This window comes from Rhizomonospora bruguierae (assembly GCF_018397995.1).
In the GTDB taxonomy this organism is placed as follows: Bacteria; Actinomycetota; Actinomycetes; order Mycobacteriales; family Micromonosporaceae; genus Rhizomonospora; species Rhizomonospora bruguierae.
The window spans coordinates 1-55,317 of record NZ_BBQH01000018.1 but is presented as its reverse complement, the minus strand read 5'-3'; the positions used below and the strand labels follow the sequence as shown (position 1 = coordinate 55,317).

Annotated in this window: 56 protein-coding genes, 1 tRNA gene and 5 pseudogenes; 33 read left to right on the top strand and 29 right to left on the bottom strand. The window is 70.6% G+C overall.

Annotated elements, in window-relative coordinates:
* The first annotated feature begins 96 nt into the window (after window positions 1-96).
* Entirely contained in the window at window positions 97-441 is a 345-nt protein-coding gene (locus KJS59_RS09660) for an STAS domain-containing protein (protein ID WP_249714011.1), read from the top strand.
* A 22-nt stretch (window positions 442-463) separates the two neighbouring features.
* Here the strand turns inward: KJS59_RS09660 and KJS59_RS09655 are convergent, their stop codons facing one another.
* The 3 genes from KJS59_RS09655 to KJS59_RS09645 are packed head-to-tail and all read right to left on the bottom strand — an operon-like array spanning window position 464 to window position 1,666.
* A complete protein-coding gene (locus KJS59_RS09655; protein ID WP_213452227.1) occupies window positions 464-658 on the bottom strand; it encodes a hypothetical protein in 195 nt (64 codons plus the stop codon).
* Entirely contained in the window at window positions 655-873 is a 219-nt protein-coding gene (locus tag KJS59_RS09650; protein ID WP_213452225.1) for a hypothetical protein, read from the bottom strand. Before KJS59_RS09650 ends, KJS59_RS09655 begins: the two co-directional genes overlap by 4 nt.
* 10 nt (window positions 874-883) lie before the next feature.
* Complete coding sequence (locus tag KJS59_RS09645) at window positions 884-1,666, bottom strand: GAF and ANTAR domain-containing protein (protein WP_213452223.1); 783 nt, start codon at window positions 1,664-1,666, stop codon at window positions 884-886.
* 124 nt (window positions 1,667-1,790) lie between these two features.
* Between KJS59_RS09645 and KJS59_RS09640 the strand changes: the two genes are divergently transcribed.
* Window positions 1,791-2,504, top strand: coding sequence for an HAD family hydrolase (locus KJS59_RS09640; RefSeq protein WP_213452221.1), 714 nt, complete (start codon window positions 1,791-1,793; stop codon window positions 2,502-2,504).
* Window positions 2,473-3,576 carry a baeRF2 domain-containing protein gene (locus KJS59_RS09635; RefSeq protein WP_213452219.1) on the top strand — a complete coding sequence of 368 codons (1,104 nt, stop codon included), beginning with the start codon at window positions 2,473-2,475 and terminating at the stop codon, window positions 3,574-3,576. Before KJS59_RS09640 ends, KJS59_RS09635 begins: the two co-directional genes overlap by 32 nt.
* Window positions 3,577-3,643: 67 nt before the next feature.
* Here KJS59_RS09635 and KJS59_RS09630 read toward each other — a convergent pair whose 3' ends face one another.
* A complete protein-coding gene (locus KJS59_RS09630) occupies window positions 3,644-4,792 on the bottom strand; it encodes a LolA family protein (RefSeq protein WP_213452217.1) in 1,149 nt (382 codons plus the stop codon).
* Window positions 4,793-4,886: 94 nt separating this feature from the next.
* Here KJS59_RS09630 and KJS59_RS09625 point away from each other — a divergent pair, with 94 nt between their 5' ends.
* Both KJS59_RS09625 and KJS59_RS09620 read left to right on the top strand, forming a co-directional pair.
* Window positions 4,887-5,558, top strand: a complete 672-nt coding sequence (locus KJS59_RS09625) for a response regulator transcription factor (RefSeq protein WP_213452215.1) — start codon at window positions 4,887-4,889, stop codon at window positions 5,556-5,558.
* Window positions 5,559-5,609: 51 nt separating this feature from the next.
* Window positions 5,610-6,938: a sensor histidine kinase gene (locus KJS59_RS09620; protein ID WP_213452459.1), complete on the top strand. Its 1,329-nt coding sequence runs from the start codon at window positions 5,610-5,612 to the stop codon at window positions 6,936-6,938.
* Here the strand turns inward: KJS59_RS09620 and KJS59_RS09615 are convergent.
* Window positions 6,935-8,668, bottom strand: coding sequence for a tetratricopeptide repeat protein (locus KJS59_RS09615; RefSeq protein ID WP_213452213.1), 1,734 nt, complete (start codon window positions 8,666-8,668; stop codon window positions 6,935-6,937). The genes KJS59_RS09620 and KJS59_RS09615 overlap by 4 nt on opposite strands.
* 208 nt (window positions 8,669-8,876) lie before the next feature.
* Here KJS59_RS09615 and KJS59_RS09610 point away from each other — a divergent pair, with 208 nt between their 5' ends.
* Window positions 8,877-9,047, top strand: coding sequence for a VOC family protein (locus KJS59_RS09610; protein ID WP_213452211.1), 171 nt, complete (start codon window positions 8,877-8,879; stop codon window positions 9,045-9,047).
* 6 nt (window positions 9,048-9,053) lie between these two features.
* On the top strand, window positions 9,054-9,941 hold the full coding sequence (locus tag KJS59_RS09605) for a hypothetical protein (protein WP_213452209.1): 888 nt from the start codon (window positions 9,054-9,056) through the stop codon (window positions 9,939-9,941).
* A gap of 188 nt (window positions 9,942-10,129) precedes the next feature.
* Here the strand turns inward: KJS59_RS09605 and KJS59_RS09600 are convergent, their stop codons facing one another.
* Window positions 10,130-11,254, bottom strand: a complete 1,125-nt coding sequence (locus KJS59_RS09600) for a helix-turn-helix domain-containing protein (protein WP_213452207.1) — start codon at window positions 11,252-11,254, stop codon at window positions 10,130-10,132.
* A 290-nt stretch (window positions 11,255-11,544) separates the two neighbouring features.
* Between KJS59_RS09600 and KJS59_RS09595 the strand changes: the two genes are divergently transcribed.
* On the top strand, window positions 11,545-12,318 hold the full coding sequence (locus KJS59_RS09595) for an SDR family oxidoreductase (RefSeq protein WP_213452205.1): 774 nt from the start codon (window positions 11,545-11,547) through the stop codon (window positions 12,316-12,318).
* A 59-nt stretch (window positions 12,319-12,377) separates the two neighbouring features.
* Here KJS59_RS09595 and KJS59_RS09590 read toward each other — a convergent pair whose 3' ends face one another.
* Complete coding sequence (locus KJS59_RS09590) at window positions 12,378-12,809, bottom strand: SsgA family sporulation/cell division regulator (protein ID WP_213452203.1); 432 nt, start codon at window positions 12,807-12,809, stop codon at window positions 12,378-12,380.
* Window positions 12,810-13,086: 277 nt separating this feature from the next.
* On the opposite strand from KJS59_RS09590, the gene KJS59_RS09585 reads away from it, so the two are divergent.
* Both KJS59_RS09585 and KJS59_RS09580 read left to right on the top strand, forming a co-directional pair.
* Window positions 13,087-13,563 carry a PGPGW domain-containing protein gene (locus KJS59_RS09585; protein WP_213452201.1) on the top strand — a complete coding sequence of 159 codons (477 nt, stop codon included), beginning with the start codon at window positions 13,087-13,089 and terminating at the stop codon, window positions 13,561-13,563.
* A 50-nt stretch (window positions 13,564-13,613) separates the two neighbouring features.
* Window positions 13,614-13,685, top strand: a tRNA-Val gene (locus KJS59_RS09580).
* Window positions 13,686-13,795: 110 nt separating this feature from the next.
* On the opposite strand, the pseudogene KJS59_RS09575 reads toward KJS59_RS09580, so the two are convergent.
* Window positions 13,796-14,099: pseudogene (locus tag KJS59_RS09575) on the bottom strand (tyrosine-type recombinase/integrase); the annotation flags it as partial.
* 66 nt (window positions 14,100-14,165) lie between these two features.
* Here KJS59_RS09575 and KJS59_RS32485 point away from each other — a divergent pair.
* Window positions 14,166-14,417: an Imm32 family immunity protein gene (locus KJS59_RS32485; RefSeq protein ID WP_456316011.1), complete on the top strand. Its 252-nt coding sequence runs from the start codon at window positions 14,166-14,168 to the stop codon at window positions 14,415-14,417.
* A 282-nt stretch (window positions 14,418-14,699) separates the two neighbouring features.
* Here the strand turns inward: KJS59_RS32485 and KJS59_RS09570 are convergent, their stop codons facing one another.
* The 7 genes and pseudogenes from KJS59_RS09570 to KJS59_RS09555 form a co-directional block, all read right to left on the bottom strand.
* Entirely contained in the window at window positions 14,700-14,972 is a 273-nt protein-coding gene (locus KJS59_RS09570; RefSeq protein WP_213452198.1) for a DinB family protein, read from the bottom strand.
* Between the two features lie 3 nt (window positions 14,973-14,975).
* Window positions 14,976-15,116 carry a hypothetical protein gene (locus KJS59_RS09565; RefSeq protein ID WP_213452196.1) on the bottom strand — a complete coding sequence of 47 codons (141 nt, stop codon included), beginning with the start codon at window positions 15,114-15,116 and terminating at the stop codon, window positions 14,976-14,978.
* A 468-nt stretch (window positions 15,117-15,584) separates the two neighbouring features.
* The gene (locus KJS59_RS32480; RefSeq protein WP_249714010.1) at window positions 15,585-17,285 is read right to left on the bottom strand and encodes a hypothetical protein; all 1,701 of its coding nucleotides are present in this window, start codon (window positions 17,283-17,285) and stop codon (window positions 15,585-15,587) included.
* The gene (locus KJS59_RS32475; protein ID WP_283775760.1) at window positions 17,228-17,767 is read right to left on the bottom strand and encodes a S8 family serine peptidase; all 540 of its coding nucleotides are present in this window, start codon (window positions 17,765-17,767) and stop codon (window positions 17,228-17,230) included. Before KJS59_RS32475 ends, KJS59_RS32480 begins: the two co-directional genes overlap by 58 nt.
* A gap of 116 nt (window positions 17,768-17,883) precedes the next feature.
* Window positions 17,884-17,949: pseudogene (locus KJS59_RS32470) on the bottom strand (hypothetical protein); the annotation flags it as partial.
* An 8-nt stretch (window positions 17,950-17,957) separates the two neighbouring features.
* The gene (locus tag KJS59_RS32465) at window positions 17,958-18,506 is read right to left on the bottom strand and encodes a hypothetical protein (RefSeq protein ID WP_249714009.1); all 549 of its coding nucleotides are present in this window, start codon (window positions 18,504-18,506) and stop codon (window positions 17,958-17,960) included.
* Window positions 18,487-18,678: a hypothetical protein gene (locus KJS59_RS09555; protein WP_213452194.1), complete on the bottom strand. Its 192-nt coding sequence runs from the start codon at window positions 18,676-18,678 to the stop codon at window positions 18,487-18,489. Before KJS59_RS09555 ends, KJS59_RS32465 begins: the two co-directional genes overlap by 20 nt.
* Window positions 18,679-18,833: 155 nt before the next feature.
* On the opposite strand from KJS59_RS09555, the pseudogene KJS59_RS32160 reads away from it, so the two are divergent.
* Window positions 18,834-18,971 (top strand): annotated as a pseudogene (locus KJS59_RS32160) (DUF418 domain-containing protein); the annotation flags it as partial.
* Window positions 18,972-19,030: 59 nt separating this feature from the next.
* On the opposite strand, the gene KJS59_RS09545 reads toward KJS59_RS32160, so the two are convergent.
* Window positions 19,031-20,182: an ADP-ribosylglycohydrolase family protein gene (locus KJS59_RS09545; RefSeq protein WP_213452192.1), complete on the bottom strand. Its 1,152-nt coding sequence runs from the start codon at window positions 20,180-20,182 to the stop codon at window positions 19,031-19,033.
* Window positions 20,183-20,351: 169 nt separating this feature from the next.
* Here KJS59_RS09545 and KJS59_RS09540 point away from each other — a divergent pair, with 169 nt between their 5' ends.
* From KJS59_RS09540 to KJS59_RS09490, 11 genes are all read left to right on the top strand, one after another.
* Window positions 20,352-21,545: an ADP-ribosylglycohydrolase family protein gene (locus tag KJS59_RS09540; RefSeq protein WP_249714026.1), complete on the top strand. Its 1,194-nt coding sequence runs from the start codon at window positions 20,352-20,354 to the stop codon at window positions 21,543-21,545.
* A 107-nt stretch (window positions 21,546-21,652) separates the two neighbouring features.
* Window positions 21,653-22,978, top strand: a complete 1,326-nt coding sequence (locus KJS59_RS09535) for an ABC transporter substrate-binding protein (protein ID WP_213452189.1) — start codon at window positions 21,653-21,655, stop codon at window positions 22,976-22,978.
* A gap of 2 nt (window positions 22,979-22,980) precedes the next feature.
* Window positions 22,981-23,931, top strand: coding sequence for a carbohydrate ABC transporter permease (locus tag KJS59_RS09530; RefSeq protein WP_213452187.1), 951 nt, complete (start codon window positions 22,981-22,983; stop codon window positions 23,929-23,931).
* 11 nt (window positions 23,932-23,942) lie between these two features.
* Window positions 23,943-24,791 carry a carbohydrate ABC transporter permease gene (locus KJS59_RS09525; protein ID WP_249714008.1) on the top strand — a complete coding sequence of 283 codons (849 nt, stop codon included), beginning with the start codon at window positions 23,943-23,945 and terminating at the stop codon, window positions 24,789-24,791.
* 10 nt (window positions 24,792-24,801) lie between these two features.
* Window positions 24,802-25,776 (top strand): aldo/keto reductase, encoded by a 975-nt coding sequence (locus KJS59_RS09520; protein WP_213452185.1) that lies wholly within the window; start codon window positions 24,802-24,804, stop codon window positions 25,774-25,776.
* An 18-nt stretch (window positions 25,777-25,794) separates the two neighbouring features.
* Window positions 25,795-27,003 carry an enolase C-terminal domain-like protein gene (locus tag KJS59_RS09515; RefSeq protein WP_213452183.1) on the top strand — a complete coding sequence of 403 codons (1,209 nt, stop codon included), beginning with the start codon at window positions 25,795-25,797 and terminating at the stop codon, window positions 27,001-27,003.
* 57 nt (window positions 27,004-27,060) lie between these two features.
* Window positions 27,061-27,732 (top strand): GntR family transcriptional regulator, encoded by a 672-nt coding sequence (locus KJS59_RS09510; RefSeq protein ID WP_213452181.1) that lies wholly within the window; start codon window positions 27,061-27,063, stop codon window positions 27,730-27,732.
* Window positions 27,733-27,763: 31 nt separating this feature from the next.
* Window positions 27,764-28,870: an Ldh family oxidoreductase gene (locus KJS59_RS09505; protein WP_213452179.1), complete on the top strand. Its 1,107-nt coding sequence runs from the start codon at window positions 27,764-27,766 to the stop codon at window positions 28,868-28,870.
* Between the two features lie 20 nt (window positions 28,871-28,890).
* Window positions 28,891-29,583, top strand: a complete 693-nt coding sequence (locus KJS59_RS09500) for an RraA family protein (protein WP_213452177.1) — start codon at window positions 28,891-28,893, stop codon at window positions 29,581-29,583.
* Window positions 29,580-30,476, top strand: a complete 897-nt coding sequence (locus KJS59_RS09495; protein ID WP_213452175.1) for a transketolase — start codon at window positions 29,580-29,582, stop codon at window positions 30,474-30,476. The genes KJS59_RS09500 and KJS59_RS09495 overlap by 4 nt, the downstream gene beginning before the upstream one ends.
* Complete coding sequence (locus tag KJS59_RS09490; RefSeq protein ID WP_213452173.1) at window positions 30,473-31,444, top strand: transketolase family protein; 972 nt, start codon at window positions 30,473-30,475, stop codon at window positions 31,442-31,444. The genes KJS59_RS09495 and KJS59_RS09490 overlap by 4 nt, the downstream gene beginning before the upstream one ends.
* Window positions 31,445-31,499: 55 nt before the next feature.
* Here KJS59_RS09490 and KJS59_RS09485 read toward each other — a convergent pair whose 3' ends face one another.
* Window positions 31,500-32,162: a response regulator gene (locus KJS59_RS09485; RefSeq protein ID WP_213452171.1), complete on the bottom strand. Its 663-nt coding sequence runs from the start codon at window positions 32,160-32,162 to the stop codon at window positions 31,500-31,502.
* A complete protein-coding gene (locus KJS59_RS09480) occupies window positions 32,150-33,316 on the bottom strand; it encodes a histidine kinase (RefSeq protein ID WP_249714007.1) in 1,167 nt (388 codons plus the stop codon). Before KJS59_RS09480 ends, KJS59_RS09485 begins: the two co-directional genes overlap by 13 nt.
* Window positions 33,317-33,446: 130 nt before the next feature.
* Between KJS59_RS09480 and KJS59_RS09475 the strand changes: the two genes are divergently transcribed.
* Window positions 33,447-33,872, top strand: coding sequence for a DUF6069 family protein (locus tag KJS59_RS09475; protein ID WP_213452169.1), 426 nt, complete (start codon window positions 33,447-33,449; stop codon window positions 33,870-33,872).
* Window positions 33,873-34,004: 132 nt separating this feature from the next.
* Window positions 34,005-37,244: an NACHT domain-containing protein gene (locus KJS59_RS09470; protein ID WP_213452167.1), complete on the top strand. Its 3,240-nt coding sequence runs from the start codon at window positions 34,005-34,007 to the stop codon at window positions 37,242-37,244.
* A 43-nt stretch (window positions 37,245-37,287) separates the two neighbouring features.
* Here KJS59_RS09470 and KJS59_RS09465 read toward each other — a convergent pair whose 3' ends face one another.
* Window positions 37,288-38,847: a PucR family transcriptional regulator gene (locus tag KJS59_RS09465; protein WP_213452165.1), complete on the bottom strand. Its 1,560-nt coding sequence runs from the start codon at window positions 38,845-38,847 to the stop codon at window positions 37,288-37,290.
* A 133-nt stretch (window positions 38,848-38,980) separates the two neighbouring features.
* Here KJS59_RS09465 and KJS59_RS09460 point away from each other — a divergent pair, with 133 nt between their 5' ends.
* On the top strand, window positions 38,981-40,243 hold the full coding sequence (locus KJS59_RS09460) for an NAD(P)/FAD-dependent oxidoreductase (protein WP_213452163.1): 1,263 nt from the start codon (window positions 38,981-38,983) through the stop codon (window positions 40,241-40,243).
* A 35-nt stretch (window positions 40,244-40,278) separates the two neighbouring features.
* Here KJS59_RS09460 and KJS59_RS09455 read toward each other — a convergent pair whose 3' ends face one another.
* A complete protein-coding gene (locus KJS59_RS09455) occupies window positions 40,279-41,109 on the bottom strand; it encodes a PIG-L family deacetylase (protein ID WP_213452161.1) in 831 nt (276 codons plus the stop codon).
* Between the two features lie 72 nt (window positions 41,110-41,181).
* Between KJS59_RS09455 and KJS59_RS09450 the strand changes: the two genes are divergently transcribed.
* Window positions 41,182-41,895, top strand: a complete 714-nt coding sequence (locus KJS59_RS09450) for a hypothetical protein (RefSeq protein WP_213452159.1) — start codon at window positions 41,182-41,184, stop codon at window positions 41,893-41,895.
* A gap of 133 nt (window positions 41,896-42,028) precedes the next feature.
* Here KJS59_RS09450 and KJS59_RS09445 read toward each other — a convergent pair whose 3' ends face one another.
* Window positions 42,029-44,122 (bottom strand): HsdM family class I SAM-dependent methyltransferase, encoded by a 2,094-nt coding sequence (locus KJS59_RS09445; protein ID WP_213452157.1) that lies wholly within the window; start codon window positions 44,120-44,122, stop codon window positions 42,029-42,031.
* Between the two features lie 97 nt (window positions 44,123-44,219).
* On the opposite strand from KJS59_RS09445, the gene KJS59_RS09440 reads away from it, so the two are divergent.
* Genes KJS59_RS09440 through KJS59_RS09430 form a run of 3 tightly spaced genes read left to right on the top strand, consistent with a single transcriptional unit; the run spans window position 44,220 to window position 45,610 of the window.
* Window positions 44,220-44,390, top strand: coding sequence for a hypothetical protein (locus tag KJS59_RS09440; protein ID WP_213452155.1), 171 nt, complete (start codon window positions 44,220-44,222; stop codon window positions 44,388-44,390).
* A gap of 46 nt (window positions 44,391-44,436) precedes the next feature.
* Window positions 44,437-45,228, top strand: a complete 792-nt coding sequence (locus tag KJS59_RS31025; RefSeq protein ID WP_249714006.1) for a hypothetical protein — start codon at window positions 44,437-44,439, stop codon at window positions 45,226-45,228.
* Entirely contained in the window at window positions 45,182-45,610 is a 429-nt protein-coding gene (locus tag KJS59_RS09430) for a hypothetical protein (protein WP_213452153.1), read from the top strand. The genes KJS59_RS31025 and KJS59_RS09430 overlap by 47 nt, the downstream gene beginning before the upstream one ends.
* Here KJS59_RS09430 and KJS59_RS09425 read toward each other — a convergent pair.
* The gene (locus KJS59_RS09425; protein WP_249714005.1) at window positions 45,579-46,205 is read right to left on the bottom strand and encodes a GNAT family N-acetyltransferase; all 627 of its coding nucleotides are present in this window, start codon (window positions 46,203-46,205) and stop codon (window positions 45,579-45,581) included. The two genes, KJS59_RS09430 and KJS59_RS09425, sit on opposite strands and share 32 nt — an antisense overlap.
* A 197-nt stretch (window positions 46,206-46,402) precedes the next feature.
* Here KJS59_RS09425 and KJS59_RS09420 point away from each other — a divergent pair.
* Window positions 46,403-46,820, top strand: a pseudogene (locus KJS59_RS09420) (dihydrofolate reductase family protein).
* Window positions 46,821-47,160: 340 nt separating this feature from the next.
* Here KJS59_RS09420 and KJS59_RS09415 read toward each other — a convergent pair.
* Window positions 47,161-48,051 (bottom strand): SIS domain-containing protein, encoded by an 891-nt coding sequence (locus KJS59_RS09415; RefSeq protein WP_249714004.1) that lies wholly within the window; start codon window positions 48,049-48,051, stop codon window positions 47,161-47,163.
* Between the two features lie 279 nt (window positions 48,052-48,330).
* Here KJS59_RS09415 and KJS59_RS31960 point away from each other — a divergent pair.
* Window positions 48,331-48,522, top strand: a pseudogene (locus KJS59_RS31960) (GntR family transcriptional regulator); the annotation flags it as partial.
* 68 nt (window positions 48,523-48,590) lie between these two features.
* Window positions 48,591-48,827, top strand: a complete 237-nt coding sequence (locus KJS59_RS31020; RefSeq protein WP_249714003.1) for a GntR family transcriptional regulator — start codon at window positions 48,591-48,593, stop codon at window positions 48,825-48,827.
* Between the two features lie 25 nt (window positions 48,828-48,852).
* Here the strand turns inward: KJS59_RS31020 and cnbZ are convergent, their stop codons facing one another.
* The 6 genes from cnbZ to KJS59_RS09380 form a co-directional block, all read right to left on the bottom strand.
* Window positions 48,853-49,605 (bottom strand): 2-amino-5-chloromuconate deaminase CnbZ, encoded by a 753-nt coding sequence (cnbZ, locus tag KJS59_RS09405; RefSeq protein ID WP_213452149.1) that lies wholly within the window; start codon window positions 49,603-49,605, stop codon window positions 48,853-48,855.
* A gap of 23 nt (window positions 49,606-49,628) precedes the next feature.
* A complete protein-coding gene (locus tag KJS59_RS09400) occupies window positions 49,629-50,789 on the bottom strand; it encodes a PrpF domain-containing protein (RefSeq protein WP_213452147.1) in 1,161 nt (386 codons plus the stop codon).
* Window positions 50,786-52,120 (bottom strand): MmgE/PrpD family protein, encoded by a 1,335-nt coding sequence (locus KJS59_RS09395; RefSeq protein ID WP_213452145.1) that lies wholly within the window; start codon window positions 52,118-52,120, stop codon window positions 50,786-50,788. Before KJS59_RS09395 ends, KJS59_RS09400 begins: the two co-directional genes overlap by 4 nt.
* On the bottom strand, window positions 52,117-52,866 hold the full coding sequence (locus KJS59_RS09390; protein WP_213452143.1) for an SDR family NAD(P)-dependent oxidoreductase: 750 nt from the start codon (window positions 52,864-52,866) through the stop codon (window positions 52,117-52,119). The genes KJS59_RS09395 and KJS59_RS09390 overlap by 4 nt, the downstream gene beginning before the upstream one ends.
* Entirely contained in the window at window positions 52,859-53,779 is a 921-nt protein-coding gene (locus tag KJS59_RS09385) for a fumarylacetoacetate hydrolase family protein (protein ID WP_213452141.1), read from the bottom strand. Before KJS59_RS09385 ends, KJS59_RS09390 begins: the two co-directional genes overlap by 8 nt.
* Window positions 53,776-55,317 (bottom strand): CoA-transferase (locus tag KJS59_RS09380; protein ID WP_213452139.1); only part of this gene is annotated, 1,542 nt, incomplete at its 5' end. The genes KJS59_RS09385 and KJS59_RS09380, both read right to left, overlap by 4 nt.

Sequence of the window (55,317 nt, the reverse complement as noted above, 5' to 3'; positions counted from 1 at the left end):
GGGTGGTGGGCGAGTCCCCGGCGGCGGGCGGCGGTCGGCATACGATGCGACCGGTCGACGGGGGAGAGGAGCCCGCTGTGGAGTTGGCGATCCAGGTTGCGGACACCGGTACCACCAGCACGCTGGTCCTCTCCGGCGAACTCGACCTGTCCACGGCGGCCCGGCTCCAGTCGACGATCGACGACCTGGTTCGGCCGGGGCCGGCACCGGCTGGTCCTGGACCTGGCCGGGCTGACGTTCTGCGACTCGACCGGCCTGACCACGTTCGTGCGCGGCAACCGCGACTGCACCGCGGAGGGCGGCTGGCTGCGGCTGGCCGGGGCGCGGGGGCACGTGGAGCGGGTCATCGGCCTCAGCGGCCTGATGGAGGTGCTGGCCTACCGGGGGGAGGGCGAGCCGCCCGCCGCCGCGGAAAACCAGCCGACGAACCCGGCGATCTAGGGTCCGGGCGCGGGCCGGTGAGCTACCGCCGGCCGCCCCAGTCGGCGCCGCCCAGCCCGTGCGGCGAGTCGTCCTCGCGCGTGTTCTCCGGGCCGCCGGTGTCCAGGTCCGGGCCGGTGGTGGTGTCGTCGTGTTCGGTGGCGAAGTCGCCGGTGGTGTCCTCGGGGTCGCCCAGCGGCGGCAGCTTCTCCGCCCCCTCCGGCCGCGGCGCGGTCATTCGGTCTCCTCGTCCTCGCCGGGCCGGGGGATCGTGTTGAGGGCCTCCTCGACCTCGTCCTGCGCGTACTCGCCCTCGGGGAGCGCGGCGATGTGGCTGAGCACGGCGGGCGGCAGCTCCTCGGCCGCCGCCCGCCGGTAGATCTCGTCCTGGGTGGCCCGCTCCTGGCCGACGAACACCTGGTCCAGCAGATCGGACACCGTCGCATCAACCATGGTCGGCGAGTTACCCCGTGGCGCTCCCGCTAATCCGGCCGGTGGGCGGCACGGGGCCGCCGACCGCGGCGATCAGCCGCTCGGCCACCACCCGGGGGCGCACGTCCAGCGCCTCGGCGGCGTCCCGGAGCACCGCGAGGGCCTCGGCGGCGGTGCACCGGCGCTGGGCCATGACGATGCCGATCGCGTGGTCCAGGGCGGCGCCCTCGCGCAGGTCCTCGACCAGCCGGGCGGTCAGTTCGGCCCGCTCGCCGCGCTCCACCACCGAGCCGAGCAGCAGGCCGGCGTGCTCGGCGATCAACAACGCGGTGAGCTGGGCCTGGTCGTCCATGGCGGCGGGGCGGGTGCCGTACAGGTTGAGGGCGCCCACCACGGCCTCGTCCACGTCCATCGGTACCGACAGCACGCTGTGCACGCCCAGTTCCCGGGCGCGCGGCGTCCATCGGGTCCAGCGCCGTTCGCTGGTCAGGTCGGGGCTCGCGGTCAGCGCCCGGCTGCGGATCGCCTCCAGGCAGGGTCCCTCGCCGGTGTCGTACTGGAGTTGGTCCACCCCGGCGCCGTCGACGGGGGGAGTGCCGGCCGTGGCGATGGTCGCCGGGTGGCCGTCCCGCAGGACGGTGACCCCACACAGCGCCACCCCCGGCACGGCGGCGACGGCCGTGCCGGCCAGGACGTCCAGGGCATGCTGGAGATCCTCGGCGCGGATCAGCCGGGCGGTCAGCTCGCGCAGCAGCGCGGTGACCTCGACCAGGTGTGGACGGGGGCCGGACCGGTGGCCGGCGATACGGCTCACGAGACTATTGCGCGCCCGCTGGGCGGGCGCGACCAGTTGATCACGATGCACCGTCCAGGGTTACCCAGCGGCCCGGATTTCATGCATCGGGAGTGGAAGACGCGGCGCGGGGTACGCCAGGGGCATGAGCGACGGCGCCGGAGTGCTCTTCGACGTGGACGGGACGCTGATCGACACGCCCTACCTGCACGTGGTGAGCTGGTGGCGGGCGCTGCGCCGGCACGGGCACGCCGTACCCATGGCCGCCATCCACCGCGCGATCGGGATGGGCGCCGACAAGATCATCGACCACCTGCTCGGCCCCGGCCGGGACCGGGCCCGGGACGGCGCCATCGCCGGCGCGCACACCGAACTCTACAAACGGTACTGGCCGGAGCTGCGTCCCCTGCCCGGTGCGGCGGAGCTGCTGCGCGCCTGCGCCGACAAAGGGCTGACCGTCGTGCTCGCCTCGTCCGCGTCGGGCGAGGAGGTGGCCGCCCTGCGGCGGGCGCTGGGCGCCGACGACGTGGTCACGCTGGCCACCACCGGGGACGACGCGGACCAGAGCAAACCCGCCCCGGACATCGTCCAGGTGGCGCTCGACCGGGCGCGGCTGCGCCGGGAGCGCGCGGTGTTCGTCGGGGACGCCGTCTGGGACGTGCGCGCCTGCCGCCGGCTCGGCCTGCCGTGTGTGGCGGTCACCTGCGGCGGTACCAGCGAAGCGGAGCTGCGGGACGCCGGCGCGGTGGCGGTCTACCGGGACCCGGCCGACATCCTCGCGGACCTGGACCGGGCGCTGCTGGCCCGGATACCGATAGGGGGACACGATGGATTCGATCCGGCAGCTGTACGAGCGTGAGGGCCCGTTCGCCTCGGTGTACCTGAACACCTCCCGGGCCACCGGCAACGCCGCCCACGAGGTGGAACTGCGCTGGCACGCCGCCCGGGACCGGCTGCGCGAGGCGGGCGCCGACGAGGCGACGCTGGACGCCCTGGAGCGCGCCGTCATGGACCCGCGGCACGCCGTCAACGGCGGTCTGGCCCTGTTCGCCGCGCACGGCACGGTGCTGATGAGCGCGGCCACCACCCCGCCGCCGACCGGGGCCGAGGCGCACTGGTCGGCGCTGCCGCACGTGATGCCGCTGATGGCCGGAGGCGGGGAGCGGGTCCGCTGGCTGCGCGCGGTGGTCGACCGCAGCGGTGCCGACCTGGAAACCACCGAGGCCGGCACGCTGACCGTGCGCCCGGTCGCCCGGTACCCGATGCGGAAGGTGCAGCCGGGCGGCTGGTCGCAGTCGCGGTACCAGCGCGCCGCCGAGACCACCTGGAAGCGCAACCAGCGCCAGGTCGCCGAGCGGCTGGAGCACCTCGCCGACGAGGTCGCCGCCGACGTGGTGATCGTGACCGGCGAGCTGCGCGCCCGGCAGATGCTCATGGAACAGCTCTCGCCCGGCCTGCTGGACCGGGTCGTGGAGACCGACGGCGCCACCCGGGCCGCGGACGGCGCCGAGGACGAGCCGCTGGACGAGCTGAGCGCCCGCGCCGTCCACGACGCCGCCGAGCGCCGCCGGGCGGCGATGCTCGACACGTACCAGGTCGGCCTGCCCCGCGGCCGGTGCGCGACCGGTCTGGCCGAGGTGGTGCCGGCGGCGCTGGAGAGCCGGATCAGCGCGCTGCTGATGAACCGGGAAGTGGACGAGCGCCTGGTCTGGGTGGACCCGCACGAGCCGGTGCGCATGTCGTTCGACCCGGCCCTGCTGCACCAGTTGGGCATCGACCGCGCGGTGCGGGAGACCGTGGGGGACGCGCTCGTGGCGGCGGCGGTCAACTCCGGGGCGAACCTGATGGTGATCGACCGGCAGGAGCAGCCGCTGACCGACGGGGTGGGCGCCATCCTGCGCTACCCCCGCCCCGACCCCCAGGCCACCTGAGACGGGTGCGGGCCCGGACCACCGTGTGGTCCGGGCCCGCGTCACCCCCTCTGGTGATGGCTCGCGGCTACTTCAGCGCCGCCTTCGGGTCCGCCGCCGAGGCGTAGAGCCGCTCCGGCGTCACCGCGCCGACCACCAGCCGGCCGTCGTCGGTGAGCAGTGCGTTCACCAGCGTGCTGGAGAACAGCCGGCCGCTGCCCCAGGAGCCGCTGACCTTGGGCAGGCCACCCAGCAGCTTGGTGGCGTCGATGCCGGCCGCGGCGCCGGCCTTCTGCTGCTGCGCCGGGTCGGTCGCCTCGTCGGGCAGCCGGGCGACGAGGACGCTGGTCCACGTGTCGCCGAGCACGACGCTCTTCTCCTTGCCGTCGGGCAGCCTCTCGATCCCGCCCGGGACCTTGTGCGCGGGCGCGTCGCCCGGCTTCGCCTCATCGATCTTCGCGCCGGGCGGCGGGTTGAACGCGAACTGCGCCGCGTCCGGCCGGGCGAAGTCCACCTGCGTGAACGCCACCTCGACGGCCGGCTTGTCCTTGCCCGCGCCGTAGACCTGCACCCGCAGCGGGATGTGCCGCTCCGCGTCGATCGCCAGCCGCACGGTCCGGATCGTCGAGGCGCCGTCGCGCGGCGCCAGGACCAGTTCGTACGCGTCGCGCCCGGCGACCTTGGCGGTGCCCTGCGTGCTCACCCGGGTGCTCGGGTCGACCGCCTTGAGGACCAGGTCCGCGGCCTCCTGCGGGCTCTTGGGCATCCCCTCCGGCAGCGACTCGGGGTCCTTACCGGCCTGGTCGGCGCCCAGCACCCGGTGCGAACCGGTGTTCGTCTGGCTGTTCCAGGTCCAGATGTCCCGGCCGTTGCGGATGAAGTCGGACTGCCCGCGGGTGCCCTGCAGGGCCACCCGCGACTTGTCCGGCCCCGAATACCACACCTTCAACGTGTGGGTCCCCGCCAGCAGTTGGGTCAGCCCGTCGCCGACCTGCCCACCCAGCGCGCCGACCACGGGCGGCAGCCCCAGGTCGGCGGTCTGCACGACCGTGCCGGACAGCCCGTCCAGCCGGGCCGTCTGCACGTCGACCAGAAGTTGGGCCGCGCTGCGGGACGGCAGCGCCGGGTCCGCCGACGCCGCCAGTGTGCCGACCGCGGCGCCCCCGCCGATCACCGCCGCGGTCGCCACCGCCGGCACCGCCCAGCGCAACGCCGGCCGGTTGGCAAAAATGCTCATCGTCCACCTCCTGCCGCACATCGTGCGCCACCCCCGCTGTGATCCGGCTGAGAGCACCTGTGTTCCCGCTCAGGTGCGTGCCAATCTGGTACCCATGCGGCTGCTGGTGGTGGAGGACGAGGTTCGCCTCGCCTCGGCGTTGCAGCGTGGCCTGCAGGCCGAGGGCTTCGCCGTGGACGTCGCCCACGACGGTCCCACCGGCCTGGACCTGGCCCTGCACGCCGACTTCGACGCGGTGATCCTCGACGTGATGCTGCCCGGCATGTCCGGGTACCGGGTGGTGCGCCAGTTGCGGGCCGAGCAGAACTGGGTGCCGGTGCTGATGCTCTCGGCCAAGGACGGCGAGTACGACCAGGCGGACGGCCTGGACTGCGGCGCGGACGACTACCTGACCAAGCCGTTCTCGTTCGTGGTGCTGCTGGCCCGGCTGCGCGCCCTGCTGCGCCGCGGCGCGCCCAGCCGCCCCGCCGTGCTGGCGGTCGGCGACCTCACCCTCGACCCGGCCCAGCGCCGGGTCACCCGCAGCGGCGCGGAGGTCGGCCTCACCGCCCGCGAGTTCTCCCTGCTGGAGTACCTGATGCGCCGCCCCGGCCAGGTGGTCTCCAAGACCGAGTTGCTGGACCACGTCTGGGACGCGGCCCTGGACACCGCGCCGAACGTGGTCGAGGTGTACATCGGGTACCTGCGCCGCAAGCTGGGCCGTTCGCGACTGGAGACGGTGCGCGGCGTCGGGTACCGGCTGGCCGCCGCGACCGCGGGCGTCTGAGGCGGCCGGCGCGTGCTGTGGTGGCGCCGGCTCAGCCTGCGGGCCCGGCTGATGGCGATCGGCGTGGCGGGCCTGGCCGCCGGGCTGGCGGTGGGCGGCCTGGTGATGGTCGCCGCGCTCGGGCTGGCCCTGCAACGCAGCATCGACGCCGAGGCGCTGGGCAGCGCCACCGACGTGGCACGCCTGGTCGACAGCGGCCAACTGCCCGACCCGGTGCCGGTCGCCGGCAGCCAGTACGTACAGGTGGTGGACGCGCAGTCCCGGGTGCGGGCGGCCTCGATCAACGCCGACCGGCTCACCCCGCTGCTGCACCCCGACGAGCTGGCCCGGGTCCGGGCCGGCGCCCGCCTGTACGTGCCGGGCAGCCGGGTGGGCTCCCGCGGCCTGGTGCGCGTGGTCGGCGTGCGGGCCGGCTCCGACACCGAGCCGCTGACCGTGCTGGCCGGCAAGCCCACCTCGGACGTGGCGGAGAGCTTCGCCACCCTGCGGGTCGTGCTGCTGGTCGCCTTCCCGGTCCTGGTGCTGGCGCTGGCGCTGGTGGCCTGGCGGGTGATCGGCGCGACCCTGCGCCCGGTCGAGGGGCTGCGCCGGGGCGCCGAGGAGATCACCGGAGGGGCCCGGCCGGGGCGGCTGCCGGTGCCCGAGTCGCGGGACGAGATCTTCCGTCTGGCCGAGACGCTCAACGGCATGCTCGCCCGGCTGGACGCCGCCCGCGCCCGGCAGCGCGCCTTCGTCGCCGACGCCGCGCACGAACTGCGCAGCCCGCTGACCAACATGCGCACCGAGCTGGAGGTGGCCCGCCGCCTCGGTGACCGCACCGACTGGACCGAGGTCGCCGACGACCTGCTCATCGACATGGACCGGCTGGCCCGGCTGGTGGACGACCTGCTGCTGCTCGCCCGTGCCGACGACGCCGGGGGCCGGGCCGTGCGGGTCAGCACGCCGGTCGAGCTGGCCGCGCTCGCCGGCGAGGTGGCGCAGCGCTGCACCGGAGGCGCCCCGGTGACGGTCCGCCCCGGCCCACCGCTGTGGACCGCGGGCGACCCGGACGACCTGCGCCGGCTGCTGGCCAACCTGGTCGACAACGCGACCCGGCACGCCCGGTCGCGGGTCGAGGTGGCGGTCACGCCGGACGGCCCGTACCAGCTGGTGACGGTCGCAGACGACGGTCCCGGCATTCCCGCCGCCGACCGGGAGCGGGTCTTCGACCGCTTCACCCGCCTCGACGACGGCCGGGCCAGGGACGCCGGCGGTGCCGGGCTCGGGCTGGCGATCGTCCGCGAACTGGTCCGCCGGTACGGGGGCACGGTGCGGCTGACCGACGCGCAGCCGGGCGTCCGCGCCGAGGTGCGCCTGCCCGCGGTACCCGCCGATTCCTAGCGGCGGTGGGTGCAGACCGGGTCGGCGCGGGCCACGACGTCGGTGGAGTGCGCCACCGCCACCCGGAAGCAGTAGTTCAGGCTCTTGGCCAGCCCGTAGATCGTGTACCGGGTGGTGCCCGCCGGCAGCGTCGCGAACGCCTGCATGGGCTGGCCGGCGCGGCCCCCCGAGATCACCACGGGACCTTCCGCGCCGGCCGGGTACCGCCACGTGACCGTCACCGACTCCCGCCCCTCGGTCAGCTTCACGCCGGTCGGCGGGCCCGGGGAATCCGGCGCGGGGGTGGGCGCGGGCGTGGTCGGCGGGGGTGTCGTGGGTGCCGCCGGCGCGGCGGAGGACGCCCGCGACGGCTCCCCCGCGGCGACGTTCCCGCCGCCCCGGGGCGACATCGCGTACCCGACCGCGGCCGCGGCGAGCGTGCCGGCGATCACCGCGACCAGGCCGACCAGTACCGGGTTCGCGGTGCCGGCCGCCAGCCGGCCGAACCGGGGCGGCGGCGCCTGGTCGGTCACCTGGCGCGGCGGCTCGGCCGTCCACACGCGCGGGTCCGGCTCCGGTATCGGCGGCTGGGTGGGGGCGAAGGCGTCCTCCGGCCACCACGGCTCGTCCAGGTTCTCGTCCTTCTCCGGCCGCCCCGGCGGCGACGATGGTGCGGGCGGCGGTGTGTTCGAGAATGGCGGGGCGCTGCCGTGCGGCGGCCAGCCATCGCTCGCGGACCAGCCCTCGCTCGCCGGCCACTGGGCGGTGGCCGGGGCGGGCGGGGCCTCGTCCGCGCGGTCCTGGACCGCGCCGCCGGCCTCGTCGCCCGGCCAGCCCTCGGTGGGGGACCAGCCCTCGCTGCGCGGCCAGTCGCCGATGCCGCTCCCGTCGAACCCCTCCGGCGCAGCGGTGGCCGTGCTCCCGGAGCCGGCCGGGGCGGCGGATTCGGTCGAAGGGCCGACCGGGTCGGTGGCATCGCCGGAGGACTCGGGCGGGCTGCCGGCCGCGGTGCCGGGCTGGCTCGGCAGTTCGGGGACGGAGCAGATGTGGCCGGCCTTCGGTGGCGCCTCGGCCAGCGCCGCGACCTGCGCGGTCAGCGAGTGGGCCTCGCCCAGGTAGCCGCGGGACAGCCGCAGCGCCTCGGCGAGCCGGCCCGCCCCGTCGTCGAGGTCGCCGCAGGCCCGCTCCATGCTGCCCAGGCGGGCCAGCATCTTGATGCCGGCCGGGTCCGCCTCGCCGTACCGGGCGCTGTGGACCATCCAGGTCTCGTGCAGTAGGCGGCGGGCGTCGCGGCACTCCCCCCGGGCGTGCAGGACGGTCGCCAGGTCGGCGCGGGCCGCCAGCGCGCGGGCCGACTCGGGGCCGTCGACCTGGCTGAGCCGGTCGATCAGCTCCTGGTAAAGGTGGGCGGCGCGGTGCAGCGCGCCGGCCCGGTGCAGCACCGTCGCCAGGGTCGCCGCCGTACCCAGGGTGCGTTCGTCCGCCGGACCGAAGAGCCGGACGCTCGCCCGGTGCGCGAACGCGGCCCAGCTGCGGGCGATCGCGTTCTCGTGCAGGGCGGCCAGGATCCGCGCGTACACCGCCGCCGCCTCGGCCACCGCCGGGGGCGCCGCGGCCGGATCCGGGTCCTGTGTGGATAGGACCGGGCCGAGCAGCGCCGCGGCTCCGGCCAGGTCACCGCCCGCGGCGAGCGCGCGCGCCCGCGCGGCCAGTTCCCCGATGGGTTCGCTGTCGCCCGCCCCTCCCGACACGTGCCTCATCGTGCTCGATAGGGCACCGTGAGTACAAGTGCTGGCGGTAAAAGGGCCGATCAGGGACAGCCCGGGCGGCCCGCCGCGGATCCTGCCGCACACTGTCCGTCACGGGGATTCCCCAGCTCAGCGCCGTCCTCAGTACCCGCAGGCGCGGGCGGTCGTGCTGCCGCAGCGGGTCCAGGGGTGGGGAACCTAGAGTGGGTACATGGGTGTGCACAGGCTCAACCATGCGGTCCTGTTCGTGAGCGACCTGAGCCGCAGCGTCGCGTTCCACACCGAGGTGCTCGGCCTCCGCCGGGTGGCGATGACGCCGGGGGGCTTCGCCGGCGCCCGCACCCGCGGTGGCATGGGCATCTCGATACCCGCCGCCGGATAGCCGGCCGTGTCGCCCCTCGCCGACGTCAAGCGCGAACTGCTGGTCCGCTACCTCGACCATTGGGCGCCGGTCGCCCTGCACCGCGGCCGCCGCGCCACCGTGGCCCTCGCCGGCGCCGACCCGGCCGCCGCCGAGGCGACGCTGCGCACCCTCGCCGAGTTCGCCGACCTGCTCCGCCGCCGCACCCTGACCCTCGCCGTCATCGGCCCGCCGGTCGCCACCCTCGACCCTCTCCAGCGGGAGCTGGGCACCCCGCCGGAACTGTCCGTCCTGCCGGTGGCCGGGGAGCCCGCCGCCCTGGTCGCCCCGGCCCTCTCCGCCGCGGGCACGGCCGGCGCGCCCCTGCTGGCGTACCTCGACGGCATCGGCCTGCCGGCCCCGCCCGCGGTCGCCGCCGTCCTCGCCGCCAAGCCGGGCGAACTGCTCGCCGCCGCCGACCCCGCCACGCTCGCCGGCGTGGACTGGCGCGCCGCCCTGCACGACGCCGGCTTCCCGCTCGTGACCGGCGTCCACCTGGTCGCCGACGAGCGCACCGAACTGCTCGTCTTCGCCACCGGCGCCGGCCGCGGCCTGGAAGCCTTCAAGGACGCGCTGTGGGCGGTCGACGAATACGCCGGCATCCGCTACCGTGACCCCCGCGACCCCGCCGGCCACCTGCTCGACATCAGCCTGCACCCGCATCCCGGCCCGCTGCGCCGCGAACTGCTCGCCCGCCTCGCCGCCGCCGGTCCGGCCACGGTCACCGACCTGCGCGTCTACACGCTCACCGAAACCGTGTACCGCGCCGCCGACGCCACCGGCGCCCTGAACGCCCTGCTCGCCACCGGTGCGGTCACCCGCGACCCGCCACACGGCCGCCTCGGTGGCGATGTGATCATCCGTCCGGTCACATGAGACGCGCGGTGGTGCGGCCGCAAGGGCTCGGGGCGGCGGGCTTGGGGCGATGGCCTTGGGGGCGGTGGGCCCGGGCAGGTCCACCCGGTGCGCCTTCGCGCGAGAGTTCCACGACCAGCGTTTCCCGCTCCCGATCGGCGAGGAGGAGCCGGCCGCCACAAGGTCGAGAGCGGCGGGGAGTGGCCGCGTCAGGCAGGGGTGTCGGCGGGAGCGCCGCGCTGGCGGGGGAGAGGCGCACGTGGCCCTGAGGCCGGCGACGGCGCCGCGGTACCAGGCCGCGTGACGGCAGGGAGCGGCGCGGTAGCGCCGAGCGGTCTGGTGGTGCCGGGCGCCGGGGTGGACCGCGCGGCGGGGGCGACGCCCACGATGTCGGCGTGGTCCGCCTGGTGATTTCGCGCGGGCGGCGCGAAGGGCCGAGGTGGCGGGGGCGGCGCCGCGGGGGGAGGGGAGAGAAGGTCGGCGCGGAACGCCCCGGGGCTGCGACCGACCTCGCGCTGGAAGAAGCGGCCGAAGTTGGTCGCCTCGGTGAAGCCCAGCCGCTGACCGACCTCGGCCACCGGCAGCTCGGTGCAGGCGAGCAGCCGCCGCGCCTCCAGCGCCACCCGGTCGTCGATCACCTGCTTGGCGCTGCGGCCGGTCGCCGCCAGGCACGCGCGGGTCAGGGTGCGAACGGAGCAACACAGCCGCCCGGCGTACTCCTCCACGCGGCGGGTGTGCGCGAAGTTCTGCTCGATCTCGCGGACCAGCCGCGTGTACAGGCCCGACTCCGGCTCACCCACGCCCGGCCGGCCGTCGGGCAGGGTCGACACCCGCAGGATGAGGACCGCGAGCTGGTGGCTGAGCAGGTCGTTGGTCAGCGCGCCGGCGGGGTGCCGCTGCCGGTCCACGACGAGCTGGCTGACCTCGTTGATGATGGCGTCCTCGTCCTCGCCGGCGAGCTGCCAGCGCCCGGCCGCCGTGGGGGAGGGCGCCGCCGGCACGCCCAGGCCGGCGAGCAGGTGGGGATCCCACTGGACCAGGATCGCGTCCAACCCGGGCTGCCTGCCGTACTGGATGACCTGGCCCGGGCGGGCCCAGATCAGCGTGCCGGCCCGACAGGTGTGCGGGACGAAGTCCACGGTGTGCGTGCCGTGACCGCCGGTCACGAGCATGAGTAGATGTCGCGCGAGCCGGATCGGGTGGGCCGGTAGCCCGCCACCGTCGCGGTTCGACAGCTCACGCAGGGTGGCGGTGTACACGTCCGGCGTCGCGGGCGCGGCGCCACCCCCGCTGCCCCGCACCGGCTCTCCGGGGCGGTATCCGAATCCGACCATCGCCCCGACGTTAGCGGCTGTGCGCCCCATGCGCACGGCTGAGCTGCGGAAATGTGTCGACCCGTGCACAACCGGCCGAGAACTGTTGCGATGACGCCGGGGCGTTGCATCGACACCCACCAGTGAATGGGAGGCGAGTCGGCGCCAGGTTGATCATGGAACCGGGCGGGGCACAGCGCGGCGTACGCCGGGCGGCAGGCGCGTTGCCCGGGTGGAGCCGTCGTCCGGGGGTGGAGCCGTGGTCGGCTACGTTACCGGGAAGTAGTTCCGCGTCCCGAAGGAGTCGCACGATGGCCGGACTGTTCGCCGTGGAGGGCAAGTCGGTGCTGGTGACCGGCGGTTCGCGGGGCATCGGGCTGATGATCGCCCGGGGCTTCGTCGAGGCCGGCGCCCGGGTCGTCATCTCCTCCCGCAAGGCCGACGTGTGCGCCGAGGTCGCCGCGCGACTGTCCAGGACCGGCACCTGCGAGGCGATCCCCGCCGATCTGTCCACGCCCGAGGGTGCGGTCGGGTTGGCGGAGGCCGTCGCGCGGCGCCACCCGGCCCTGCACGTGCTCGTGAACAACGCCGGCGCCACCTGGGGCGCGCCGCTGGAGGAGTTCCCGGACAGCGCGTTCGACAAGATGTGGGCGACGAACGTGAAGCCCGTCTTCCGGCTGACCGTGGCCCTGCTGCCCGCCCTGAGGGCGGCCGCCACTGAGGACGACCCCGCCCGGGTCATCAACATCGGCTCGGTGGACGGCACCCGGGTGCCCAGCATCGAGAACTACGCCTACGCGGCCAGCAAGGCGGCCGTGCACATGCTGACCCGCAACCTCGCCCACCAACTCACCGGCGACCACATCACCGTGAACGCGATCGCCCCCGGCCCGTTCGACAGCAAGATGATGGCGTTCGCCCTGGACAACCCCGCCCTGCGGGCGGAGATCGCCAGGGAGGTCCCGCTCGGGCGCATCGGTCGCCCGGACGACATGGCCGGCGCGGCGATCTACCTGGCCTCCCGTGCCGGGTCATACCTGACCGGCGCGGTCATCCCCGTGGACGGCGGCCTATCCACGCGCTGATGCGTCCCGTGGATGCTCCAGGCCCGGTCGGTGGCCGGGCACCAGGACCGGTCGGGGGGTTAGCGACCGGCGAGCAACCGGTTGACGGCGGCGTCCACGTCGAGGTGGTCGGTCTCCCGCCCGCGCGGCACGACCACGTACGTGCGCCGCAGGAACCGCACCAGCACGCTGCGCGGCACCTCGAACAGCGCGTTACCGTCGGGCGACGACAGCGCCAGCGCCACGAAGTCCCCGCGCGGCGTCGCCCACGGCCAGACCCGCACGTCGCCGATGCCGGCCGGCTCGTCCAGCCCGGTGACCAGCAGTTCCCGGGCGAACGACCAGCTCACCGCCTCTCCGCCGGCGGACTCCGCGTGGAACAGCACGTGCACCGCGTACGGGTCCGCTGGGTCGTAGCGCAGGCTGGCCCGGACCGGCAGCGCGGTGGCGTCCGGCGCGACCAACCGCAGCGACGTCTCGACCTCGACGGTCGACGGTCGAATAGCACTCATTGACGTACTCCCCCCGGCACCGCTGCGAAGCATGATCGCCCCGCTCTCCCATACTCAGGTGACCCTCTTTGATTACGCTCCGCCATACGCTGACTTCACCCAGTAGTGGGAAGGTGGGTCCAAGGCCGCCCTGAAATGAAGCTTCTTCAGGTACCATCGCCGCTCGCTGGCGTTATCCATGGGCCACCCGGCGTCGGGTGTGGTTCAGACGTCGACTATCTCCGGTAACGTCTGGTCATCGTGTTCAGTGACGGGCTGGGCGATTCTCGGTGGTGAAATGGCGACATACGGCCGGAACCAGGCACGAACCTCATCCCCGTCACCCGACCCGGACGAAGCCACCCCGGAACCTGCGCGTCGCCGGTCGCCCTCCCGTACCTCTTCCCTCCTGGCCGCGATCCGCGCCAACCGCACCGGCAGGATCGCCCTCAAAGTCGGGGTCGCCCTCGCCGGAGCCCTCGTCGTCGCCGTCGGCGCCGCCCTCATCCCGCTCCCCGGCCCCGGCTGGCTCATCGTCCTCGCCGGCCTCGCGATCTGGGCGGTCGAGTTCGCCTGGGCCAAGCACCTGCTGCACTTCACCCGCGCCAAGCTCCGCCGCTGGACCCGCTGGGTCGCCGCCCGCCCCTGGCCCACCCGCCTGGCCATCGGCGCCGCCGGGCTGGCCTTCGTCGCCGTCGTCGTCTGGCTCTCCGTGAGGTACAGCTTCGGCGTGGACCTGTGGGCAACCTGCTGGGAGTACGTCACGACGCACTGACCCCGGATGTGCGCCCGAGGGGCGGCATCGGGTACAGTCAGCAGCGCTCCGGGCGATTAGCTCAGCGGGAGAGCACTTCGTTCACACCGAAGGGGTCACTGGTTCGATCCCAGTATCGCCCACCCACATAACATCAGGTCAAGGGCCGGTTTCCCATCATCGGGGCCGGCCCTGTTTCGTCTCTCCGGCCGGCCTCGGGAGAAATCTGGGAGACGATCTTGGCTGTCATGTGTCAGCCCTCCGCCCGCAGCAGCCCATCCAGCACCGTGACGGGTGAGCCGGGCGCCATCGACCGGCGCGCGTCCAACGCCGCCTCCCACAGGCCGGTCAGACCGTCCAGGAACTGGCTGCGCATGCCCGCCGTGACGTGCGAGTACCGGGCCTGCACGGAGCCGTCCTGATGACCCATCCGCTCATCCATCAGCTTGGCCGGCGGTGCCCAGCTCCTCCATGAGCGTCTTGTGCGTGTGTCGCAGCCCGTGCGGCGTCAGGCCCGACGCGACCGGTAGCCAGCAGGCGTCCGCCCGGCCGGCTGCGGTCAAACTGCCGATATTGGACGCTCCCTGGCAGGACACCGTGTCCGGTCGGTACTTCGGGTGGAGATGCCGGCGGGCCATCCTGAACGGCGGGCAGGTGTTCGTCCTGGAGTACCTCATCTGCCCGTCCCGGACGGCCTTCGAGACCTCGCACGTTGGTGCCTCGCTCTCTCCGACGAAGCGGCTCACCCCGGCGCGCACGTCCACCTCGACCCGGGCATCATTCCGCTGGCGTTGGAATCGATGCCGCTGATGCTGGCACGCGACCCCACGAGCGCAACCGCCGGGCGACACCAGGGCAGTGCCTCCGGCGGGTAGAGCCTCCGGCTCTACGATTCGGTGCCGGCCTCCGGCGGCCAGGGCTTCCAGCCCTGGACCCGGGCGGTAGACGCCTCCGAACCGTTCGACCCAACGCAACACGGGGGCCACGCGCCGTTCGGGCCGGGATCTTGGCGGGAGATCCCTCATCACCGCACCTACGGAGCCCTCCGACGCGACAGCTTGTCCAGGTCGCGCACGCAGAAACCGTGGTGTTCCCATTCCTCGTTGAGCACAGTGCCGAGGCATTGCCGGACGCGCCGGCCCTTGGCATAACGGGGGTCATCTGTCGTCGTCCGGCACCGGCGCGAGCTTTGCGAGCTGCTCGGGTGTGACCTCGGCCAGCCACGCCTCAATCTCCGACGCCTGCCGATCGCGCACGGTTAGCACTTCGTCGAGACCCGGCCGAACGGACCTGTCCAGCCCCAGCCCCTCCTGATCCGGCACGAACGGAGATGCCAGTCCCATCGCCGTGAACGGCTCGGCCAGCCCGAGTATGCAGCGCCGAAACCACGAGTCGTGCACGAAGACAAGATGACGCAGAGTCTCGACCATCGATCACTCGCCGTCGACGCCGAGATCCTCGCTGCCCTCGGCCATCGACCCGGCCCGCTCGATAGTCGTCGCCCACGCCTTCCGCAGCTGTCGCCAGGCCTCGCGCAGGTCGGCCGGTTCATCGGAACGGATCAGCAGCGGCACCGGGTGCCGGCGGTCGAGTTCCGCCTCGTCGACCTAACCAATCGCCGACCGGCAGGTCAGGACAGCTCTCCGCAGCCTTCTTGAGAGCCCCGTGGGGCTGGGCGTAAGTTTACGCACTACATAGATATCGACCTGAGAGGGCTTGACGTGGTCCAGGAAGGTCGGCAGTCTTCGTGGTCCCGAACAGCGGGTCGCTGGATCTGATGCGATGAAGGAGCGGAGGCCCCGCTCCTTCATCGCATCAGAGGCGTCGGGATGCGCGAACGTGCCCTTGCCGGCGACGCTGTAGGCGAAGGCCGATGGCTGGAGTTCGCGCAGCGCCCGTCGGCGGTCATGGAGGCCACGCCGTAGAGGTCGGCCATCATGCGCCCGGACGGGCTGCCAATCCGGGCATCGGCTGCGATGCCCGGCCACTGCACGACACCAACCGCGCCCACGCCCTGGGCGGCACCGCCGCACTCAGCGCGTCTACCTGGTGCTCAGGCGGTAGGCGTGGATGATCGTCTGGGTCACCTTGTTACCGGCGGCGTCGGTCGCCGTGGCCCGCAGCGAGACGAAGCCGCCACTGCTCGGATGTCGGACCGTGGCGGTCCAGCCATCCGGGCACGTCTTGATCTGCGCCTTCAACCAGGTCGCGCCATCGTCGTACGAGACCTCGACGGCCAGCTCCGTGATCTTTTGCCCGGGGGTGCCCGGTTGCCCCTCGACGGTGACCGGAATGTCGAAGGATCTCCCCGCCCGGGCGGCGTTGTTCGCATCCAGGGCGGGGGTGAACCGCACCGCGGACAGCGGCAGTTTGACCGGCTGGTCGCCGTCGGCGTGGCCGGAGCGGAACGTCCACACCGCGCTGAGCCTGGTGGTCAGGTCGCTGACGCTACGCGTGTCGGCCACCTCCAGGCGGTAGTTGGCGGCCCGCGGCGGTACCGCGAAGCGCCCGGATCCCGAGTCGGGGGATTCTCCGACCAGGACGCCGTCGCGGTACAGGGCGGTACGGGCGCTGTCGGTCGGAACGAGCGATCCGGCGTGACCGGCGCGGTCCCCGTACAGCGGGAGGCCGACATTGATCACGTCGCCGGTGCGGCTGGCCCAGCGCCACGGTGCCTCACCGATCTGCTTGAACGCTGGCCCGATCGGGCCGGCGTTCCACTCGTCGCGGTACTCGTCACCTGCCCGGTAGGCCATCGGCTGCTGGTATAGCCGGCCCTGCGGCACGAGCCAGCCCCCGTCGTCACGGGTGCCCAGCCACAGCATTGAGGTCCAGCGCACACCGTTGGTATTGACGTACTCCACCCGAGTCGCGGGTAGGGAGGTCGGGACGTTGAGCGCCGAGGAGGAGGAGTGGGGCGGGCTGAATGACGGGAACACCATCCGGGTCGCGGACTGTCCGGGTGCACTCGCGGCGAAGCGTTGGTGTGTGGCCGCGAGGTCCTTGGCTCGGTAGTTCTTGACGAACCCGGCCGGCAAGCGGCCCGGGAAGGCCTCCGCAGTGGCGTACAGGTAGGGACTGTCGGTGAAGTCGCCGGCCCCGTCGGGTCTGGCCCACTGCGCGGCCACCGTGCCGACCAGTTCGTCCGGCGTCACCGGGTCGCCGACCTGCGCCATGCGGACCTCGCCGAAGCTGTATCCGGTCAGGAACATCCCCGCCGCCAATGACTGGAACGACTGATAGAAGGTGTATCCGATGTCGACGATGGCCAGTTGGGCGTGCGGCTCGGGCACGGTCATCGAGACGGGTTTCGCCGCGCGCGCGTCCAGGGTGATGGCGAGGTTCCGGGTCAGGTCGACGACCGGCTGGACCAGTAGGGCGGTGCCCTGCTCCGAATCGATGTACGCGCCCAGGTTGTAGCGCCCCTTGGGCAGCCGCACGGTCGAGGTTCCGTCCGCGTCTACCACGGGCCAGTCCCACGCGTTCCGGTCCCACCCGTTCACACTCGCGAAGGCGGCCTGCGTGGCCGAGCCGTTCTGGTCGAGGTAGGAGATGGTCAGGTCGTAACTTTCCTCTTCCTTGTTGACGCCGAGCGGGGTGATCACGCCGCTCTGGTCGGCGGTGGCGATCAGTGCGCCCGGGTAGAGCCCGGTCGGGCCGTCGACGGATGTGTCCACGGTGATCGTCACCGGTGCCTGGCCCCCGGCGGGCACGGCCACCGTGTCGGTACTGGTGGCGAACATCCCGGCGGGTGAGGCGGCGCCGCCGGGGCCGGTCGCGCTGAGGTGCCGGACTCGGCCGTGTAGAAGTCGTCGACTGTGCTGCCCATCGCGGTGCCGGTGGCCCTGGCGGCAACGATATCCACCCCGGGGGCGGTGATGTCCGGCTTGACCGCGCCGTCGCCGATACGCGGGCCCTCGCTCGAGAAGTCGGCCAGTGCGTCCGAACGGTCCACCGCGCCGACGGTGAGCGCCGCGTCGGCGCTGCCGGGTGAACTCACCGTGCCCGCCCTGCCGTCGTTGCCGGCGGCCGTCACGAACAGCGTGCCGTACTTCTTGGACAGTGTGTCGACCGCCTCCTCCAGCGGATCGGCGTCCGGGCCGTCGGGGCCGCCGAGGCTGAGGTTGACCACGGCGGCTTTCTTCTCCGCGGCGGCCCACTGCATGCCGGCCAACACGGCAGAGTCGGGGCAGCCGCGAAGGTCGCAAACCTTGCCCGAGACCAGGGTGACGTCCGGGGCGACGCCCTTGTACCGCCCGCCGGAAGCGGCTCCGCTTCCGGCATGATCGAGGCGACATGCGTACCGTGTCCGACCGCGTCGCCAGGTTGCCCGGCGGTGAAGTTGGTCGAATCGGCGACCTTGCCGGCCAGGTCGGGGTGGGTGGTGTCGACTCCGGTGTCCAGCACCGCGACGGTCACCCCCGCCCGGTGTACCCGGCCTGCCAGGCTGCTGGTGCGCCGATCTGCGGCACGCTGCGGTCCAGCGACACCTGGCGCCGACCGTCGAGCCAGACGCGGCGTACGCCACCCGCGGTAGCGGAGCGCCGCACACCGCTGGCCAGGGTCAACGCGCTCCACAGTGCACCCAGGCCATCCTTGTTCGCCACCACCGCGGCACCGCCCACCGCCGGGAGTTCCCGGACCACTCGGGTACCCGGAGTGGAGAGAGTGCCGCTGGCCGCGACGCGGGCCGACGTGCCGGCGCCGTACTGCACGATCAGCGGCACGGTGTCCCGCTCCTCATCCCGGTAGCCGGCCTTGACCAGGCCCGCGACGTCGAACAGCCGTCTGTCGACCGCACCTGCGCGCACCAGCGCCTGCGCATCGTGCGGGATCACATACACGCTGCCGCCGGCCCGCTCGACGGCGAAGCGAATGCCCGTACGCCCCCTGCCCGGTCGTACCGAGAGGTGCTGGCCGTCGGCGGACAGCAGCGAGACGCGGTCACCGGTCAGCAGCGTCACCGTGTCCGCCCGTCCGGGGGTTCTCGTTCGCCGCAAGGGCCGACGCGGTATCGGCCTGGCCGGCGCCGGCGTGGACGAGGGCCAGTGCCACGCCGACGACGACCGCCACGCGAATACGTTCAGTCAACGCGAGATGTTCCTTTCGATCGAAGTGCCAGTAGCGCGCGTACACGGCCCGACCGCTCTTCGACCGCGAGCAATGCCCCACCGGCTCACCACGTACGGCGGCGGGGTCGGGCGAGGCGATCTCGCCCAGGGCGCGCAGGCCGGCGATGATCTCGTCGGCGCCGGGGGCGTGGTCGGGGTCGACGATCCGACGCGGGCCAGCGACTGGCCATCGCGGTCGCGGTGTTCGCGGCGCAGCTGGTGCTCAGCGACCGGTGGATGCGCGGCCACCGGTGCGGCCCGGTTGAGTGGCTGCTGCGCGCCATCACCAACTGGTCTCGCCCCGCCTGGCGCCGCTGACCCAACCGACACCGGGCGACGAGACGGTACGCGGGCGCCCGTGTACCGTCCCGTTCGCGTTACGGGCCTTCGGGAATCTGGCTGTCGATGTCGGTGAGCCGTTGGCGGGTGTGTTTGACGGAGTTCAGGAGTGCGTTGTAGAGGCCCTGGGCGGACTCGAGAGGGGTGCGGGTGGAGACCGTGTAGGGATCGGTCTTGACCTGTTCGGTGACGGTGTCGAGCCAGCGGGTGGGGACCTGCTCGATGCCGTTGATGGCGGCGGCCCAGCCGCCCGCGATGTAGGCGCGGCAGTCGGTGTCGCGGCCGAGGTTGACGCCCTGGATGATGGCCTGCTCGACGTTTCCTCCGGCGGTGTGGAAGACGGCCATGCCGGAGGAGAGGAGTTCGACGGCGTTGGACATCCAGTGGCCGGTGTACTTCTGGTCGAACAGCGGGCGTAGTTCGCGCCAGTCGGAGACGGTGCGGGCCCAGGTGAGGCCGGCTTCGACTTCGAGGCGTGGGTAGTAGGTGAGTTGGTCGAGGGCGACGTTGATGACGTCCTCGACGGTCGCACCGGGTTTGAGTCCTTCGGCGGTGCCGGCGGCGATCGCGGCGGCGACTTCGAGGGCGTAGTTGTCGCGTGGGCCGCGGATGTCCTTGATGCGGCCGACGTCCAGGGCGTCGATGGCGGCCTGGGCCGGGTCGCAGGCGTTGATGACGCCGATGGCGTGCATCATCTTGGCGGTGCCGATCATGCCCGGGAAGGTGGCGTAGCGGCCGTTTTCCCAGGGGAAGACGCCGGCCTTGAGGCCGTAGTAGATGACCTGGTCCTGGGGGCCGAGGAGGTAGCCGAACCTGGCCGGGTCGATGTCCCGGAGCCAGATCCGGGCGAGATCTTCGACGGTGATCCGGCCGCCCTTCTCGATGATCGCGGTGACCGCGAGGCGGTGGCGTTCGTGTCCGTCCTCGCTCATGCCCGGGGGGCGGTCGTGGACGTGCCACACGAACGGATGCCCCCACGGCTGTTCCAGCATCGCGTAGCCCCGGTCACCGGCGCTCTGCCCCATGACGGGACGGCTGCCCCACTTGTTGACCTGGGGTAGCAGTTCGGTGACCAGGCCGTACTGATCTTCGATCTGGTCCCAGGTCAGGCCCTCCATGACGTCACCCATCGAGTTGGCGATCGTCGTGGCGGCCTCGATCCCGTAGATCCGGTCAAACAGGGTAGGCACGCTCGCTCCTCACTCCCGGCGTTCGGAATACCGTACGCCACGCACCGATGCGGGGGAAAGGCTTCGATTACTCGGGGATACCGGGGCACGACCGGCGTGTCATACCAGGTGGAGAGGTACGTGATCAAGTCTTGACGACGGACTCGGTGTACCGCATACAGTGCTCGGCATGACAGTCAACAGTGGCTGGGACCCCCGACCCGAGAGTGCGGGCCTGTTTCAGCAGCGCGGCGAGCAGGCCGTAGCGTCGGTACCGGATCTGGCGTCCCCGGAGCTGCTAGACCGGATCGTCGCGGTGGAGACCGCGGCGACGGTCGGTCACTCGATGGGCGATGTGACCGAAGGGATGGACTGGACCGAGATCGAGGCGAAGTACGGCCTCGTGACCGAGCTTCTCCCGCAGCCCAACAAGTGGCGGGATTCGCGGCCGAATCTGCCCGTCAGGCGAGGCTATGCGAACGTGTACACCGTTCACGACCGCCCGCCGGGCATGAGCGAGGACGGTCACGAGCGGCATCGGCTGAGCGCGACCGCCGTCATCGAAAAGAAGGGTCGGGTCACCGTCGAGGACGTGGCCAGGATCTGGATCAGGGACATCGACCCGGCCAGGTTCGGGATCCTGCTCGGTGGTCAGGACCAGGTGATCTACTACTCCGCCAAGGCGGGAGTGCCGCCGTGGGAGATCGGCAAGTTCGCCTACTTCCCGGGCGCCTGGGGTGTGACGGCCATGATGATCCCGATCGGCGTGGTGAACGTGGGGAACCCGAAGCAGGCGGCACTCGACGCGCTGGACGTGGGCCGGCTGAAGGACCTCTCGGGGGTCAATGGCAACTACGCCCTCGAGATCGCGTCCGCGGTCGCCGCCGGCGTCGCGGAAGGGCTGAGCAAGGACGCCACGGCGGAGAGTGTGGTCCAGGCCGCGCTGGCTCACCTTTCGCCAGAGCCGCGGGCCGAGGTCGAACGTGCCATCGAATACGTTCCGGCCGGTGGGGACTGGCGCAAGCTGCGCGAACTGCTCGACACCTACTACAAGGGCCGCACCATCCTGTGGCCGGTCGAGACTTTGGGCACGGCGCTCGCGTGCTTCTGGGTGACTCAGGCGAACCCCTATGAGGCAGCGGTGGCCGCCACCAATCTCGGCCGGGACACCGACGGCCGCGCCTGCGTGGCCACCTCACTCGCGGCTGCCCTGCGGGGGACTGCCGCCCTGCCGCCCGAGTGGGAGCAGATTATCAGCGAGCAGGTGGTCAACGACCCGTACACCGTCGCACAACGGACGCCACGGGAGACGGCCGCGGGTCTGTACGCGGCGGCCAACGCCAACCTCGCGGAGATCCGGCGTCAGCTTGACCGGGTCGGCTGAATCAGCTCGGTGAACATGGCCTACGCGAGGACCGCGCGCCGCGCGACGGGGGCGCCAAGCCCCTGGCGCGCTCAGACGAACCCACCGCATCTCAAAGAGGAGATTCAGTGAACCTTTGGAATTCACGAGCGCGGGTGAAAGCCATGGTTGCGCTGAGCGCAGCCCTGGCCCTGCCGCTTGCCGCCTGCTCCGGGAACTCTGCCGATACCGACACCGCCCAGCCGCTCGACAGCAGCAAGCCGGTGACCCTGCGCATCGCATGGTCGGGTTCTCAGGACCGCACGGATCGCACCCTCAAGGCGATCGACCTGTTCAAGCAGAAGCATCCGAACGTCACGGTCAACTATGAGTCGACCACGTCGACGAACTTCTGGGACAAGCTGACGACCCAGGTCGCCGGCGGGAACGCTCCCGACATCATCCAGATGTCCGGGCAGACCCTCAAGCAGTACGTGACGAGCGGTGTGCTGCTGAACATCGAGCCATACGTCGATAACGGCAGCATCGATCTCAGCGATTGGGAGAAGCCGCTCCTCGACGCCCAGACGATCGATGGGGTGCTGTACGGCATTCCGCCGGGCGTCGACGCGCACGCCATCATCTACAACGCGACCAAGCTGCGGCAGCTCGGTATTGCTCCGCCCACGAGCAACTGGACCTGGGATGACTACACCAGGATGGTCTGCGAGATCCACCAGAAGGGCGGAGCGAAGTACTGGGGCAGCGAGGACGGCGCCCCGCAGTACGAGCTCCTGCAGGTCTTCCTGGCCCAGCGCGGCAAGAAAATGTTCCAGGACGGAGGCGGCCTCGGGTTTGCCGACCAGGACGTCAAGGATCTATGGGCCATCTGGGGGGACCTCCAGAAGCAGGGCTGCGTCGTTCCGCCGGCCGTGCAGCAGGAGAACGGTGCCAACCCCGAGGGCTCCCCGGTGGTCAAGGACTTCGGTGCGATGGACTGGACCACGTCGAGCCAGTTCGAAAACTTCGTGAGCCTGACCAAGGACCAGTTGGGGCTCGTCACGTATCCGTTCGCCAACGACGGCACTCCGGGACAGGTCTGGCGTGCGGGCATGGCCTGGAGCATCACGAAGAACAGCAAGAATGCCGCCTGGGCAGCCGCGCTGATCAACTTCATGGTGAACGATCCCGACGCCGGCTCGGCGCTGGGTACGAGCCGTGGGGTGCCCGCATCGCCGGCGATCCGCAAGCTCGTCGAAGGCACAGCGGACGCGGCCGCGAAGCAGACGTTCGACAACCTGACCCTCGTGCAGGCAACCGAGAGCGCACAGATCACTCCCGTCTTCCCGGCCGGCTTCAACGACTTCAACAAGGCATACCAGTCCGCCTACTACAACTATGCGTTCGGACGGGTCGGTCTCGACGACGCCGTCAAGCAGTTCATGACAGCGGCGACCGCGGCAGCCAGTGAGTAAGAATGACCGTGCAATCGGCACTGAAAGGTAGGGTCGCGGCCGACCATGGGTCCACGCGGCGCATGCGGCGCGGTGTCTCCGAGGGGCTTGCGGGATACCTGTTCCTGATCCCCTGGTTCATCGGGCTCGCGGTGATTGTCGTCGGCCCCATGGTCGCCTCGCTCTACCTTTCCTTCACCAACTACAATCCGCTCGGATCGCCCAAGTGGATCGGTCTGGACAACTACACCCGGATGTTCACCGCCGATCCGCGCTACCTGAAGGCGGTTCGTGTCACCGTCACGTACGTCGTCCTGTCGGTGCCACTCCAGCTGGTTTTCGCCCTCCTCCTGGCGCTCGCCCTGGACAAGGGCATGCGGGCGCTCAACTTCTACCGCTCCGTGTACTACCTGCCGTCCCTGCTCGGTGGGTCGGTGGCGATCGCCCTGCTCTGGCGGCAGGTATTCGGCGACAGTGGCCTGGTGAACCAGGTCCTGGGCTTCTTCGGAATTCACGCCGGGAGCTGGATCGGTGACCCGGACACGTCGTTGTACACGCTCGTGACGCTCAGCGTCTGGATGTTCGGTGCCCCCATGATTATCTTTCTGGCCGGCCTGCGGCAGATCCCGACGATGTACTACGAGGCGGCAATGGTGGACGGGGCCGGCCCGCTTCGGACGTTCTTCAAGATCACGCTCCCGCTGCTGAGTCCGGTCATCTTCTTCAACCTGATCCTCCAGACCATCAGCGCCTTCCAGGCATTCACCCCGGCGTACGTTGTCAGTGACGGCACCGGTGGCCCGGTCGACTCCACCCTCTTCTACACGCTCTACCTCTACCAAGAGGGCTTCCCGAACCTTCGCATGGGCTATGCCTCGGCCTTGGCCTGGGTGCTGCTGGCCGTGATCGGCATCATTACGGCGATCAACTTCGTCGTGTCGAAGTACTGGGTCTTCTACGGCGACGAAGGCTAGGGACAATTGCCGTGAACACGAAGTCCACCTTCAGGACCCCGGCGGGTCGATTCCTCCGGCACCTCGTTCTGGTCGGGTTCGGCTTGGTTATGATCTACCCGCTGCTGTGGATGATCTCAAGCTCCTTCAAGCCGGAGGACGAGATCTTCACCGACAAGAGCCTGATCCCCAAGAACGTCACCCTCGAAAACTACGTGCACGGGTGGACGGCACTGCCGAACTCATTCGCGACGTTCTTCATCAACTCCGGGATCATCGTCGCCGGTGCTATTGTCGGAAACCTGTTTGCCTGCTCCCTGGCGGCATTTGCGTTTGCCCGGCTGAAGTTCCCGCTGAGAAAGCTGTGGTTCTCGATCATGCTGGGCATGCTGATGCTGCCCCACCACGTCATTCTGATCCCGCAGTACATCCTGTTCTCCAAGCTCGGCTGGGTGAACACGTTCCTTCCGTTGATCGTGCCGAAGTTCCTGGCCACGGACGCGTTCTTCATCTTCCTCATGGTCCAGTTCATCCGGACCCTTCCGCGCGAACTGGACGAGGCCGCACGGATCGATGGGTGCGGGTTCTTCGGGACATTCTTCCGGGTGATCCTGCCGCTTGCGCGGCCGGCGCTGGCGACCACCGCGATCTTTACCTTCATCTGGACGTACAACGACTTCCTGACTCCGCTGATCTACCTGAGCAGCCCCGAAAAGGCCACTGTCCCGCTCGCCCTGCGCTCGTTCATGGACGCCGAGAGCGGATCCTCGTTCGGCCCGCTGTTCGCCATGTCGGTCGTCGCGCTGGCGCCAATCTTCGGCTTCTTCATCGCGGCCCAGAAGTACCTGGTCCGCGGGGTCGCCACAACCGGACTCAAGTAGGGAGGACTCGATGGAGCGGATCGAACTGGGCGGCACCGGGCCGCATACCGGGCGGATAATCCTGGGGACGATGACGTTCGGCGCCCAGGTCGACGAGCGGGAAGCCGAACTGATGCTGCGGGCCGGCCGGGAAGCCGGGATCACGATGTTCGACACGTCCAACAACTACAACGGTGGCCGGTCGGAGGCGATCCTCGGACGAATCATCAAGCGGTACCGCGACGACGTTCTCATTTCCACGAAGGGCGGGAGCACGGTAGAGCAGGCCGACGACTCGATCAAGGGCCTTGGCCGAAAGGCGCTGACCCGGGCGGTCGATGGCAGCCTGAAGCGCCTTGGCGTCGATCACATCGATCTGTACTACCTGCACCGGCCGGATCGGTCGACACCGATAGAAGAGACGCTGGAGACACTGAGCGAACTCGTGGCGGCGGGGAAGATCCGGCAGCTGGGCCAGTCGAACTTCGCGGCGTGGCAGATTACCGAGATCAACTACCTCGCGCGCGCCCATGGTTGGCCCGAGATGCCGGTCTCCCAGCAGATGTACAGCCTCGTCGCCCGCCGGATCGAGGCGGAGTACGTCGAGGCTGCTGATCGTCTCGGCCTGACCACCATCGTCTACAACCCGCTCGCCGGTGGGCTGCTCACCGGCAAGCACCGGCTCGACAGCACCCCGGCGGTAGGCAGCCGGTTCGCCAAGGAAACCTATCGGGAGCGGTATTGGAACCGGGCGCAGTTCGTCGCGGTAGAGCGGCTGCGGAACATCGCCCGGCAGGCGGGACTGAGCCTGCTCGAGCTCGCGCTCCGGTGGGTGCTCGGCCGGCCCGCCACGCACGCGGTGCTTTTGGGCGCGTCGAGCCTGGAGCAGCTTCGGGCGAATCTCGCGGCGATCAACGGGCCGCCTCTTGACGAAGCGACTCTCGCCGCATGCGACGTCGTCTGGAATGAAGGCCCCGCCGGATCGGCGCCGGCATACAACCGCTAGAGAACCCGGGACCCATAAATGAAGATTGTCGATATCCGAGCAACCACCGTCGCGATCCCGCTGGAGGCGCCACTGCGACACGCCAACGGCGGCCACTGGGGACGATTCGTGCGCACGATCGTCGAGGTGGTGACGGACGAGGGGCTCGTTGGGGTCGGCGAACTTCGAGGCAGCGGAGCCGAGACGGAGCGGTCGCTCGTCGGGCTCAAGAAGTATCTGGTGGGACACGACCCCTTCAACCTCGAAGCCATGCGGTTCATGTTGCTCAACCCCACCGCGGCGTTGTACGGCAACCGCACCGCCCTGCACTCGGCCATCGAGTTCGCCTGCATCGACCTGATGGGTAAGTACCTCAACGTCCCCGCGTCGCAACTCTTTGGTGGCCGCCTGAGGGAGAACATCGCTTTCGGCTCCTACCTGTTCTTCCGCTACCCGGCGGAGGACGGCAGCGGGGAGATCTCCGGACCCGAACAGCTCGTGGCGCATGCCCGCGAGCTCAAGGAAGCGCACGGGTTCACCTCGCACAAGCTCAAGGGCGGCGTCTACCCACCGCAATACGAGCTCGACTGCTATCTGGCGCTCGCGGCGGCGTTCCCGGACGATGGCCTGCGGTACGACCCCAACGCGGTGCTGAGCGTTCCGGACGCCATCCGATTCGGCAAGGCCATCGAACATCTGCGCAATGACTACTTCGAGGACCCCACCTGGGGTCTGGAGGGCATGCGGCAGGTCCGCGAGCGGGTGGCGATATCGCTTGCGACCAACACGGTGGTGGTGAACTTCGAACAGTTGGCGAGCAACGTCCTGCGCCGGGCGGTCGACATCATCCTCCTGGACACGACCTTCTGGGGTGGCATCCGATCCTGCCTCAAGGCCGCGGGCGTGTGCGAAACGTTCCAGATCCAGGTGGCGATGCACTCGTCGGGGGAGTGTGGCATCCAGTTGGCGACGATGCTTCACCTGGCGGCCGTTATCCCGGCCCTGCCGTTTGCTATCGACAGCCACTACCACCATCTGAAGGACGACGTCATCGTCGGCGGCAAAATGCGGTACACCGACGGGAAGCTACCGGTGCCGACCGGCCCCGGTCTCGGTGTCGAGCTCGACCCGGAGCGGATGGCGCAGTACGCGGCCTATTACCGCGAAACGGGCAATTACGTATACGACCGGGACGACCGGCGGCGCGGTTGGTATCCGCTCATTCCCAACGAGCGCTGGGCGAGCTGACAGAGGATGGTATAGTGAATACCGAGTACCAAAGCCCAGATCCGTGGGATGGGAGAGATGAACACACTGGCGCCGATCGAGGCGGCCAACCTCTCGGAGCTGTCCGTCGGCGCCCTCAGAAGGGCGATTGTGTCCGGTTCGCTGGCGCCGGGGGAGGTGCTACGCGACCGGCAGTTGGCGGAGAGCCTCGGGGTCAGCAGGACCCCGGTCCGCGAGGCGCTTCACCGCCTGCAGTCAGAGGGGCTGGTCGAAGCCCGCGGGCGGAGCGGCTGGGCGGTCTCCGCCTTCACCGAGCAGGACGTGCGGGAGATGTTCGGCGTGCGGATGCTGCTGGAGCCGGCGGGGCTGGACCAGCTTGCGCGGTCGGGAAGCCAGGCGCAGTTGGAGGCCATCGCCGGCCAGTTTATCGGTTTTCATCATCCCGTCCCGCCCGAGCGGATGGAAGAGTACTTCGACCGCGACGACCGATTCCACAAGACGATTGTCGCCGCGACCGGCAACAGCAGAATCATCGGCTTCTACGCGATCCTCAGCATTCACATCAACCGGGGTCGGTACATCCTGTCGGGCTCTCGCTCGGACCGGCTGGAGGACACCCTGGACGAGCACAAGGCGATCACGTCCGCGCTCCTGAGGCACGACTTTCCGAAGGCCCGAGCGGCACTGGTGGATCACCTGCGGACCGGCGAAGAACTCATGCTCCGACAGGTGCGACTCAGGAACGGCTGACCCCTGCCGCGGCTCCGGGACGGAGCCGGCCGTGAGTACCGCGACTCCGTACACCGGGCCCGCAGCAAGCTCCGTGCCTCTCCGGAGGGTCGCCCTGGACGAACTGCGGGCGCATTGCGCGGCGATTCTTCAGGGGTCCGGACTGCCTGAAGGCCCGGCCGATCTGGTGTCGGACTCCCTTGTGGACGCGGAAGCGCGCGGGATTTCCTCCCACGGCGTGACCCGGGTGCGGATCTATTCCGAGCGGCTTCGCGCCGGCATGATCGATCCCCGGGCCGTTCCGGAGCTGGTCGCGAACACACCCGGACGGATTCGCGTCGACGCACACAACGCGGTGGGACATCTCGGCGCCCAGGCCGGCCTCGACGCGGCTATCGCCGGCGCCAAGACCGACTATGTGGCGATCGCCGGCGTGGCGAACTCGAACCATTGCGGGACGCTGGGCTACTTCACCCGGCGGGCCACCGACGCAGGACTGATCGCGGTCGGCCTGTCGACCGCACCCCCGACGATGACCTACTTCGGCGGCCGTTCGCGAGCCGTCGGAACGAACCCGATCAGCATCGCGGTGCCCCGCCCGGATGCCCCGCCCATCGTCGTCGACATGGCCACCAGCGCAACCGCACGCGGGAAGATCACCCTCGCCAGCAAGCTGCGTCAGGACATCCCGGCGGGCTGGGCGGTCGACCCGGACGGTCGTCCCACGACGGATGCCGCGGCCGCTCTGCACGGATCGGTGGTGCCGTTCGGCGGAGCGAAGGGGTCCGGTCTGGCGATGATGGTCGACCTGCTGGCGGGTGCCATGGTCGCCGCGGTGACCGGACCGGACATCGGTGACATGTACGAGGACTACACGCGCACCCAGCGCGTGTCCCACCTGTTCATGGCGCTTGACCCGGAGGGTTGGGTGGGACGCGACGCGTTCCTCGACCACGTCGATGTATTCGTCCGGCGCTTCACGCACCTGCCGCCCGCCGATGGGGTCGAACGGTTGTTGCTGCCAGGCGAACCCGAGCAGCAGCGCTTGGCGCGTGCCCAACGCGAGGGCGTTCTGCTAGCCGAGGCCGTCACAGCGGACCTCGACGCGATCGCGGACGAGGTCGGCATCGGCCGACGTGTATCCATCCAGCCCGACTGATCTACCAGCGAGGACCGATCATGGCCGTCGAATGCCTGCTTCACCCCGAAACCCCCCTGCCCGATCCCGAACTGATCCGCCGAATCGAACGGCTGGCCACCTCCCTGATCTCCGACGTCTTTGGGCGATGGGCCGGGACCACCGGTCTGTATCCGGTCGCCGCGCTGGCACCGGGCCGGGTAGTCGCAGGGCCGGCTTTCACCGTCCGGACCCGTGCGGGGGACAACCTCGTCGTGCATAAATCCCTCGACCTGATCCGGCCAGGGGAGATCCTGGTGGTGGCGGCGGGCGGCGCCACCGATCGGGCCATCCTCGGTGGCCTGATGGGGCAGTACGCAAGTACCCGGGGCGTCGCGGCGATCATGGTGGACGGTGCCGTCCGCGACCGCTCCGACCTCGAATCGTGCGCGCCACCGGTGTTCGCCAAGGGCCTCAACCACCTGGGCCCCTACAAGGACGGGCCAGGTGAGCTGCGCTGCCCGGTCGCGCTGGGTGGGGTCGCGGTCGAGGACGGCGACATCGTCGTCGGCGACGAGGACGGTATCGCCGTCCTCCCGCGTTGGTGTGCCGAGGACATCGTCGCTCTCGCCGAAGCCAAGCAGGTCGCTGAGGCTCAGGAGGCGGCCGCCATTTCGCGCGGGGAATGGGACCGGAGCTGGATCGACCGCGCGCTGCGCGTTCGGAGTACCCCACCGATCGGAGAGCGCCAGTGATCGACACGATAGGAGCCGCGAGCGGCGAAGCTCTTCCGCCTCAGCGGGTCTATGGCAGGACCGACGACGAGTCGAGCCTGCGCGAGATCGCGCGTGTGATCCGCCAGGACATCATCCGGATGCTTGCCTGCGCACCCAGTGGCCACACCGCGGGTCCGCTCGGCATGGCAGAACTCCTGACCGCCCTGTACTTCAACGCCATGCGGCACGACCCCGCCAACCCGGACTGGCCGGAGCGGGACGTGTTCTTCCTGAGCAATGGACACACGGCGCCGGTCCTCTATGCGGCGCTCGCCCGTTCCGGCTATTTCCCGGTCGCCGAGCTGGCAACGCTGCGCCGGCTCGGCTCGCGGCTTCAGGGCCACCCGGAACGGAAGACGTTGCCGGGCATAGAAAGCACGAGCGGCCCGCTCGGTAGCGGGCTGTCGCAGGCGGCCGGATACGCCCACGTCCTGCGGAACATCAAGCGGGTTCGAGGCAGGTTCGTCTACACCGTCATGGGCGACGGCGAGATCAACGAGGGCAACGTCTGGGAAGCCGCGATGTTCGCCGGTAAGTACCGCCTCGGCAACCTGATCGCCTTCATCGACCGCAACTACATCCAGATCGACGGTGCCACCGAGGACGTGATGCCGCTCACTCACCTGCGCGCCAAGTGGGAGTCCTTCGACTGGCACGTGATCGAGATCGACGGCAACAGCGTGCGGGCCGTGGTGGAGGCGATCCAGCTCGGCAAGGCGGTCAGCCACGCGCCAACGATGATCATCGCCAACACGGTGCCCGGTAAAGGGGTGCCGTTCATCGAGTACGACCATCGCTGGCACGGCACGATCCCCTCGTCCACGCAGGCCGAAGAAGCCCTGCGCATCCTGAACGGCGGCCTGGACGCATGACGACCTATCCGATCGCACCCGACGCGCTCACCAAACCCCACCTCGAACCGATTCGCTTCGGGTTCGGGCGGGGGCTGCTCGCCGCCGGCGAACTCGATGAGCGGGTAGTCGCGTTGTGTGCGGACCTCACCGAGAGCACGCGGATGCACCTGTTTCGGGACCGGTTCCCCGAGCGGTTCGTCGGGGTCGGGGTCGCCGAACAGAACCTGGTCACCGTGGCCGCCGGCATGGCCCACGCCGGTATGATCCCGTTCACGAGCAGCTATGCGGCGTTCAGCCCCGGCCGGAACTGGGAGCAGATCAAGACGACCGCCGCGCTGAACGATCAGCCGGTCGTCGTTGTCGGATCCCATGCCGGCGTCAACGTGGGGTACGACGGCGCCACCCACCAGATGCTCGAGGACATCGCGATCATGCGCGTGCTGCCCAACATGAGAGTGATCGTGCCCGGCGACAGCCTCGAGGCGGAGCGAGCGACGCGAGCGCTCGCGGCCGATCCGGCCCCGTCATACCTGCGCCTGGCCAGGGACAAGACCCCGATCTTCTCGACGCCGGACTCGCCTTTCGAGATCGGTAGGGCATACCTGCTCGCCGACGGACGGGACGTCAGCCTGATCGCCACCGGCACCATGACCTACCACGCACTCGTCGCGGCCGATGCGCTCAGCCGCAAGGGGATCTCGGCAGAGGTCGTCCACGTCCCGACCATCAAGCCCTTGGATTCCGCGACGATCCTTTCCAGCCTCCGCAGGACGGGGCGTGCGGTCACGATCGAGGAGGCACAGGTGGCCGGCGGGTTGGGCGGCGCAATCTGCGAGCTGACCGCCGCCGAACATCCGGTCCCGGTACTGCGATTGGGAATGCGGGACCGCTACGGCGAGAGCGGTGGATCCACCGAACTGCTGGAGAAGTTCCGGTTGACCGGCACGCAGATCGCCGAGGATGTGGACCGGCTTATCCAGGGCTGAAAGCACCCGGTGAAGCCGTGGCGGCCGGGTTGCCGGTCGGCGGACGGGTGCCGTGTCAGGCCAGGCCGGCGTCGTGGGCGAGGAGCGCTATTTGGGTGCGGTTGTCGAGGTCGAGCTTGGTCAGGATGTGCGACACGTGGGTCTTCACGGTGGCCAGGGTCATGTCGAGCGCGGTGGCTATCTCGGCGTTGGTGCCGCCCCGGCCGATCGCGACGACGACGTCGTGCTCGCGCGGGCTGAGCGCCGCGAGGGTGGCCCTGGCCCGGGCGTACGCGCCGGCCTGGACGGCGACCCGGTCCATCAGCCGGCGGGTGATCCGCGGGGACAGGATCGGCTCGCCGGCCGCGACCTGCCGTACCGCCTCGGCGATCCGGGCCGGCGGGGTGTCCTTGAGCAGGAAGCCGCTGGCCCCGGCACGCAGCGCGTGCAGGATGTTCTCGTCGGTGTCGAACGTGGTCAGCACGATGATCTCGGGCGGCCGCGGGCGTGCCCGTAGGCGGCGGGTGGCGGTGATGCCGTCGACCCGGGGCATCCGCAGGTCCATGAGCACGACGTCGGGGGCGTGTGCGTCGGCCGCGGCCGGCACCTGCTCCCCGTCGGCGGCCTCGCCGACCACCGCGATGCCCTGGGCACCGTCGAGCATCATGGTCAGCCCGGCGCGGACGAGCGCGTCATCGTCGACGACCAGTACGCGCACCGGCGGGGTCACGCCGGCCATGGTATCGAGGCGTGCAGCCGGAACTCCCCGCCGACCGTCTGGTGGTCGAGCCGCCCGCCGGCCAGGTGCACCCGCTCGGTGAGCCCGACCAACCCGGCGCCCCCGGACCATCCGGGCGGCGTCGCACCCTCCGGTGCCAGCGCGTTGCGGACGTCGACCTCCAGGCCCGCGCCGGGTCCGCCGCGCACGGCGACCCGGACCGGCTGGCCGGCGGCGTGCTTGCGGGCGTTGGTCAGGCCCTCCTGGATCACCCGGTACGCCGTGCGGGCCACCGACGGGGGCGCCTCGGCCGGCTCGTCCACCGCCTCGCGCAGCAGCACCTCGGTGCCGGCGTCGCGGGACTCCTCGACCAGGCGCGGGACGTCGGCCAGCACCGGCTGCGGGCGGCTGCCGTCGCTGTCCGGCACGTCGTCGCGCAGCAGCGAGATCACCTCACGCAGTTCGTCGAGCGCCTGGTGCACGCCGTCCCGGACGACGCCCGCGGCCCGGGACAACCGCTCGGGTGAGGAGTCCGGCCGGTACTCCATCGCGCCGGCGAACGTGGCCAGCAGCGACAGGCGGTGGGCCAGGACGTCGTGCATCTCCCGGGCGATCTTGCGGCGTTCCAGCATGCGCGCCTCGGCCACCCGGCGGCCCTGCTCCGCCTCGGCGCGGCGGGCCCGCTCGTGCAGCGAGCGGATCAGCGCCTCGCGGGCCTGCGCCCACGCACCCCAGGCGAGCAGCGCACCGTAGCCCAGGGTGACCAGCGCCAGCCACCAGCCGTACGAGATGCCGCCGTTGGACCGCCAGGCACCCTGGACCGCGTGCGCGGCGAGCCCGGCCACCGCCACCGCGATCGCGACCGGGGAGCGCCGGCGCCGCGCCACCTGCAACGCGCCGATCGTGGCCGGCGGGGTGGCCGCCGGCGACACCGCGGCCAGCACGGTGAGCACGGCCGTGGTGGCGGCCGGCCGCCACCGCGTCAGCGGCGTCAACAGCCAGCTCAGCGCGCCGGCCGTGAGGTCGAGCGCGAGCAGCGGACCGAGCGGGCGGTCGCTCCACCAGCCCAGGATCGTTGCCGCGACCAACACGCCGGACGCGCCCAGCAGCACGGCGAGGGCCGCGGTACCCGGCCGGCGGTCACAGTCTTCCGGCCCGAGGGAGAAGCTGTTCACCCGGCGAGGCTAACCGGCGGCTGCTGGGGGCCGACACCTTCCAAAGTTGGTGGTCGAGCTCTCCTAAGCGAGAGTCGGCGCGGCTCGCGGTCCGATGTGCCCACCGGCCCGGACCGCGACGCTCATCGGCATGACGAACGACATGCAGCGGACCGACACGACCAGGACCACCGCACGGCGCACCGCCCGCGCGATCACCATCGCCGGCGCGGTGGCCGGCGCCCTGCTCCTCTGGGTCGTCAACGACCCCTGGGCCGGCATCGACCTCACCGTCCGCCAGGGCGACACCACCCAGCACATCGATCCGCCCGCCGTCGCGGTGGCCGCGCTGGTCGCCGGCCTGGCCGCCTGGGGCCTACTCGCGCTGCTGGAGCGCACCGTGGGCCACCCCGTGCGGACGTTCCGGATCATCGCGCTGATCGTGCTGGCGCTCTCGCTGGTCGGCCCGCTGGGCAGCGGCGTCGGCACCAGCAGCCGGTTGGTGCTGCTCGGCATGCACCTGACCGTCGGCGCGGCGCTGATCATCGGCCTGCCCGGCCGCCGGAACTGCCGATAAGGATGGACATCACGCCGGAGCACCCGCCGTCCCGGTCCGGCGGGTGCTCGCGGTGCCGAGTCGGTTTGGGGCACCGGCGGTGCCGGCATACCGAGGCGTCCGAGAGCGCCGAGGTTGCGCCATCATGTAGCGATGCCGCATGGTCTGTCCTATGCCGACGCCGTCAGGATTCTGGGCGGCTCGGGACCGCTCGCCAAGGCCGCCGAGAACCTGCTCGGCGGCGCGCTCACCGTGGCCACCGCGGGCGGCAGCGAGCTCGCGATCAGCCTCTTCGACGCCAAGGCCGAGGTGGTCCGGCTCGGCGGTCTGGTCACGGCCCGAATCGGCGATTCCGTACGCGGGCTGGGGCGCCACGACCGCAGCGAGCGGCTCCAGGCCGCGCACGTCGTCCTGGTGGTCACCGCGTTCTTCACGGAGCTGGACGACTGCCTGACCGCGGCGGGTATCGGTAAACCCGGCTTCACCCGTGACGACCAGCTCCGGTTCGCCGCGGGCGGCGACGGGGGCACGCTGGTCGACCGCCTCCTGCCCGCGCCCGTCCCGCTGCCGGCGCCCGATCTGCCGTACGCGAGCCTCCTGGCCGACATGAAGAACTGGTTCGCCGAGGAGGCCGCGCGCATGGGCCGCCACCTTGCCGGGCTCGCCGTCTGGGACCGGGCCGGCGAGCGCGCCCGCGGCACGCTGACCGACCTGCTCGACCAGCGGCTGCCCGGCGCGGCCGTCGCCCGCTACGACGAGATCCATCGCCGCCTCTGCGCGCAGATCCCCGAGTTCGCGCTCTGGGCCGATCGCCTCGAGGCGCGCGCGACCGCCCGCGGCCTCGAACGTCTCGAAGAACTCCTGCTCCAAGCCGCCTCGGACGGCGACCCGAGCCGGCACCGGGCCGCGCTGGCCCGCGCCTGCCGCGCCGAGCTGGACCGTCCCGTCCTGAGCGGCGACGCGGGCGAACTGCGCCTGCCGACGCTCGGGGCCGGGTACATCGATCCACATTTCCGGGTCAAGGCGGCCGGTCCGGGCGCCCATCCCGCGGACGACCGGTGGTGGACCGGCGCCGCCGTGCGCGCCGACTTCGCCGGGTTCCTCGCCGCCCACCTGACCACGACCCGGGCCACCGAGGCGCCGATGCTGCTGCTCGGCCAACCCGGCGCCGGGAAGTCGTCCCTGACCCGGATCCTCGCCGCCCGGCTGCCCCCCGGCGACTTCTTCGTCTGCCGGGTCCCGCTGCGCGAGGTGCCCGCCGAGGCCGAGATCCAGGACCAGGTCGAGGGGGCCCTGCGCGGGGCGATCGGCGAGACGGTGTCCTGGGCCGAACTCTCCCGCGACGCCGGCGGCGCCCTGCCGGTGATCCTGCTGGACGGCTTCGACGAGCTCCTGCAGGTCACCGGCCTGCACCAGTCCGACTACCTGGAGCGGGTCGCCAAGTTCCAGCAGCGGGAGGCGGCGCTGGGCCGCCCGGTCGCGGTCATGGTCACCAGCCGGATCGCCGTCGCGGACCGCACCCGCCTGCCCGTCGGCGCCCTCGCCGTGCGCCTCGAGCCGTTCGACGACGCCCAGATCGAGCGTTGGCTGACCGTCTGGAACGGGACGACCGCGCCCGTCAAGCCCCTGGCCCCCGACGTGGTTCTGCGCTTCCGCGCCCTCGCCGAGCAGCCGTTGCTGCTGCTCATGCTGGCCCTCTACGACGCCACCGGCCACGCGCTGCAGGACGGCGCCGCGGCTCTCAACGGTGGTCAGCTCTACGAGCGGCTGCTGGCTTCCTTCACCGAGCGTGAGGTGCGCCGGGTACACGCGGGGCAGCCCGACTCGGCCGTACCGCCGCTGGTCGAGCAGGAGCTTCTGCGCCTGTCCGTGGTCGCCTTCGCGATGTTCCACCGGATGCGGCTGTGGGTCACCGAGCGCGAACTGGACGACGACCTCGACGGCCTCGGCATCACGGCGTCGCGTCCGGGCGGTACCGAGGGGTTCCGCAGCCCGCTCACCGCCGGTCAGGAGATGGTCGGACGCTTCTTCTTCATCCAGCGAGCCCAGGCCGTTCAGGAGGACGAACCTCGGCAGACGTATGAGTTTCTGCACGCGACCTTCGGCGAGTACCTCGTGGCCCGACTCGTCGTGCAGGCCGTGCGTGACACCGAGGCGCGGGCGGCGGCGAGCACGCTGGCCCTGCGTCTGGGCCTGTCGAACGACGACGACCTGCTGCGCTCCCTCCTCGGCTTCACGCCGCTGACCGCTCGCGCCACGGTCCTGCCGTTCATCGCCGGCCTGCTCGACGGACCCGACCGCGATTGCATCCGAGGGTGGCTGACCGGCCGCACCGCCCAGGCCGTGACCCGCCCGCAGTACACCGAAAGCCGCTACCGCCCGGTAGCCAAGCGCATCGACCACTGGCTGGCCACCTACTCGTTCAACCTGCTCATGCTGACCCTGGCCTGCGGCGGCGAACTGCGGGCGTCGGACCTGTTCACCCGGGCCGGCGACCCCGCGGCCTGGCTGCGCAACTCGGCTCTGCAATGGCAGGCCGCCATTCCCGGCGACATGTGGATGGACGCCATGGAGGTCCTCACGGTCACCCGCGGTTGGCGCGACGGTCGCCGCGACATCGTCCTCGAATACGCGCGCGAGTGGACGGCTGACCTCCCGGACCCGACGGACGTCTACTGGATCAACGGGCTGGAAGCCGGCGGAAGCCGCGACGTGGCCTTCGCGGCCACCTTCGAGATACCACCCGCGCTCAGGTCCATGCAGCTCAGCAACCGCTTGAGCGACGACGCGCTGCTGCACGCCCTGGAGCCGTTGATCCATCGGATACCCGCGGCGCTGACCCAGTTCGCCACGCGGGAGAACGGCCACAGCTCGGTCGCGCACAGCCTCATCCGGATGTGGCTGGCGGTCCCGCGGCGGCTCTCGTCGAAGGAACTGGTCGCGGCCTACGAGGAGGTGTCCAATGCCGCGGTGGACCTGGCCAACGGCAAGCTGGTTACCGCGAGCGGGGAGGTCACCGAACTGCTGCTGCACACCATGCGCGCCGACGCGTACCGCCTACCCGGCGACAAGGTGTGCGCGATCGTCCACGAACTGATCGACGAGGCGGTCCTCACTCCGGTCGCCGCCGCCAGCGCCGTCTACTGCCTGGCGGCCTCGGACGCCGCAGCCGGCCGGTACGGTGCCGGTCTCGCATCCGACCTGATCCGGGAACACGCGGACGGCATCGACGTCCGCGCGCTCATCCCCGCGTTGCGTGCGCTCGTCGACGGCCAGAAAACCGAGCCCGTGGACCTCGATCGCCTGGTCGCGGCCCTGATCGAGGCCGGACGCCGACCGGAACTCGAACGCGCGGCCCCCGGCCTCGCCGAGTCCCTGTTCGGCGGTGTCTGACACAGCGCTCCGGCCGTGGACGCCCGGGCCGACCCGGCTCCCGCTAACCGGGACGAGCCCGTATCGCCGCGAGCTGGATCTGCAACGCCAGCCGGACCCGCGGCGAATCGAGGTCGATGGTGACGACCTCGGCGAGCCGGCGCATCCGGTGCCGGAGCGTGTTGGGGTGCACGTGCAACTGCCGGGCGGCCGTCCGCGGGTCGCCCTGTTGGGCGAGCCAGGCGGCCAGCGTGGCGACGTAGTCCGTGCCGTGTACCCGGTCGTGGGCGACGAGGTCGGGCAGCGGTCCGCCGACCAGCAGGTCACGCTGCGGCAGCGCGGTGACCACGCGGTGTACCACCACCTCGGCCCAGGCGTCCTCGAACCGCAGCACCGGACCGCGTTGCCGGGCCGCGCCGTGCAACGCCAGCAGTTCTGCCGCCTCCACGCGTGACCGCGGCAGGTCGGTCAGCTGCCTGGCGACGCCACCGGACGCGGCGCGCAGCCCCGGGTCATGCACGGCGATGTCGTGGATCAGCCGCTCCATCCAGAGCCAGGAGCCGGGCCGGTCGCCCTCGTCGACCACGACGGTGAACAGGAGTTCCCCGACGTCGGCGATCACCGGCTGGCGCCACCCGTGCCGGCGGGCGATCGACTCCCACAGGGCCAGGTTGTGCACCATCTCCTCGGTCCCACCGTGCGCCCCGAGCGCGACCACCCGCCACGGACCCGGGGGCAGGCCCAGGTCCTCGCGGCCCACCTGGCCGGGCGCCCGCAGCGCGGCCCGGAGGCGGTCGGCCGACACCCGGCGTACGACGTCGGCCTGCACCCGCAGCCGGAGCAGGTGGAGCGCCAGCACGGACGCCACGCCCTGGACATCGCGCAGGCGGTCGTCCGGCACCGGCCCCTCGACGACGGCCCAGATCGAACCGAGCAGTTCACCGCCCGCGCGGATCGGGACCACGAGCCTGGGCAGCGTCCCGTCCGGACCCTGCGGCACGAAGATCAGCTCGGTTCCCTTCGCGAGTTTGCGGAAGACGCCCCGGGACCGGAAGTGGGCGATCACGTCGCCGGGCACCCGCCGCCCGACGATGGTCGAGACGCGCGCCGGGTCGGTGCGGTCCTGCCGCGAGGAGTAGGCGAGCACCCGGGACAGTCCGTCCTCGATCGTCACCGGGGCGTCGACGATCACGGCCGTCGCGTCGGCGAGGGCGAACAGCTCGTCGTACACCCCGGTCTCGCCGGCCTCCGGCGAACCGGGCGCGGCCGCCCGGTCGATGACCCCGCGCAGCAGCCAGACGAGCTGGGTCCACGACCCGTGGCTCTGCAACTCCACCAGGGTCAGGTCGCGGGCGGCGGCGGACGAGATCACGTCGGGGTGCGAGGCCAGCGGAGGCTTCAGGACGAGGCCGGCCGCCGCGGTCGCCGCGCACCGCTCGATGACGGCGAGCGCCTGGTCCGGCGCGGCGATGCCCGCGCCGAGGACAAGGTCGCCGGGCTGCCCGGTCACCGCCTCGTCGACCTCGGGGAGGGTCACGTCCCGGACCTCCGCCCCGGCGCCGGGGACGACGATCTTGAGCAGCGCGGCGCCGATCGCGTCCACCACCCCGGCCACCGTGATCATGCCCTGAATGATGCCTCAGCATTGTTCGTCCCGCCCAACGACCCGATCGAGCATTGGCCAGGTCGAACAATGACGCCCCCGCGCGGCCGGGCCAGGATTGGGCCCAAGCACCCTTGCGTCGAAGGAGACCGGAATGCCTGACGTCGAGCACGTGCCCGCGCCCCAGCGCGTCGCCGTCATCGGCGCCGGGATGGTCGGGCTGGCCACCGCCTGGTTCCTCGAGGAGCGCGGGGTGGAGGTCACCGTCCTCGACCGCACGGGCGTGGCGGCGGGCGCGTCGTGGGGCAACGCGGGCTGGCTCACACCCGGGATCACCACCCCCCTGCCGGAGCCGGCGGTACTCCGCTACGGGCTGCGCGCCGTCCTGAGCCCGTCGTCGCCGGTCTACGTGCCACCGCGCGCGGACGCGCGGCTGCTGCGGTTCCTGGCCGGCTTCGCGCGGCACAGCACCCCGGCGAAGTGGCGGGCCGCGATGCGGGCCTACATCCCCATGAACCGGCGCGCGTTCGAGGGGTTCGACGCCCTGGCCGCCGGCGGGATAGCGTCGGTGACGCACGAGGCGAAGTCGTTCATCGCGGCGTACCGCACCGAGGCGGAACGGTCGGTCCTGCTGGACGAGCTGGGACACATCCGGGCCGCGGGCCAGCAGATCGAGTTCGACGTGCTGACCGGTGCCGAGGCGCGGGCGGTGGAGCCCTCGCTGTCGGACCGCGTCGGCGCCGCCATCCGCCTGCACGGCCAACGGTTCATCGACCCTGGGCACTACGTCCACGCGCTCGCCGCCTCCGTCCGCGCACGCGGTGCGGAACTGGTGACGGGGGCGGACGTCGTCACCGTGCGAGACGAGGGGGCGGGGATCCGGGTGGTGACCTCCGCCGGCGCGGACGAACGCTATGACGCGGTGGTGCTGGCGACCGGCACCTGGCTCGGTGACCTGGGCCGGCGCTTCGGGGTCCGGACCGTCGTGCAGGCCGGCCGCGGGTACAGCTTCAGCGTCCCGATCGAGTACCTCCCGGCCGGGCCGGTGTATTTCCCGGCACAGCGCGTCGCGTGCACGCCCCTCGGCACCCGGCTGCGCGTCGCCGGGATGATGGAATTCCGCAGTGCGGGCGCGCCGCTGGACCGCCGCCGGGTCCGGGCCATCGCCGAGGCCGCACGGCCGCTGCTGCGCGGCGCCGACCTGGACGACCGTGCCGACGAATGGGTCGGGGCGCGCCCCTGCACGCCCGACGGGCTACCGCTGATCGGCCGGACCAGGTCGTCGCGGGTCTTCGCCGCCGGCGGCCACGGCATGTGGGGCATCACCCTCGGCCCGCTCACCGGCAAGCTGCTCGCCGAGCAGATCACCACCGGCCGGCAGCCCGCCGAACTGCACCCCTTCGACCCGCTGCGCTGACACCATCCACCCCGCCGGGCCACCGCCCGGCCCGGTCAGCGCAGTCCGGCGAACAGGTCATCCTCGGGCGTCGGCGCATCGGTGTTGTCGCGGACCCGGACGAAGGTCTCCACGCCCATCAGTTCGGTGAACCGTTCCTGACCAAGGTGCAGGAAGAAGATGTTCTCGGCCTGGCTGGCGTGCGCCGCCAACGATGCGAACTTCTGCCCGCCGTAGCCGCTCGTGTCCACCCAGGTGGTGATCTCGTCGTCGGGCAGGCCGACCTGCGGCATCGCCTCCGACGGCCCCTCCGGCTCGGGAAACTCGACGCCGATCTCCTTCATCACCCGACCGAACTCCTGAAACGCACTGCGCGGCACGGTGGTCCAGTACACCTTCGCGGGGATGTCCGTCCGCTCGACCGCGGCCATGGTGATGCGGTGCGCCTGGATGTGGTCCGGATGGCCGTAGAAGCCGTTTTCGTCATAGGTGACGACGACGTCGGGCCGGTACCGCCGGATCAACCCGGTCAGCCGGTCGGCCGCCTCCGCCACCGGTGTGTTCCAGAACGCGCCACGCGCGTCGTTGGTCGCCCAGCCCATCATCCCGGAATCCGCATAGCCGAGCGTCTCCAGGTGCGTGACCTTCAACGCCTCGCAACTGGCCGCCAACTCGGCCCGGCGCATCACCGCCACGGCCTGCGGGTCGTGCCCCGGGTCGCCCGGCTTGACCCCGCCGGGCCCGTCGCCGCACCGCCCGTCCGTGCAGGTCACGAGCACCGTCGTAATGCCCTCCGCCGCGTACCGGGCGAGGATGCCGCCGGTGCTGGTCGCCTCGTCGTCGGGGTGCGCGTGCACCGCCATCAAGGTCAGAGATCGCTTAGCCACCCCACCACAATATGAGGGACGCCCGACGCACTAGCATTGCCGCGGTCCGGGCGGCTGCTGAAACGAGGCGAGATGCGTTGGCTGCGGCAGTTGCTGGGTAGCAGGCGGGTCCAGCTCAACCCGGGGCGGCAGCAGGCGCTGCTGTGGGAGGTCCGGCACCGGTACGGCGCCGGCTCACCGGTCCGGTTTCCGGACCAGGTCGAGGCGATCACCCGGCTGCTGAACGACGACGACGGACTGGTGGTGGCGGTCCAGATCGTGACCGAGGCCGCCGACGAGGCACACGCGGACCTGGCGGCCCAGGCGCACGACGTACACCGACGGACGGGCCGGCGGCTCCTGGTGAACCGCCGAAACTACCGGCCGCTGTGGAAGGAAGCCGGGCCGGCGCTGCGGTGCCCCCTGTTCGCGCTGCCGGGCGGCCTCCACCCGTACGCGCAGGTGGCCGCCGCCGTCGCGGTGGTCGGCGGCGGGGCGCCCCGGCTCGGCCGGGTGTCCGACCCGAACCCGCTCCTGACCGGCGTGTTCGAGGTGCTCGACCTCACCATCGCCGGCTGGCAGTACGGCCGGGTGCGGGTGGACACCGATGCCGCAGCCCTGGCCGATCGACTGATCTCGACCGCCGGGCAGATCCTCGCGACCATCGACGACCCGCCCCGACTGCCACCCCCGGTGCGCGAACTGATGCGCCGCAACAACACCCTCGACGTTCACGATCCGACCGGTCCCCGGGTGGTCGGCGGAATCAATCCGGGCGCGCGGATGCGGGAGACCCTGCTGGTCTGAGACGCGGAGGCGCCCGGCGAGTCGTCGGGCAGTGGTGCCGCGCCGCCGGAGACAACCCCGGCGGGCGTGTTGCCAAGCGATACGCCGACACCGAAAGCCGCTACCGATGCGACCGCTTTCCGGCGTGGGCGGATCAGGATGGGATGGCGAGCGTACCGGCGCTGAGGCCGTCGCTGATCTCGCGCGCCAAAGCTGCCCCGGCAATCGCGGCTTCGTCGAGTTCGGTGCGGAACTTGGCGAGTTGCTGGAAGGCTCGTCCGTATGTTTGCTGCTGGGCTAGTGGCAGCACGGGGATGGTCAGCCGCCTGATGTCGATGCGTAGGGTGCCGTTTCCGGTGCCGGACACTCGGCCGGCGACGCGCAGGTTGTCCGTGTGGGATATGACGCCGGCGACGAACCAGGGGTCGAATCGGTTGGGGTCGACCCGTATCAGCTGTACACCTGGCCCGAGTTGGGCTCCGACCTGTTCGGCGGTGGCTACCAGCGCGACGATTGCGCGGCCCAGGACGGGGATGAGGATGTCGTCGGTGCGTACGTGGGGGCCGGGGTCGTCTTCCGTGGCGTGGTTGGCCTCGCCGGTCGCTCCTCTGCCGGCGAGGATGTCGGCGGAGGTGAGCACCGAGCCGGTGGCGGGCGTGCCGGATGGTCGGTTACGGGAGGCCGCGCGTTGCACGGACATGCTGTTGGATCGGATCAGGTCAGCGATGTTGGCTCGGGGCGCTGCCCGTAGCGCTGCCGCTTTCGCCTGCCGTACGGCGGGGAGGCCGTGTCGTACTTCGTTGATGAGTCGGCCGAAGTCGCTGATTCTGCCGATGATGTGGGCGGGATTGTTGGCGAGTTCGTTGGCCTGCGGCAGATAGCGCTGCGGGGTCAGGTCGACCTGGTCGTCGAGCAGGTTTATGGCGGGTACGGTGCGGAAGATGCCGGGAGCTTCGGCGTTGTGGTCGTTCAGGTGGGCGCGCCAGGCTGTTCCGGCGATGTCTGCGGGTGCGCGGTCTTTCGACGCGGTTGTGGTGTCGACGACCAGCAGACCTTCAGCCGGTGGCCTCTGATGGGGCTGGGTGAGTACCCACACGTGCAGGCCGATGCCGGTTGGCGGCATCAGGCCGGCGGGTAGGGCGATGACGGCGCGTAGGGCTCCGCGGCGCACGAGTTCGGCTCGTATGCGGCGACCGGCCGGGCGTTGCGCGGCGGCCGGGGGCATGAGTACGACGGCGGTGCCGCCGGGGGAGAGGTGGGCCAGGGCGTGTTGCACCCAGGCGAGTTCGGGCTCGGTTCGCGGGGGCAGGCCGTAGGTCCAACGTGGATCGTAGGCGAGGCGTTCATGCCCCCAGTCGTGGATGCCGAATGGAAAGTTCGCCACGACGACGTCGGCCCGTAGGTCCGGGAAGGCGTCGGCGAGCAGGCTGTCGCCGACGTGTACGGATGGTGGGGCCGCCGCCTGCCCGGTGCGTCGGGCGCGGAGGTGCACGAACCACAGGCGCAGCAGGGTGATGAGGGCGTACTGCGGGTTGATTTCCTGCGCGTAGCAGTGGAAGGCAGCGCCGTTGCGTAGCGCCCGGTCGGCGGCCATGCGGAGGATCGTTCCGGTGCCGCTGGTGAAGTCGAATGCGCGGGCGCCGGAACCGGCGAGCGTCAGCATCACCTCGGCGACGCCGTCCGGGGTGCCGGCCAGGCCGGAGAGGGACTGGGCCGAGGTGACGTACTGGCTGTGCAGATACTCGAAGGCGGCCTCCGGCTCCTGTTCCCTGCCGAGTTGGTCGACCGTGCGCAGCATGGCGGTGAGCTGCGGTGTCCATGGTTTTGGCAGCACGTTGGCGACCATTTTGGCCAGGCCAGGGTCGAGCGTGCGGAGGCGCGCGATGAGTGGTTTCGTGGTGAGGAGGGCTTCGTCCCCGGTAACCGTTTGATCGGAACGGGCGAGCAGGTAGGCGCCGGCGATGCTGAGTGCGTCGGTGATCTGGGCCGCGGGCTGGTAGCTCTCGATGCGCCGCCAGGCCCACTGCTCGGTGCCTGCCTGGTGCAGCTTGCCGTGCCGGCTCAGCCACTGCTCTACCTCGTGGGCGCTGAAGAACGGGCTGGTCGGAGTGCCGCCGACCGGTATTGGAAAGTCGGCGTACCGGCGGCGCCAGTTGCTCACCGCCGCCCTGCCGACGTTGGCCAGTCGGGCGATGCCGCTGGCGGTCAGAGTGGCCTCTCCGGCGGGCACGCCCGACTCTGCTGTCACGCGTGAACGTTAGCACACGATAGGCACTTGAAAACCGCATTCACAGACTCTACAGTCGCGGGTGTTCCGGTTCACCAGGCATAGCGAGGGGGCTCCAATGCCGCGTCGTGGATACAGCACGAGCATCGGAAAGATCGCCAAGTTTTACCAGGACCGCCGCGTCTCCGAGATCCGCGTGCTCGGCGATCAGCTGCGCCAGGAGCTGCGCGCCGCCTCCGGCAATCGCCCGGAGACGCACGGCACGCGGCAGGAGCCGCCGGCCCGCTGACCGAATTCATCCCAACCCGACGACCGAAGGAGGACCATGAACACCCTTGCTCGCACCCGCGGCGCCACCCGCATCGACCACCTGCTTCCCGCCGATCCCCTACCTGTTTGAGGGCGCACAGCGGTACTGCTCCGGCAGCGGGCGCATCGCCGCCCCCGAGGTGTACGCGCGGGTTCGCCTCGACCCCGTGCTGGGCGCCGCCGTCGCGGCCGCCTACATGGTCGCGCCGGCACGCGATGAGCGGGCCTTTCCCGCGTACGCCGCGTTCTGCCGCGAGACCGTGCGGCAGTACCACTTCCTGGTCGGCCGGGTCGAGTTCGGTGGCCTGGGCGTGGCGGTACGGATCGTCGACGAGGACCCGTACGCCGATGTCGAGTCCTTGGTGGACGATCTGCGGCGCCGCCGGCTGAAGGTCTGGGCCAGCGAGGCGAGCGGCAATCCACACCCGTATCTCAGCGACGGGGAGAACGACATGTTCCGTGCGGTGCACGACGCCTTCGGGCACGCGGCCAGCGGTCGTGGCTTCGATCGGCACGGTGAGGAGGCGTCCTGGCTGAAACACTGCCGGATGTACTCGCCACTGGCCGGGCGCGCCATGACAACCGAGACGCGCGGGCAGAACTGTGCGCACATCTTCTACTACCGGGGCGGCCGGTTCCCGGAGCAGAAGGCGGTCCTCTTACCCCGGGCGTTCAGTGATCCGCGTCTGGTGTGGACGGAGGGATCAACGGCGGGGTGGAAGCGCCCCCATCGAGCCGCTCAATCTCCCGCCGCAGATCCAGCACGGCGGGGTGCTCGGGCCCGTCCGCCCGGACCCGGTCCTCCAGCAGCATGGTGAGCTGGCGCAGGGCGCGGTCACGCTCACCGAGCGGCACGTGGGCGCGGGCGGCGCGCAGTCGGGAGTCGAACACCATCGGGTGGTCGTTGCCGTGCAGCCGCGCGTGATGGTCGGCGAGCCGGCGCCACTGGCGGGCCGCCGCGCGGAACTGGCCGGCGGTGTGCATCTGCTCCGCCTGGTGCGCGACGTCTCCCGCGTCGAAGGCCGTGTGTCCGGTCGGTGGCGGCAGCAGGCTGTGGCGGTCCGCCGCCGGCATGCGCGCGTCGGCCCGAATGCTCCCCGCACACGCGGGGATGGTCCCGAGGTCGACCACGTCACAGCGGGCGACAACCAATGCATAACCGGACGCTTCAAGCGCGGGTTGCGTCGACTTCAGACCTAAGTTGCAGCTGCTTCAACTGCTCGCCCCGCAGGCCCACGCAGTCCAAGGCCCAGAAGGCGTCGGAGTATACGAAGGTGCCCGTCATCCATTCCTCGTACGAGGACAGTTTGGCGACCTGGAAAGCGCCTGGTACGTAGCGCAGTGTGGGCGGGCGAAAGCCCAACTTCGTGGCGTCGGTGAAGCCGCGCTCACCGTAGTAGTGCGGTGAACCCTCCAAGAACACCAAAGGAACGCCCCGGTTTTCCGCTCCCGCGAGAGCGTGCGCCACAAGTCGAGTACCGATTCCTTGGCGCTGGAACTCCGGTAACACCCCGAGGGGCGACAGCGACAACACGTCCACGAGCCGGGGCAGCGCGTCCAGCCGGCAGGCACTGAGCATCACGTGCCCGACCACGCGGTCGCCGATGGTAGCGACCAGTGACAACGACGCCAGCGATGCCGGAGCGATGCGTAGCGCGTCAACAAGCGCAGGAACCCGCTCGCCGTCACCGAATGCCTGCGTGTGAACCGCTCGCACCGCCTCGTGATCTTCGGCTCGTTCCTGCCGGATCACCAGCTCAACACGTCCGCCCTGGGGGTCGTTGTTTGAAGTCACGGCGCGAGGCTAGCCCTGGAACGATCATGTGGCGAGCGATTAAATCAACGCGGGTCGTAATCCCGACGATTCAGGCGCTGTCGCCGGGCGGACGGTACGACGCCTTCGATGTTCTGCGCGCGGCTGAACTCGTCGAGGAAGAGCGGCAGCTCACGACACGCTAATTTGGGGACACCCCAAGGCAGAGGAGAGCCCCCGTGGGCAAGGTGGTGATGTACAGCTCGGTGTCGGTGGACGGCTTCGTCGCGGACGAGAAGGATCAGCCCGGACCGCTGTTCGACTGGTTGTCCAGCGGTGACGTCGCGTTGGACGAGAGCGGCGAGTTGAAGGTGTCGCAGACGTCGTTTCACTTCGTCGACGGCGTCGAGGCAGCCGTGGCCGAGGCGCAGGAGCTTGCGGGGTGACCGCATCGTCGAGGTCGCCGCTGGCGAGGTCGGTGGTCAGGTGCTTGCCGCGGGCCTGATCGACGAGGTACGGATGGACGTCGTACCCGTCGTGTTCGGATCCGGCAAGCGCTACTTCGGGTCGGTCCACGCGCAGCACCTGCTGGAGGATCCTGACGCGGTGATTCAGGGCAATCGGGTGCTTCACCTGCGCTATCGGGTGCGCCGCTGACCGAGCTGAGCGTCCACACAGCGCGGTGAGGACTGCCGCAGCTCCGTTTCACCTCTCTGCCGATGTTGCCCGGGAAGGGGTTGGCAGCCAGGTGGGCGCGTGCTGACGCCTCGACGATCCTGGGGCCGCGGTCGACCGTACGGCTCGGTAGTTGGTGCCGCTCGTGGCGGTTGGATGGCGGTTATTGGTCTGGGCCTGGAGCAGTTGCGGCCCAGCAGGGTGGACTTGCCGGCGCCGTCCACGTCGTGGGCAGAGCAGACCCGACCGGGCGTAGGGCGACCCAACGCCCTGATGAGGACCATCCCCACCTGCGCGGGGAGCACGGGAGCGTCCTCACCGGCTACACATCGGTCACGGATCGGGACAGGTTGGTCGGTCGGTCCGCGTCGCGTCCCCGTTCGGTTGCCCACCGGACGGCGAACCGGTGGAGCCGGACGAGTTCGGCCATTGGGTCCCTTGTGGATACCTCAAGCCGGGCGCCGGTGTCGAGTACGGCCTGCCGCTGCACGCCGGCCAGCGGGGCGAGCGACCAGACGAGGGTTGTGGCGTCGGCGACGGCGATCGGCCCGTGCCGGTACTCGCCACGCGGGTAGGTTTCGGCCCACACCGCGGCCGCCTCGCGGCACTTGAGCGCGGCCTCCTCGCCGATCGCGGTGGACCAGTCGTGTCCGAGGATGACGAGCTGGCGTTCCGGCGTCGGCGGGAGGTCGCTCGCGAGAGCCTCCTTGGCCTCGGCGATGACCGCCGTCAGGTCCTCGCCGAGGGAGGCGCGGAACAGCGCGAGGGCGGTCGTGGCGAACCGGGTCTGCACGACGGACTGCTCGTCGGCGAACTTCAGCGGCACGACGCGGGTGGCGGCGGCCGCGACGGGGGTGTCGACCACACCGATGACGGCGGTGCGCGGTACGCCGGCGGGCAGCTGGGCCAGCGCGTCGATCACCTCGACCGAGGTGCCCGAGCGGCTGAGCGCCATGATCCGGTCGTACGGCCGCAGCCGGGTGGGCAGTTCGCTGGCCACCGCCGCGTCGGTCTCACCGTGCCCGGCCTGCTCCCGCAGCCAGGCGTAGGCCCGGGCGATGTAGTACGAGGTCCCGCAGCCGATCACGAGGACGCGTTCGCCGTGCCGCGGCAGGGCGGCGCTATGCGTGCCCGCCACCTCGACCGCCCGCGTCCAACACTGTGGCTGTGTCTCTATCTCGGCGGTGGTGATGGCGCCGGGCGACGGCTTCACGGTTGGTCCTCTTCTGCCGTTCGTGATGTACGGCGGTGAGCTCACTCACGAGCACTCCCCGCCGCCGGGGCGGTCCGTTCGACGAACGTAAGTGGTATGTGATTGGCTCGTCAACGGCCGATGACGGTAACCAATGGTTTGGTTCCGTCGCTCCTGGTGGCGCGCAGGCCACGTGGGCGACTGGTTCGAGGATCGGTCGACCGAACGAGGATCGAGCAAACCGGTATGGTTCTGGTATGACCGGTGCGAGCACGCGGATACCCCGCGGCCTGTTCGCCGATGACGCGCTCCCCCTGTACGAGCACCGCCGTGCAGCTGCTCGACGACCTACGCGCCGCCGCCGCCCGCGCTGGTGACCGGCTGCCCTCCGAGCGGGCGCTGGCGGCCCGGTACGCCGTTTCGCGCGTGACGCTGCGAGCCGCCCTCGCCGAACTGGAATCGCGCGGCATCGTGCGACCCTCGTCGTCGCGCGGCTGGTTCGTCGCCGACCTCGACCAGTTCCCCGACCCGGCGGTGACGCCCCCACGGCAGCCGCCCAGGTGCAGGGCCTCGCCGACTTCGCCCGCGTCAACGGTCTGCTGCCCAGCAGCCGGGTCCTCTCCGCCGCGGTCCGACCGGCAACGGTGTCCGAGGCCGAAGACCTCCGCATCGCCCCCGGCGCCGACCTCGCGACCCAGCTGACCTTCAACCAGGCCAACCGCCCGATCGAGCTGACCGTCCAGGTCTACCGCGGGGACCGCTACCGCTTCCGCGCCTCCATCACCAACCAGCCCTGATCAGGCGTCCTTCCGGTGCCGCCGCTCAGTCGATGAGCCGCCACCTGCTCACCCGTGCGCAGTCGACTTCGAAGTCGAGGCCCAGGACGGGTGGCAGGGCAGGCTGTCTGGTGTAGCCGGTCCGCCGCACACCGGGTAGTGCGCGCTCCAGGTGACTCCGAAGCTCCCTGACTTCGAATTTGGTATATACGTTGAGGTTCAGGGGAGCGTCTGGCGCGATGCGCAGCGCCTTGAAACGGTCGCGGACCACGTCGAGAACAGCGTCCCGCTTTGCCGCTAGTCCGCGGTCGGAATAGTCGCCGTGTGCGGTGATCCGGTCCGGCGTGAAGCCTCTGCTCGCCTCTGACACGCCTGACATCACGAAGTCAGGGCGGGCGAGGGACACCCGCGGCGCGAGCAGGAAGATCACGGCTACTGCGGGCGTCGGCGAGCCGTCCTCTTCGACGACCGTAGTCCGGGCGACGGGGCTGCGTCCGTCTGTCAGCAAACCGCGCGCGTCCAGGTGAGCGAGGTAGTACCGGTTGAGCGAGGCGAACTCATCGACGGTCAAGGGGCGGGGAACCCGCAGGTGGAGCCCTACGAGCGCGGTCGGTCCGAGTCGGTTCCCAGCGGTCTGGCGATCGAGCCACTCGAACGCCTCCGCGAGGTCGCGCGGCTCGGCGAACTGCCAAGCCTCGATACCGAACCCGGGTTCGACCACGACGCCACCCGAGTATGCTGCGCCCGCGGCCAGATAGCGGAAGTGGCCGGACGCGTGAAGGGCCGCCCCATTGTTCATGTCGCTCTTCTCCTCATCGACGATCAGTCAGCGGCTGAGGTGGGGTCCAGATCAGCGGGGATGTGCATGTGACCGGACATGATCGGACGGCCGGTCTGCACGACGCTCACACGTTCGACTCCTGTCGCCTGGTCCGGTTCGGGGGAGCCGTAGCCCACGTCTATCGTGAGTGTGCCGCTCGCGTGGCCCAGGACGACGCGCTTGTCGCGCTCCGGGCAATCGGCTTGCGGACCGCGTAGGCCGACGGCAACCGCGGTCGCCATGGCCGCGCTGAGCGGGAGGGCCCCATGGACCAGTCCGCCGGAAAGCATCCGGACGGCCGCGGTCACGCTCTGTGGCAGGCCGAGGTCGGGGAAGGCGCCCATCCGCGAATCGCAGAGCACGCCCACAAATGGCAGTGCCTTTGCCTCGACGCCGGCCGTCTCCTGGCTCTCCGCAAGTCCACAGCGGACCGCTGACCAGCGGCGAACCTCCTCAAGCTGGGTGAGCAGGCGCCCGTCCCCCATGATGTCCTCGCGCTGCCATCCGGGCCACCTCCCGAGGCTGTCGTGGTGAACCAGGACGACGGGGTTGACGACGTCGATGAGCGTCACCCGTACCGTGCCCGCGTCTGTGGCAACACGGTCAAGACCGGACCCCGACGGATAGAGGGTTCCGGTTACGGCGCCAGCGGGACGCAGGAAGGTCGTCACGACGCCGGCCCCTGTGCCGGGCACACCGCCCATCGTCACGTCGCCGTGGTAGCGGACTCTGCCGCTCTCCACCGGAACCTCAACCCAGACGACGTGCCCCGTATTGACGTCGTGGACGCGCACTCGCGTCAGCGGCTCGATCGCGCGTACCAGATCGGAGTCGACCGCGAACTGACCGACGGCCGTGACGAGATTGCCGCAGGTTCCCCGGCGATCGACCTCACCGCTCGCCACGTCGACCTGGTGGTAGGTGTAGTCCACGTCGCAGTCGGCCCTCGACGGCCTCCCGACGCTGGCTACCTTGCTCGTCGTCACGTTGCCACCACCCGCGCCGTCGGCCTGGCGGTACGTCGGATCCGGGCTGCCAACGAGGCGGGCGAGAAGCCGGTCGCGCTGCTGCGGCGGGAACCGCTCAAGATCCTCGGCATGGAGGAGGAGACCCCGACTCGCCCCTCCCCTCGCAAGGACCGCAGGAATGGTCAGCCGGGTCACGTTCTGTCCGCAACTGTCGTGACACACCTGACCAACTCGTCGAGGCTGGACGCGCCGGTCAACGAGCGCAGGGCCGCTTCCACCTCCGTGCCGGACCCGCCAGTGAGCGAGTGGAACTTGTCCCACAGCAATGACGGCGCCATCGGGTTCGAGGGGTGCCCCGGGGGCGTCTCCACCTCGACCGTCCGCGTCGTTCCGTCAGCGCGGTGTACGGTCACCCGCCCTCCGAGGTACCCGGACCATCGTTGGTCCTCCTTGACGGACATCATGCGCAGGAACCGCTGAGTAATGGGTTCATTCAGCGCATTTACGCCGAGTTCCGCCAAACCACACCGCCCGTGCGCCAAGGCGGTCGCGACGCACAGGGGCAGGCTGAACTGGGCGGACTCCCGGTTCGTCACGCTCCAGCGGTCCGGTCCGGCTGCCGATGCGGCCACCTTCGGCGGTACCTCAACGGTCATCGAGGTCACCGCATCAGGGTCCCAGCCGTCATCGGCCGCGATCTCGCAGGCCGCGGCGATAGCGGCGTGGGCGGTGAAGACGGCGGGGAATGCCTTGACCGTTACGTCCGTGCACGTCAGGAGTTCAGCGCCAGCGGAGAAGTTCCCACCCACCATCGTGTTGAAGCCTCCCGGTGCCTCGAAGACACCCGCCGGGCCACGGACTCCGCCGCGAGCGAGTTCAAACGCCGCCCACGCGGAACGCGATGCCATCCCGCTTGCAGTGCTCTTCGTGTCCGAGATGCCGCCGGAGAAGACGGCGCCCAGGGTCGGCGCCGTGGCGGCGGCGATCGCGACCGCGTTCTCGAACACGTCGGGCTCGGCGTCTGTCAGGTGGCTGAGGAACGCCGCACCGGAGATCGCCCCGAGCGTCGCCGCAGGCGCCCAACCTTTGGCTAGCAGGCCATCCCAGCACTGGCCTGTGGTGAGGTAGATGCGGTAGCCATAGGCGACGGCAGCGAGAAACTCCCGTCCGGACCAGGCTGACCTGGCCCCGAGGGCCAGAGCGATCGGAATCACCTGCTCGCTGGGGTGGGTGTTGTTTCGGTACGAGGCCACGTCATTGAAGTCGAGCGCCCGGATGACAGCGCCGTTGACGATCAGGGCGGCCTCGGGGACGAGACGAACCGCGCTTCCGATGGTCGGGGAGTCGCCGGCCTGTCCCGCGTACGCGCGGTGCAGCCTGCTCGCCACGCCTTCGGACGCGCCGGCGAGGGCGCACCCGACGGTGTCGACGACCAACTCCTCCGCCCGGCCGAATTCGGTATCCGAGATGGGTGTGCGACACCATTCCTGAACGGCGTCGACGTAGGTCCGCAGGTCTGTTCTCATGGTCTGCCACCGTCCACGTTGAGCACCTCACCAGTGATGTAGCCCGCCTCGCGTGAGGCGAGATATGCGACCGCGCTCCCGATCTCCTCCGGGATCGCCATCCGTCCTATGGGGATTGCCATGGCTCGTTGTGCCAGTAGCTCCAGTGGGCGCTCCCTCATCCGGGGGGTGTCCACCGCGCCCGGAGCAACGCAGTTGACCGTCACTCCCGTTGCCGCCACCTCCTTGGCCAGGGACCTCGTGAACGCGTCCAGGCCGCCCTTCGCCGCGCAGTAGACGGCCATCCCACTGCCGCCGGTCTGACCGCCCAGGGAAGAGATGCTGACGATCCGGCCGAAGCCCCGGCGGACCATGACGGGCAGCGCCGCGTGGGTGCAGGCCAAGGCGGCGTGGAGCGAGCTGAGGCTCCGCGCCCACTCCTCGGGTTGGCGATCGAGGAACGGCCCCACCGGTTCGGGCAGCGCGGCGTTGTTGACGAGCACGTCGATTCGGCCGTGCCGCTCGATGATGCTGCTCACCATGGTCGCCGCGAAGCCCGGGTCGGTGACGTCACCGACCAGTGACCTGTCGGGCGGGGGCTGGCGCAGTTCGGAGGCGAGGCGAGCGACTCCCTCGGGCCGAATGTCGTTGAGTGCGAGGGTGGCGCCGGCGCCGGCGAACACGCGGACGACTCCGGCCCCGATTCCCGATCCGGCGCCCGTCACCAGGCAGATGAGGCCATCAACACCGTGGCTTGCCTCACTCATCTGCTACGACACTGTTGGTCAGTGAACCCACAACCTCGACGGAGGCGGTCATCGTGTCCCCTGGCTGAAGGAACCGGTTGCGCGCCTTACCGACGCCTGCGGGTGTGCCCGTCGCGATGATGTCGCCTGGCATCAGCGTGACGATCTTGCTGATGAAGCTGATGAGCTGCTCGGTAGGGAAGATCATGTCTCTGGTCGAGGCCCGCTGCATGGTCTTGCCGTTGAGGTCGAGCGTGATTTCGAGTTCGCCCGGGTGCGCCACCTCGTCGGGCGTCACGATCCACGGCCCGACGCAGCAGAATGTATCGAACCACTTGCCGTGCAACCAGTCGTAGAAAACATCGCGTGGGCGGGTCATGGTGCGAGACGGGACGTTCATCCGGCGGGCTGAGATGTCGTTGACCACCGTGTAGCCCGCGACATACGTCAGGGCCTCCTCGACAGGGACGTCGTGCGCCGGCTGGCCGATCACCACGCCGAGTTCTGCCTCCCAGTCCACACGTTCGCCGAGCAACCGGGGCAGCCGCACGGCCGCCCGGTGCGGGTTGAGCGAGCTCTGTGGTTTGTTGAAGAGCCAGGGGTTGGTCTCTGTTCCGGGCACGAACTCGATCGTCCCGGTCTCTTCGATGTGTGCGCGGTAGTTGGCCGCCACTGCGATCACATGCTGCGGCCGGGGAACCGGTACCTGGAAGGAGACGGACGCGATGGGAATGCCCCGGTGGCCGTTGTCGGCGCCCCTGGCGACATCCAGGAGGCGCATCCAGGCATCCGGCCCGGCGCTGAGAACCTCGCCGAGGTCACGTTGCCCGAGTCCGGCCGTTGCCATCGGCCCTGACACGTCCACGACATCGTGCTCCCGGACCAGCGCGATGCTTCGCGACGCGTAGTCCTCGCCGATGGTCGCGAGCTTCATGCGTCCTGCCTTTCTTGGTTCGTGAGGCCGGTACGGATCTCGGCCGGGCTGGCCGTGAGGGCAGCCCAGTCGACGGCTGTCCGCGGGTCGGAGGGATCGATGACGCTGAGGTTGGGACTGACGTCGAAGTGGAATGGGACGTGACCCCGGATGTCGCGCTCGACAGTGACTCCGCGGACTATGGCATCGAGGCGCAGGCCCGATTCGCGGAGCGAGAAGATCGCACGCTCGGTGACGAACGTGACGTGGTGCCCGTCGCGCAGCGCCCGCTGCCCATTGAAGGTGATCTGCTCGACCGCGCCGACGAACCGGTCGATGGTGCCCTCCTGGTCGATGACTAGCCGGCCCTGCTCGATCCGTTCGCGGAGGCCGCCAGTGGTGAGCGTGCCGCAGAACAGCAGGCGGCGTATGCCGTGCGCGATGTTCGGGAATCCGCCGCAGCCCACCATCATTTGGCCGAACCTGCTGACGTTGACGTTGCCCGACGCGTCCACCTGCCCGAAGGACAGCACGGCGACGTCAGGGCTTCCTCCCTCGTAGAACGTGAACACGTCGAACTGGTCGAGGACGGCTTCGGGGTTACGGCTCACGCCACCGACCTGAGGCCAGCCGCCCATTGGGCCCTGTTCGACGGTGAAGTAGATGTCCTGCCGTCCGCGCCGGCGGGCGGCCTCCGGCACGTCGTACATGGGGATGCCGGCACCGAGATTCACGGTGCTTCCCTCGGGAAGGAGTTGGACGGCCAGTTCCGCGACGAGGTCCCTGACTCGACCCAGGTTGGCCGGGCTGGGCAACTCGACCCGCTGCGCGCCGATGAGTGCCGGGTCCTGCTCGTCCTCCCAGGGCTCGTCGCCGCGAACCACGGCCGCATCGACCATTGCGCCGGGGACGCGAACGAAGCGCGCGGGTAGGTCACCAAGCCTGATGATCCGATCGACCTCCGCTATGACTTTGCCGCCCGAATTGTGTGTGGCCAGGACGACATCGAATAGCCCGTGGTCGAAGGCCTGCCCGTGAACGTACAGATTGCCGCGTTCGTCGGCGGCTGTCGCCTTAACGAGCCCGATATCGATGCGTGTGGACGGGTAGAAGATGTGCTCTTGTCCGTCGATCTCGATGATGCGGCTGCGGCACTCGACCGCAGCGTCGTTCATTCGCCCGCCCTCCAAGCGGGGATCGATATAGGTACCCAGGCCCACCCGAGTCGATAAGCCGACGCTCCCGGCTCCGATCGACCGAAGCCACTGGATGACCGAGCCCATGGGAAAGTTGTAGGCGGCCACCCTGTTCTCGCGGATCAGCCGATTGATCTCCCTGGTCGGTGCCCGGCTGAAGCTCCCGGACACCAGCGTGTCCATGAGTCCCTCGACCGCGAGGCGATTCAGCCCGGTCTCGTCGCCGCCCACCCCGCCGCGCGTCCGTTCGATCATCGAGACCGCCACAACGGTCAGACCGCGGGGCGTTCCCGACCGTGTGAACCGGTCGGCGAGAGCCGTCAGCATCGTTTCCGGCACGGCCCGGTAATACTGCAACGGCGG

Excerpts from the sequence above, each read along its gene's own strand:
- KJS59_RS09520 (WP_213452185.1), top strand. The coding sequence starts at position 24,802 with ATGGAGCGGATCGAACTGGGCGGCACCGGGCCGCATACCGGGCGGATA.
- KJS59_RS09485 (WP_213452171.1), bottom strand. The coding sequence starts at position 32,162 with ATGGCCGGCGTGACCCCGCCGGTGCGCGTACTGGTCGTCGACGATGAC.
- KJS59_RS09630 (WP_213452217.1), bottom strand. The coding sequence starts at position 4,792 with ATGAGCATTTTTGCCAACCGGCCGGCGTTGCGCTGGGCGGTGCCGGCG.
- KJS59_RS09635 (WP_213452219.1), top strand. The coding sequence starts at position 2,473 with ATGGATTCGATCCGGCAGCTGTACGAGCGTGAGGGCCCGTTCGCCTCG.
- KJS59_RS32485 (WP_456316011.1), top strand. The coding sequence starts at position 14,166 with ATGCCGGCGGGCCATCCTGAACGGCGGGCAGGTGTTCGTCCTGGAGTA.
- KJS59_RS09390 (WP_213452143.1), bottom strand. The coding sequence starts at position 52,866 with ATGAGTGAGGCAAGCCACGGTGTTGATGGCCTCATCTGCCTGGTGACG.
- KJS59_RS09595 (WP_213452205.1), top strand. The coding sequence starts at position 11,545 with ATGGCCGGACTGTTCGCCGTGGAGGGCAAGTCGGTGCTGGTGACCGGC.
- KJS59_RS09640 (WP_213452221.1), top strand. The coding sequence starts at position 1,791 with ATGAGCGACGGCGCCGGAGTGCTCTTCGACGTGGACGGGACGCTGATC.
- KJS59_RS09500 (WP_213452177.1), top strand. The coding sequence starts at position 28,891 with ATGGCCGTCGAATGCCTGCTTCACCCCGAAACCCCCCTGCCCGATCCC.
- cnbZ (WP_213452149.1), bottom strand. The coding sequence starts at position 49,605 with ATGAACAATGGGGCGGCCCTTCACGCGTCCGGCCACTTCCGCTATCTG.
- KJS59_RS09585 (WP_213452201.1), top strand. The coding sequence starts at position 13,087 with ATGGCGACATACGGCCGGAACCAGGCACGAACCTCATCCCCGTCACCC.
- KJS59_RS09465 (WP_213452165.1), bottom strand. The coding sequence starts at position 38,847 with ATGATCACGGTGGCCGGGGTGGTGGACGCGATCGGCGCCGCGCTGCTC.
- KJS59_RS09385 (WP_213452141.1), bottom strand. The coding sequence starts at position 53,779 with ATGAAGCTCGCGACCATCGGCGAGGACTACGCGTCGCGAAGCATCGCG.
- KJS59_RS09570 (WP_213452198.1), bottom strand. The coding sequence starts at position 14,972 with ATGGTCGAGACTCTGCGTCATCTTGTCTTCGTGCACGACTCGTGGTTT.
- KJS59_RS09440 (WP_213452155.1), top strand. The coding sequence starts at position 44,220 with ATGCCGCGTCGTGGATACAGCACGAGCATCGGAAAGATCGCCAAGTTT.
- KJS59_RS09460 (WP_213452163.1), top strand. The coding sequence starts at position 38,981 with ATGCCTGACGTCGAGCACGTGCCCGCGCCCCAGCGCGTCGCCGTCATC.
- KJS59_RS09655 (WP_213452227.1), bottom strand. The coding sequence starts at position 658 with ATGACCGCGCCGCGGCCGGAGGGGGCGGAGAAGCTGCCGCCGCTGGGC.
- KJS59_RS09600 (WP_213452207.1), bottom strand. The coding sequence starts at position 11,254 with ATGGTCGGATTCGGATACCGCCCCGGAGAGCCGGTGCGGGGCAGCGGG.
- KJS59_RS09610 (WP_213452211.1), top strand. The coding sequence starts at position 8,877 with ATGGGTGTGCACAGGCTCAACCATGCGGTCCTGTTCGTGAGCGACCTG.
- KJS59_RS09590 (WP_213452203.1), bottom strand. The coding sequence starts at position 12,809 with ATGAGTGCTATTCGACCGTCGACCGTCGAGGTCGAGACGTCGCTGCGG.
- KJS59_RS09450 (WP_213452159.1), top strand. The coding sequence starts at position 41,182 with ATGCGTTGGCTGCGGCAGTTGCTGGGTAGCAGGCGGGTCCAGCTCAAC.
- KJS59_RS09650 (WP_213452225.1), bottom strand. The coding sequence starts at position 873 with ATGGTTGATGCGACGGTGTCCGATCTGCTGGACCAGGTGTTCGTCGGC.
- KJS59_RS09530 (WP_213452187.1), top strand. The coding sequence starts at position 22,981 with ATGACCGTGCAATCGGCACTGAAAGGTAGGGTCGCGGCCGACCATGGG.
- KJS59_RS09620 (WP_213452459.1), top strand. The coding sequence starts at position 5,610 with ATGGCGATCGGCGTGGCGGGCCTGGCCGCCGGGCTGGCGGTGGGCGGC.
- KJS59_RS09395 (WP_213452145.1), bottom strand. The coding sequence starts at position 52,120 with ATGAGAACAGACCTGCGGACCTACGTCGACGCCGTTCAGGAATGGTGT.
- KJS59_RS09515 (WP_213452183.1), top strand. The coding sequence starts at position 25,795 with ATGAAGATTGTCGATATCCGAGCAACCACCGTCGCGATCCCGCTGGAG.
- KJS59_RS09470 (WP_213452167.1), top strand. The coding sequence starts at position 34,005 with ATGCCGCATGGTCTGTCCTATGCCGACGCCGTCAGGATTCTGGGCGGC.
- KJS59_RS09625 (WP_213452215.1), top strand. The coding sequence starts at position 4,887 with ATGCGGCTGCTGGTGGTGGAGGACGAGGTTCGCCTCGCCTCGGCGTTG.
- KJS59_RS09510 (WP_213452181.1), top strand. The coding sequence starts at position 27,061 with ATGAACACACTGGCGCCGATCGAGGCGGCCAACCTCTCGGAGCTGTCC.
- KJS59_RS09475 (WP_213452169.1), top strand. The coding sequence starts at position 33,447 with ATGACGAACGACATGCAGCGGACCGACACGACCAGGACCACCGCACGG.
- KJS59_RS09490 (WP_213452173.1), top strand. The coding sequence starts at position 30,473 with ATGACGACCTATCCGATCGCACCCGACGCGCTCACCAAACCCCACCTC.
- KJS59_RS09540 (WP_249714026.1), top strand. The coding sequence starts at position 20,352 with ATGACAGTCAACAGTGGCTGGGACCCCCGACCCGAGAGTGCGGGCCTG.
- KJS59_RS32480 (WP_249714010.1), bottom strand. The coding sequence starts at position 17,285 with ATGTTCGCCACCAGTACCGACACGGTGGCCGTGCCCGCCGGGGGCCAG.